The organism is Streptomyces sp. NPDC057424, from assembly GCF_042803315.1.
GTDB lineage: Bacteria > Actinomycetota > Actinomycetes > Streptomycetales > Streptomycetaceae > Streptomyces.
The window spans coordinates 113,974-155,497 of the sequence record NZ_JBHVCP010000012.1 but is presented as its reverse complement, the minus strand read 5'-3'; the positions used below and the strand labels follow the sequence as shown (position 1 = coordinate 155,497).

General features: G+C 71.4%; 41 protein-coding genes and 1 pseudogene. 28 read left to right on the top strand and 14 right to left on the bottom strand.

Annotated features, from left to right (window positions below):
* Positions 1 to 116 precede the first annotated feature (116 nt).
* The 6 genes from ACFU3E_RS13575 to ACFU3E_RS13550 all read left to right on the top strand — a co-directional run bounded on the left by ACFU3E_RS13575 (position 117) and on the right by ACFU3E_RS13550 (position 5,720).
* Complete coding sequence (locus tag ACFU3E_RS13575; protein ID WP_384156101.1) at positions 117 to 425, top strand: hypothetical protein; 309 nt, start codon at positions 117 to 119, stop codon at positions 423 to 425.
* Between the two features lie 87 nt (positions 426 to 512).
* Positions 513 to 1,400 carry a bifunctional DNA primase/polymerase gene (locus ACFU3E_RS13570; protein WP_384156098.1) on the top strand — a complete coding sequence of 296 codons (888 nt, stop codon included), beginning with the start codon at positions 513 to 515 and terminating at the stop codon, positions 1,398 to 1,400.
* Positions 1,401 to 1,402: 2 nt separating this feature from the next.
* On the top strand, positions 1,403 to 2,881 hold the full coding sequence (locus ACFU3E_RS13565; RefSeq protein WP_384156124.1) for an ATP-binding protein: 1,479 nt from the start codon (positions 1,403 to 1,405) through the stop codon (positions 2,879 to 2,881).
* A gap of 438 nt (positions 2,882 to 3,319) precedes the next feature.
* Positions 3,320 to 3,559 (top strand): helix-turn-helix domain-containing protein, encoded by a 240-nt coding sequence (locus ACFU3E_RS13560; protein WP_384156096.1) that lies wholly within the window; start codon positions 3,320 to 3,322, stop codon positions 3,557 to 3,559.
* 75 nt (positions 3,560 to 3,634) lie between these two features.
* Positions 3,635 to 4,876: a tyrosine-type recombinase/integrase gene (locus ACFU3E_RS13555; RefSeq protein WP_384156093.1), complete on the top strand. Its 1,242-nt coding sequence runs from the start codon at positions 3,635 to 3,637 to the stop codon at positions 4,874 to 4,876.
* A gap of 64 nt (positions 4,877 to 4,940) precedes the next feature.
* Complete coding sequence (locus tag ACFU3E_RS13550) at positions 4,941 to 5,720, top strand: hypothetical protein (RefSeq protein WP_384156090.1); 780 nt, start codon at positions 4,941 to 4,943, stop codon at positions 5,718 to 5,720.
* 151 nt (positions 5,721 to 5,871) lie between these two features.
* Here the strand turns inward: ACFU3E_RS13550 and glnA are convergent, their stop codons facing one another.
* Complete coding sequence (gene glnA, locus ACFU3E_RS13545) at positions 5,872 to 7,233, bottom strand: type I glutamate--ammonia ligase (RefSeq protein WP_384156087.1); 1,362 nt, start codon at positions 7,231 to 7,233, stop codon at positions 5,872 to 5,874.
* Between the two features lie 293 nt (positions 7,234 to 7,526).
* Between glnA and ACFU3E_RS13540 the strand changes: the two genes are divergently transcribed.
* Positions 7,527 to 8,714: a globin domain-containing protein gene (locus ACFU3E_RS13540; protein ID WP_384156084.1), complete on the top strand. Its 1,188-nt coding sequence runs from the start codon at positions 7,527 to 7,529 to the stop codon at positions 8,712 to 8,714.
* A gap of 23 nt (positions 8,715 to 8,737) precedes the next feature.
* Here ACFU3E_RS13540 and ACFU3E_RS13535 read toward each other — a convergent pair whose 3' ends face one another.
* On the bottom strand, positions 8,738 to 9,187 hold the full coding sequence (locus ACFU3E_RS13535) for an RrF2 family transcriptional regulator (RefSeq protein WP_384156081.1): 450 nt from the start codon (positions 9,185 to 9,187) through the stop codon (positions 8,738 to 8,740).
* A gap of 192 nt (positions 9,188 to 9,379) precedes the next feature.
* On the opposite strand from ACFU3E_RS13535, the gene ACFU3E_RS13530 reads away from it, so the two are divergent.
* The 7 genes from ACFU3E_RS13530 to ACFU3E_RS13500 all read left to right on the top strand — a co-directional run bounded on the left by ACFU3E_RS13530 (position 9,380) and on the right by ACFU3E_RS13500 (position 16,029).
* Complete coding sequence (locus ACFU3E_RS13530) at positions 9,380 to 10,045, top strand: DUF3105 domain-containing protein (protein WP_384156078.1); 666 nt, start codon at positions 9,380 to 9,382, stop codon at positions 10,043 to 10,045.
* On the top strand, positions 10,042 to 10,662 hold the full coding sequence (locus ACFU3E_RS13525) for a DUF305 domain-containing protein (protein WP_384156075.1): 621 nt from the start codon (positions 10,042 to 10,044) through the stop codon (positions 10,660 to 10,662). Before ACFU3E_RS13530 ends, ACFU3E_RS13525 begins: the two co-directional genes overlap by 4 nt.
* A gap of 168 nt (positions 10,663 to 10,830) precedes the next feature.
* Positions 10,831 to 12,771 (top strand): protease pro-enzyme activation domain-containing protein, encoded by a 1,941-nt coding sequence (locus tag ACFU3E_RS13520; protein ID WP_384156072.1) that lies wholly within the window; start codon positions 10,831 to 10,833, stop codon positions 12,769 to 12,771.
* Between the two features lie 77 nt (positions 12,772 to 12,848).
* A complete protein-coding gene (locus ACFU3E_RS13515; RefSeq protein ID WP_384156068.1) occupies positions 12,849 to 14,603 on the top strand; it encodes an NAD+ synthase in 1,755 nt (584 codons plus the stop codon).
* 55 nt (positions 14,604 to 14,658) lie between these two features.
* Positions 14,659 to 14,961 (top strand): ArsR/SmtB family transcription factor, encoded by a 303-nt coding sequence (locus tag ACFU3E_RS13510; protein ID WP_384156065.1) that lies wholly within the window; start codon positions 14,659 to 14,661, stop codon positions 14,959 to 14,961.
* Positions 14,958 to 15,353 (top strand): VOC family protein, encoded by a 396-nt coding sequence (locus tag ACFU3E_RS13505; RefSeq protein ID WP_384156062.1) that lies wholly within the window; start codon positions 14,958 to 14,960, stop codon positions 15,351 to 15,353. Before ACFU3E_RS13510 ends, ACFU3E_RS13505 begins: the two co-directional genes overlap by 4 nt.
* Before the next feature lie 100 nt (positions 15,354 to 15,453).
* Positions 15,454 to 16,029, top strand: a complete 576-nt coding sequence (locus tag ACFU3E_RS13500) for an O-methyltransferase (protein WP_384156059.1) — start codon at positions 15,454 to 15,456, stop codon at positions 16,027 to 16,029.
* Positions 16,030 to 16,088: 59 nt separating this feature from the next.
* Here the strand turns inward: ACFU3E_RS13500 and ACFU3E_RS13495 are convergent, their stop codons facing one another.
* Together ACFU3E_RS13495 and ACFU3E_RS13490 are read right to left on the bottom strand one after the other, a co-directional pair.
* A complete protein-coding gene (locus tag ACFU3E_RS13495; protein ID WP_384156056.1) occupies positions 16,089 to 17,306 on the bottom strand; it encodes an MFS transporter in 1,218 nt (405 codons plus the stop codon).
* A gap of 136 nt (positions 17,307 to 17,442) precedes the next feature.
* Complete coding sequence (locus tag ACFU3E_RS13490; RefSeq protein ID WP_384156052.1) at positions 17,443 to 18,495, bottom strand: endonuclease/exonuclease/phosphatase family protein; 1,053 nt, start codon at positions 18,493 to 18,495, stop codon at positions 17,443 to 17,445.
* A gap of 494 nt (positions 18,496 to 18,989) precedes the next feature.
* Between ACFU3E_RS13490 and panB the strand changes: the two genes are divergently transcribed.
* The 3 genes from panB (at position 18,990) to ACFU3E_RS13475 (ending at position 21,864) form a co-directional block, all read left to right on the top strand.
* The gene (panB, locus tag ACFU3E_RS13485) at positions 18,990 to 19,865 is read left to right on the top strand and encodes a 3-methyl-2-oxobutanoate hydroxymethyltransferase (protein ID WP_384156049.1); all 876 of its coding nucleotides are present in this window, start codon (positions 18,990 to 18,992) and stop codon (positions 19,863 to 19,865) included.
* A gap of 167 nt (positions 19,866 to 20,032) precedes the next feature.
* Positions 20,033 to 21,052, top strand: coding sequence for an ATP-binding cassette domain-containing protein (locus ACFU3E_RS13480; RefSeq protein ID WP_384156046.1), 1,020 nt, complete (start codon positions 20,033 to 20,035; stop codon positions 21,050 to 21,052).
* Complete coding sequence (locus ACFU3E_RS13475) at positions 21,049 to 21,864, top strand: ABC transporter permease (protein WP_384156043.1); 816 nt, start codon at positions 21,049 to 21,051, stop codon at positions 21,862 to 21,864. Before ACFU3E_RS13480 ends, ACFU3E_RS13475 begins: the two co-directional genes overlap by 4 nt.
* An 18-nt stretch (positions 21,865 to 21,882) precedes the next feature.
* On the opposite strand, the gene ACFU3E_RS13470 is transcribed toward ACFU3E_RS13475, so the two are convergent.
* Positions 21,883 to 25,161 carry a BTAD domain-containing putative transcriptional regulator gene (locus ACFU3E_RS13470; protein ID WP_384156040.1) on the bottom strand — a complete coding sequence of 1,093 codons (3,279 nt, stop codon included), beginning with the start codon at positions 25,159 to 25,161 and terminating at the stop codon, positions 21,883 to 21,885.
* Between the two features lie 402 nt (positions 25,162 to 25,563).
* Here ACFU3E_RS13470 and ACFU3E_RS13465 point away from each other — a divergent pair, with 402 nt between their 5' ends.
* The gene (locus tag ACFU3E_RS13465) at positions 25,564 to 26,364 is read left to right on the top strand and encodes a site-2 protease family protein (RefSeq protein ID WP_384156037.1); all 801 of its coding nucleotides are present in this window, start codon (positions 25,564 to 25,566) and stop codon (positions 26,362 to 26,364) included.
* 9 nt (positions 26,365 to 26,373) lie between these two features.
* Here ACFU3E_RS13465 and ACFU3E_RS13460 read toward each other — a convergent pair whose 3' ends face one another.
* The 3 genes and pseudogenes from ACFU3E_RS13460 to ACFU3E_RS13450 all read right to left on the bottom strand — a co-directional run.
* A complete protein-coding gene (locus ACFU3E_RS13460; RefSeq protein ID WP_384156034.1) occupies positions 26,374 to 26,613 on the bottom strand; it encodes a hypothetical protein in 240 nt (79 codons plus the stop codon).
* 13 nt (positions 26,614 to 26,626) lie between these two features.
* Entirely contained in the window at positions 26,627 to 27,346 is a 720-nt protein-coding gene (gene npdG, locus ACFU3E_RS13455; RefSeq protein WP_384156031.1) for an NADPH-dependent F420 reductase, read from the bottom strand.
* A gap of 81 nt (positions 27,347 to 27,427) precedes the next feature.
* Positions 27,428 to 27,561 (bottom strand): annotated as a pseudogene (locus ACFU3E_RS13450) (exo-alpha-sialidase); the annotation flags it as partial.
* Positions 27,562 to 27,703: 142 nt separating this feature from the next.
* On the opposite strand from ACFU3E_RS13450, the gene ACFU3E_RS13445 reads away from it, so the two are divergent.
* The gene (locus tag ACFU3E_RS13445; protein WP_384156028.1) at positions 27,704 to 28,306 is read left to right on the top strand and encodes a hypothetical protein; all 603 of its coding nucleotides are present in this window, start codon (positions 27,704 to 27,706) and stop codon (positions 28,304 to 28,306) included.
* Between the two features lie 78 nt (positions 28,307 to 28,384).
* On the opposite strand, the gene ACFU3E_RS13440 is transcribed toward ACFU3E_RS13445, so the two are convergent.
* Positions 28,385 to 28,618, bottom strand: a complete 234-nt coding sequence (locus tag ACFU3E_RS13440; RefSeq protein ID WP_384156026.1) for a hypothetical protein — start codon at positions 28,616 to 28,618, stop codon at positions 28,385 to 28,387.
* Between the two features lie 58 nt (positions 28,619 to 28,676).
* Between ACFU3E_RS13440 and map the strand changes: the two genes are divergently transcribed.
* Both map and ACFU3E_RS13430 read left to right on the top strand, forming a co-directional pair.
* Positions 28,677 to 29,534: a type I methionyl aminopeptidase gene (map, locus tag ACFU3E_RS13435; protein ID WP_384156023.1), complete on the top strand. Its 858-nt coding sequence runs from the start codon at positions 28,677 to 28,679 to the stop codon at positions 29,532 to 29,534.
* A gap of 176 nt (positions 29,535 to 29,710) precedes the next feature.
* Positions 29,711 to 30,358 carry a heme oxygenase (biliverdin-producing) gene (locus tag ACFU3E_RS13430; RefSeq protein WP_384156020.1) on the top strand — a complete coding sequence of 216 codons (648 nt, stop codon included), beginning with the start codon at positions 29,711 to 29,713 and terminating at the stop codon, positions 30,356 to 30,358.
* A gap of 72 nt (positions 30,359 to 30,430) precedes the next feature.
* Here the strand turns inward: ACFU3E_RS13430 and ACFU3E_RS13425 are convergent, their stop codons facing one another.
* Complete coding sequence (locus ACFU3E_RS13425) at positions 30,431 to 30,640, bottom strand: hypothetical protein (protein WP_384156017.1); 210 nt, start codon at positions 30,638 to 30,640, stop codon at positions 30,431 to 30,433.
* A 99-nt stretch (positions 30,641 to 30,739) separates the two neighbouring features.
* Positions 30,740 to 31,384 (bottom strand): PhzF family phenazine biosynthesis protein, encoded by a 645-nt coding sequence (locus tag ACFU3E_RS13420; RefSeq protein ID WP_384156015.1) that lies wholly within the window; start codon positions 31,382 to 31,384, stop codon positions 30,740 to 30,742.
* 162 nt (positions 31,385 to 31,546) lie between these two features.
* Between ACFU3E_RS13420 and efeO the strand changes: the two genes are divergently transcribed.
* The 4 genes from efeO to ACFU3E_RS13400 all read left to right on the top strand — a co-directional run bounded on the left by efeO (position 31,547) and on the right by ACFU3E_RS13400 (position 36,050).
* Complete coding sequence (gene efeO, locus ACFU3E_RS13415) at positions 31,547 to 32,695, top strand: iron uptake system protein EfeO (protein ID WP_384156013.1); 1,149 nt, start codon at positions 31,547 to 31,549, stop codon at positions 32,693 to 32,695.
* 12 nt (positions 32,696 to 32,707) lie between these two features.
* On the top strand, positions 32,708 to 33,943 hold the full coding sequence (gene efeB / locus ACFU3E_RS13410) for an iron uptake transporter deferrochelatase/peroxidase subunit (protein WP_384156010.1): 1,236 nt from the start codon (positions 32,708 to 32,710) through the stop codon (positions 33,941 to 33,943).
* A 4-nt stretch (positions 33,944 to 33,947) separates the two neighbouring features.
* Positions 33,948 to 34,784, top strand: a complete 837-nt coding sequence (gene efeU, locus ACFU3E_RS13405) for an iron uptake transporter permease EfeU (RefSeq protein ID WP_384156007.1) — start codon at positions 33,948 to 33,950, stop codon at positions 34,782 to 34,784.
* Positions 34,785 to 35,057: 273 nt separating this feature from the next.
* Complete coding sequence (locus ACFU3E_RS13400; protein ID WP_384156004.1) at positions 35,058 to 36,050, top strand: hypothetical protein; 993 nt, start codon at positions 35,058 to 35,060, stop codon at positions 36,048 to 36,050.
* A gap of 33 nt (positions 36,051 to 36,083) precedes the next feature.
* Here the strand turns inward: ACFU3E_RS13400 and ACFU3E_RS13395 are convergent, their stop codons facing one another.
* Positions 36,084 to 36,824 (bottom strand): bifunctional DNA primase/polymerase, encoded by a 741-nt coding sequence (locus ACFU3E_RS13395; protein ID WP_384156001.1) that lies wholly within the window; start codon positions 36,822 to 36,824, stop codon positions 36,084 to 36,086.
* Between the two features lie 208 nt (positions 36,825 to 37,032).
* Here ACFU3E_RS13395 and ACFU3E_RS13390 point away from each other — a divergent pair, with 208 nt between their 5' ends.
* Positions 37,033 to 37,890 (top strand): glycerophosphodiester phosphodiesterase, encoded by an 858-nt coding sequence (locus ACFU3E_RS13390; protein WP_384155998.1) that lies wholly within the window; start codon positions 37,033 to 37,035, stop codon positions 37,888 to 37,890.
* Here the strand turns inward: ACFU3E_RS13390 and ACFU3E_RS13385 are convergent.
* A complete protein-coding gene (locus ACFU3E_RS13385) occupies positions 37,869 to 38,510 on the bottom strand; it encodes a TetR/AcrR family transcriptional regulator (RefSeq protein WP_384155995.1) in 642 nt (213 codons plus the stop codon). The genes ACFU3E_RS13390 and ACFU3E_RS13385 overlap by 22 nt on opposite strands.
* 106 nt (positions 38,511 to 38,616) lie before the next feature.
* Here ACFU3E_RS13385 and ACFU3E_RS13380 point away from each other — a divergent pair, with 106 nt between their 5' ends.
* Both ACFU3E_RS13380 and ACFU3E_RS13375 read left to right on the top strand, forming a co-directional pair.
* On the top strand, positions 38,617 to 38,826 hold the full coding sequence (locus tag ACFU3E_RS13380; RefSeq protein ID WP_384155992.1) for a DUF6243 family protein: 210 nt from the start codon (positions 38,617 to 38,619) through the stop codon (positions 38,824 to 38,826).
* A gap of 132 nt (positions 38,827 to 38,958) precedes the next feature.
* Complete coding sequence (locus ACFU3E_RS13375) at positions 38,959 to 40,350, top strand: S28 family serine protease (protein ID WP_384155989.1); 1,392 nt, start codon at positions 38,959 to 38,961, stop codon at positions 40,348 to 40,350.
* A 7-nt stretch (positions 40,351 to 40,357) separates the two neighbouring features.
* Here ACFU3E_RS13375 and ACFU3E_RS13370 read toward each other — a convergent pair whose 3' ends face one another.
* Positions 40,358 to 41,341, bottom strand: a complete 984-nt coding sequence (locus tag ACFU3E_RS13370; RefSeq protein WP_384155986.1) for a small ribosomal subunit Rsm22 family protein — start codon at positions 41,339 to 41,341, stop codon at positions 40,358 to 40,360.
* Positions 41,342 to 41,524: the final 183 nt, after the last annotated feature.

The following is a 41,524-nucleotide window of genomic DNA, read 5'->3' as shown; positions in this document are numbered from 1 at the left end:
CACAAAACCCCCCCAACTGGGCTGAAAACACACCCCCCCACACCCCCCCCACCCCCCCGGCGCGGCCCCCCACCCCGGGGGGGGGCGGCCCCGCGGCTCACCCAAGGAGCTCCGAAATGGACCACCGCACCCCGCCGGGCAACATCGCCCCGCACATACCCGCCGACGACTGGCACCGTGCACAAGCCACCGGACAGCCCGTCGTCATCGTCGTCCACAACCCCCAGACGAGCGGCATCCCGTGGCGCCGGATCCTGGTCCCCTTCGCCATCGCCGGGGCCACCGCCGCCGGGGGCTGGGGACTGGTCGCCGCCCTGTGCCTCCTGCTCGACGCCGCGGCCCACACCGCCGCCGTCATCGCCGGAGCAGCCGGACCCATCGGCATCGGCGGCATCACCCTGCGCCTCGCCCGAAACAAGACCTAGCTACGCCAAGGGCGGCCCCCTCTCGCCAAAGAACGCGGGGCCGCCCTTGCCCACCTGCCATCACTAGACCTGTGGAGGTCTCCCAGCATGACGCAACCGACCCTGATCCGGCGAGTGTACGGCGGCATGAGCGGCCTGCCCGAACCCCTGCGGACCGCGCTGACGCTGGCCGCTGCCGGTGTGCCCGTGCTGCCCCTACGAGCGGGCAAGACACCGTTCGGCAACTGCCGTACCTGCGCGGGCAACGCGTGCGGCGGCCGGCCGAACATGAAAAGTGCGGGCCCGTGCCGCTGCCCTGGCGTCTGCCACGCGTGGGCCGCCGCCACCACCGATCCTGACGTCCTCTCCTCCCCGGGCTGGATGGCCGCGTGGCGGCGGGCCGTATGCGTGGCCTACCACCCCGGCGCCGCTGGGCTGACCGTGGTCGACCTCGACGATGCGGCGGCCGTCGACTGGGCCCGTGAGACCCTGCCCGCCACCCGAGTTGTGGCGACGACGCGCGGTGAGCACTGGATCTACCGGGGCGCCATGTCGTCGCACAACGCAGTCCGCCCTGGTGTCGACGTCAAATCGTCCATGTCCTACGCCCGCTACCTCGGCCCCGGCACCGGCACCATCACCGCCCTGCCAGACGCCGTCCGCGCGCTGGACGTGAAAGAGCCGCCCGCTGATCCGCCCGCGCCCCGTTCCGTCTCCCTGCCCGCACGGTCCGACGGCGGGCAGTGCCCGCACCGCACGCCCGTCTTCTTGGAACGCGGCATCGCCATGGCGGAGCAGCGCATCACCGCCGCCCGTGGCGCGATCCACGCCACGGTGTACCGAACGTTCCTGGCCGTGCTGTCGACCCATGGCCGGTGCGGCTGCCTCACCGACACCCACATCACGCGACTGTTCACCGCCGCTCAGGCCAAGGGTGAGACCTTGCGGCACTGCACGGATGCGTGGACCAACGCCCGCACCACGTTGGGACTGTGACCATGTCCGACGACGACAAGAGCCCCGCCCGTGAGGTCATCACCGACTACGCGCAAGCGCACTTCCGGTACTTCCGCACCGCTGACGGCACCGTGTACGCGCAGCGCAACGGTCACCCCGTGGCCCGCCCGATCCGCTCGCAGGGCACCACGGGAAGCCACCGGCAGGAACTCATGGTCGGACTGTTCAAGGACGGGATCGGCGTGTTCAACGGCACCGCCATGAAAGAGGCGCTGGACTTGATCGAGGCACTCGCGCTGACCGAGGACGTGCAGGCCGTGCACATCCGCGTGGCTCCCGGTTTCGACGGGGCGACGTGGCTGGACCTCGGGCGCAGCGACGGACAGTCGGTGCGTATCCACCCCACCGGCTGGGACATCCGTACCCCTGACCCGCGTGAGGTGTGCTGGCGCCGTACCCAGCTCACCGGGGAACTGCCCCTACCCGTCAAGGACACCAGCGGAAAGGGCATCGACCTGTTGATGCGGCTGTGCAACTTCGCCACAGCGGAGACCGAGTGCCTGGCCATCGCCTGGCTCATCGGCTGCCTCGGGCCGGCGGTCCCCGTCCCGGCCCCGTTCCTCACCGGACCGCAGGGGGCGGGCAAGTCCACCGGTGGGCGGATGCTCGTGCGGATCATCGAGGGCATGAGCGGCGACCTGCGCCGCGCCCCGAAGGACGAGGAGAACCTGACCACGGCAGTAGCGGCCGGTTGGGTCACCGCCCTGGACAATCTCTCCCACATGACCCCGGACCTGTCCGACGCAATGTGCCGCATCGTCACCGGCGCCGAAGACGTCAAGCGCGCCCTGTTCACCGACGGGGACGTCTTCCGCATCGGCTACCGCCGCCCCCTGCTCCTGACCGGCATCGACGTCGGCGTCATCCGGCCCGACCTCGCCGAACGGCTACTGCCCCTGCGCCTGGAACGCCCCCGCGTCCGGCGCACCGAAGCGGAACTCTGGTCCGACTTCGCAGAGGTGCTGCCCGTCATCCTCGGCTCGCTCCTGGACCTCACCGTGCAGGTGCGCGCGGCGGAAGCGGACATCCCGACCGACCTGCGTATGGCCGACTTCGCCCACCTGTGCGCGCAGCTCGACGCGGCCACCGGCCTGGGAGCGCTCGCCGCCTACCGGGCCAGCCTCGACGACCTCAACGACGACGTCATCGAGGGCGACCTGCTGGCGCAGACCGTCCTCAAGCACGCCGCCGGCATCAACCCGGGCACAGAGCAGCGCATGACGTCCGCCGAGTGGCTGCACTGTCTCACCGGCCTCTACACGGGCGAGGACTTCCGTCCCCTGCCTAAAGGGTGGCCGACCACCGGCAAGGTGCTCTCAGACCGCCTCAAGCGGCTTCAACCCACCCTCGCCGCCCGGGGCGTTCTCATCGACTGGGGCCGCACCAAAACGTCCCGCTACATCGAGATCACGCGGCCGTCCGCCGCGCCGCCCCCGCACGAACAGGAACCGGCTTTCTGACCGCGCGGCACCACTACCGCACAAGCAAGAGAAGCACCCTGCGTCGCGTGCTCCTCTTGCTGTTCGGCGGCGGAGCCGCCCTGCGATGGGTCGCGCCGCGAAGCGGCCCGTTCTTCACTCTCTGAGCCGCGCACCACAACAGACACCACCCCCTCTCTTGTCCGAAGTAGAGAGACGCTGCGTCACCTGCGTCACTCACACCCCGTAAACGGCCAGTGACCTGCCGAAAGAGCGGTGACGCAGACGGCCGATCTCTGCGTCATCCTGCGTCACCTGCGTCACCCGATGACGAAGGCCTGTGTCACCGGTGACGCACCCTCCGGTCCTGCGTCACCTCGAAACCGCAGGTCAGAGGCGTGAATGACGCAGATGACGCGGGTGACGCAGAAATCCCCACCTCGGACAGACGCGGTCACGTCCTCCCCCGCTTGGAGCCCCATGCCAAAGCTGACAGACCCCGACCCCCGGGCCACTCTCCGGGGCGGCCTCCCGGACCGGTACCTCACGCCCGACGACATCGCCGAGATGTTCGAGGTGCCCCTGGAGACCGTCTACCAGTGGCGAAAGAAGCGCACCGGCCCGCCGGGCTTCCGCATCGGCAAGCACCTCCGCTACGACCCCGCTGACGTACGGGACTACGTCGACCAGCGCAAGCACGCCGACGCCACCGCCGCCTAAACGAACACCCACCACACAGCAGGGAGAGCCGCCCGTGCGGCTCTCCCTGCCGCATGTCGAGAGGACCACTGCCTGATGGCAGGCCACATCCAAGACCGGTGGTACAAGACCGAACCCGACGCCGCGGGCAAGCCCCGCCGCGTACGCACGGCCCGCTACGGCACCGGGATGCGCTACCGCGCCCGCTACATCGGCCCGGACGGCACCGAGAAGAGCAAGTCGTTCCGGGACGGGCAGAAGCGACTGGCCGATCAGTGGCTCGCCCACATCGAGGCGGACATGTCTCGGGGGCAGTACGTGGACCCGGCCGCGAGCCGCGTGACGTTCCGGCAGTACGCCGAGAAGTGGCTGAACACGCAGACCACCGACATGACCACGCGAGAGTCGGTGGAGTCCGCGATTCGCGGCCACGCCATCCCATACCTGGGACCGCGGCCGCTCGGCTCTTTCAAGCCGGAACACATCCGGGATTGGCTCAGCGCACTGGAACAGGCCGTCCCTGCGTCGTCGTACCGGCGCGTGATCTACAACAACGTGTCGACGGTTCTGAACGCGGCCGTGGACGACGGTCACCTGTCGAAGAACCCGTGCCACGCACAATCCGTGCGTCCGCCGGCCGCGGGAAGTGGCCGTGTTGTTCCGTGGAGCGCAGAGCGCGTCTTCGCTGTGTGTGAGGCACTGCCGGAGCAATACCGCGCGATGGTCGACCTCGGAGCTGGATGCGGACTCCGGCAAGGAGAGATTTTCGGGTTGCCCGTCGACGCCATCGCCTTCGACTCCGGATGGCTGCACATCGCGAACCAGGTGAAGGTGACGAAAGACGGTCTCGTGTTCGCCCCACCTAAGCGGGCCAAGATCCGCGACGTCCCCTTGCCGGACCGAGTGGCACACGTCCTCAAGCAGCACATGGAGGCGTTCCCCCCGGTGGAGATCACCCTGCCGTGGCTCCGGGCGGACGGTCCGCCTGTGACTAAACGGCTGCTGTTTACGCGTCTCGACGGCGCGGGCGCGGTTCGGCGTACCGACTTCAACGACCGCGCGTGGAAGCCTGCTCTCGTGGCTGCTGGGGTCATCCCCGCTCCGGAGTCTGGAGAGCGTCACCAGGCCGCCCGCGAACACGGCATGCACGCCCTCAGGCACTTCTACGCGTCCGTCCTGCTGGACGCCGGCGAGAACGTCAAGGCATTGAGTGCCTACCTCGGCCACAGTGATCCGGGGTTCACGCTCCGGGTCTACACGCACCTCATGCCGAGCAGCGACGCACGGGCCCGGAAGGCCGTGGACAGCCTCTATGGGGTCACCATTCAATCCAAATAGTCGAATACTGCATATTTGACAAGACCTGGGTTGCATACCGACTCAGCCGCCTAGGCTGATCAACATGTCCGAGACGACCACCCACGAGGTAATTGAACCCGATGAGGCTACCGACCCTGCTCCACTCTCTACGTGGAGCAGGGTTACTGCCGGGATAATCGGTTTCACCCTCTGCGGCGCAGGAGCAGTCGCCGTCTTTAAAACCGAAAACCAGGCCGGTTGCGTCGCGTTAATCCTGGCTGGCGCCCTGTTTGTGATGCTCACCATTGGCGGGAGCCCTCTTCACAGCCTGGGCTTTGGAGAAGCGCAGATGCGATTCGCCGTGCAGAAGCGCCGCCGCGAAGTTATCGCGAGCGTTAGCGACGCACCGCCGGAGGAGGCTAGGAGGACCCTAGAGGTACTGCAAGCAATCGATCCAGGTGCAGCAAACGACGCGTCGTTCCTCTATCAGTCAGCCCGAACTTACGAAGAGCTCGCCAAGCAGAGGTTCATGGCTCTTTTCCCGGACTGTGCTATCGGAGCACTGCGTCCCGGAGATCGAGGGTACGTCGATTTCCACGTAATCCGACCAATCGACAAGAGAGTCGGCGTGGATGCACTGTTCTTGGAACGGGCAGCATCGGGGATCCCGAGGGTCATGATCCTCAAGCGTGCCGATCGGGCCGCAGGCTCAATCCTTCCCACGTTGATCATGAGCAACGTGCCGCTCTCACGCGGAGCACAGCACGCTCTGGAGGAAGCTCAGGCCCGCGGCACGAAGATCCAGTTCGTCTTTTGGCAGGACGACCGACATGATCAGACGCTGCGTACAACCACCGAGGCACTATTCGCGGAAATCGAGTAGCGCAGAGACCGGCACCTGGCGTCGGGGGGCGTGCATCGAACCCCGGGACGGCCCAGAGACGGCCCAAGGGCCGCTCGCTGAATCTGGGGCTGGTGACCTACGGCCGCCAGCCCCAGAGCTCAGCAAAGCAAGAGTCGCCTCTGACCTGCCTTTACAGCGCCGGAAGGTTCTTCCGCAGCTCGAACGCCGTGACCTCGCTGCGGTACTCCTCCCACTCCTGGCGCTTGTTGCGCAGGAAGAAGTCGAAGACGTGCTCGCCGAGGGTCTCGGCGACCAGGTCGCTGCGTTCCATCAGGGTCAGGGCCTCGCCCAGGTTCTGGGGCAGCGGCTCGATGCCCAGGGCCCGGCGCTCCGCGTCGGAGAGGGCCCAGACGTCGTCCTCGGCACCCGGCGGGAGCTCGTAGCCCTCCTCGATGCCCTTGAGGCCGGCGGCCAGCAGCAGTGCGTAGGCCAGGTACGGGTTGGCGCCGGAGTCGAGGGAGCGGACCTCCACCCGCGCCGAGCCCGTCTTGCCGGGCTTGTACATCGGGACGCGGACGAGCGCCGAGCGGTTGTTGTGGCCCCAGCAGATGTACGAGGGGGCCTCGCCGCCCGCACCCGCGGTGCGCTCCGCGCCGCCCCAGATGCGCTTGTAGGAGTTCACCCACTGGTTGGTGACCGCGGAGATCTCCGCCGCGTGCCGCAGCAGGCCCGCGATGAAGGAGCGGCCCACCTTGGAGAGCTGGTACTCCGAACCGGACTCGTAGAAGGCGTTGCGGTCGCCCTCGAAGAGCGACAGGTGCGTGTGCATGCCGCTGCCGGGGTGCTCGGAGAAGGGCTTCGGCATGAACGTGGCGTGCACGCCCTGCTCCAGGGCCACCTGCTTCATGACGAGGCGGAACGTCATGACGTTGTCGGCGGTGGACAGCGCGTCGGCGTAGCGGAGGTCGATCTCCTGCTGGCCGGGGGCGCCCTCGTGGTGGGAGAACTCGACCGAGATGCCCATCGACTCCAGCATGGTGATCGCCTGGCGGCGGAAGTCCATGCCGACGTTGGTCGGGGTGTGGTCGAAGTAGCCGGAGTTGTCGGCGGGTGTCGGGCGGCTGCCGTCCAGCGGCCGGTCCTTCAGCAGGAAGAACTCGATCTCCGGGTGGGTGTAGAAGGTGAAGCCCAGGTCGGAGGTGCGGGCGAGGGCGCGCTTGAGGACGTAGCGCGGGTCGGCGAAGGACGGGGAGCCGTCCGGCATGAGGATGTCGCAGAACATGCGGGCCGTGCCCGGGGCCTCCGCACGCCAGGGCAGGATCTGGAAGGTCGACGGGTCCGGCTTGGCGATCATGTCGGACTCGTAGACCCGGGCGAAGCCCTCGATGGCGGAGCCGTCGAAGCCGATGCCCTCGTCGAAGGCCTGCTCCAGCTCGGCCGGGGCCACGGCGACGGACTTGAGGAAGCCCAGCACGTCCGTGAACCACAGGCGTACGAACCGGATGTCGCGCTCCTCCAACGTCCGGAGCACGAACTCCTGCTGCTTGTCCATCTTCCGCTTCCCCATCCTTGCTGGTCAGGCCGCCTGTCTTCCGTACCACGGGAGGCGGTCGGGCACCTGAGCATCCCACCACACCACCATTTCGTACGCGTTGCGGACCATGATCGCCCGGGCGGCCCGGGGCCGAACGCCTCACACACGGCAGGTGAACTGCTCTTCCGCCCATAGTGCCTGCTCGCACCGACATCCGTAACGGCCGGTTCCCCTCCCTGCGCCCCAGCTTAATTTGCATCTCAGATGCAAGTTTAAATATCGTGCGCACAGTCGAGCCCCGAGGAGCCCTGATGCTGTCCGAGCAGTCCGCCGCCACCGTCCGCGCCACACTCCCCGCCGTCGGCGGGGCCCTCGGCACGATCACCGAGCGCTTCTACGCCGGGCTGTTCGCGGCCCACCCGGAGCTGCTGCGGGACCTGTTCAACCGGGGCAACCAGGCCTCCGGCACCCAGCGGCAGGCGCTGGCCGGTTCCATCGCCGCCTTCGCCACCCACCTGCTGGACCACCCCGGGCAGCGGCCGGACGCGATGCTGCAGCGCATCGCCCACAAGCACGCCTCGCTCGGCGTCACCCCGGAGCAGTACCGCATCGTCCACGAGCACCTCTTCGCCGCCATCGCCGAGGTGCTCGGCGAGGCCGTCACGCCCGAGGTCGCCGCCGCCTGGGACGAGGTCTACTGGCTGATGGCGAACGCGCTGATCGCCGTGGAGCAGCGGCTGCGCGAGGAGCGCGGCGGGCACACCTGGCGGGCCTGGGAGGTCGTCGAGCGGGTCGCCGAGACCGCGGACGTCGCCACGTACCGGCTGCGGCCGGCCGACGGCGGTCCGGTGCGGGACTTCCTCGCCGGCCAGTACGTCTCCGTCCGCGTCGCCCTCGCGGACGGAGCCCGGCAGATACGGCAGTACAGCCTGTCCGGGGCGCCCGCCCCGGACCTGCGGCAGATCAGCGTGAAACGCGTGCGCGAGGCCGGCGCCCCCGACGGCGAGGTCTCGAACCACCTGCACGCGCGTGTGCGGGTGGGTGACGTCCTGGAGCTGTCCGAGCCGTACGGCGACCTGGTCCTGGACGCCGGCCCCGACACGCCGCTGCTGCTGGCGTCGGCGGGCATCGGCGTGACCCCGATGACCGCGATGCTGGCGCACCTCGCCGACTCGGGGCACCGCGCCCCGGTCACCGTCGTGCACGCCGACCGCTCCCCCGCGACCCACGCCCTGCGCGCCGACCACGAGGCCTACGCGGCCAAGCTGCCGGACGCGGCCGTCCACCTCTGGTACGAGCAGGACGCGCCCGCGGGCACCCACACCGGCCTGGCCGACCTCACCGGCGTTCCGCTCACCCCGGGCACGCGCGCGTACCTGTGCGGCCCGCTGCCGTTCATGCGGGCGGTACGGACCCAGCTGATCGCGAAGGGCGTGGCACCCGCCGGCATCCACTACGAGGTGTTCGGCCCGGACCTGTGGCTTGCGGGCCAGGACTAGGGCCCTGCTGGTCGGATCAGGCCCTATCCGTCACGGGGGTCGGCGCCCCGCGAGATCCCCAGCAGCAGTGCCCCGGTCGGCTCCGCCACGATGTCCTCAACCGTGACCGGGTCCAGTGAGGTGAAGAACGCCTCCTGGGCCCGGCGCAGGGCGGTGCGCAGGCGGCAGGCCGATTTGAGGGGGCAGGGGGTGGGGCCCTCGCAGTCGACGACGTCGCCGCTCCCCTCGAAGGCGCGGACCACGGCGCCCACCGAGGCCCTACGGCCCTGCTCGGTGAGGGTGAGTCCGCCGCCGCGGCCGCGGCGGGCCTCGAGCAGCCCCATGTGCTGGAGCTCGGCGACGACCTTCGCCAGGTGGGTGTACGGCACGTCCATGCCGTCCGCGACCTCCCGGGTCGTCGGACTCGACTCGCCCGCGACGGCGAGCCGCATCAGGACCCGCAGGGCGAGGTCGGTGGAGCGCAGCAGCCGCATGCAGGCAGCGTAGGTAATGGGAATCTGCGGTTCAAATTATCCGGCGGGAGCCGGCCCCGGGTCCCGAAGCTGTCGCGCAGCTGTCGGTGCCGTATCGATTCGGTCCATTCCGCCGACGGCTCTACGAGGCGCCACGCCTCCCCCACTACGATCAGCCCCACCCGACGTCACTTTTCCCACGAAGGACACCTCATGGGCTCCGCCAAGAAGAGCAACACGGACCGCAAGGCGCGAATAGAGGAGATGCGACGCGCCGAGCAGTCCCGTGAGCGCCGCAACCGGGTCCTCACCATCGCGGCCAGCGTCGTGGTCGTCGCCGGACTCGTGGTCGGCGGCGTCGTGCTCGTGCAGTCCCAGGACGACAAGGGCAGCACCACCGCGGCGAGCGACTCCTCGGGCAAGGGCAAGTTCGTGACGGGCAAGGACGGCGTGAAGACCTGGGAGGGGAAGCTGTCCCGCAAGCACGTCACCAGGGCCGTGAAGTACGCGTCCGAGCCGCCGGTCGGCGGCGAACACCACCGGGCGTGGATGAACTGCAACGGCGACGTCTACACCGAGCAGCTCGACAACACCAACGCCGTGCACTCGCTGGAGCACGGCGCGGTGTGGGTGACGTACAACGCCGCCGCGAAGAAGGCCGACATCGACGCGCTCGCGGCGAAGGTGAAGAAGACGCCGTACACGCTGATGAGCCCGGTGGACGACCAGAAGGACCCGATCATGCTCTCGGCGTGGGGCCACCAGCGCACGGTGACGGGCGCGAGCGACCCGAACGTGGACACGTTCCTCGAGAAGTTCGTCCAGGGCGAGCAGACCCCCGAGCTGGGCGCCGCCTGCACCAACGGGCTGTCCAAGTGAGGCACGTCGGCCTGATCGCCGGGGCCGCGGCGGCAGCGCTCGTCGCGACCGGCGCCATCACCTACGCGGTCGCCGGGGACGACGGCAGCGGCAGGACACCGTCCGCCGAGTCCGCTGACGCCGGGTTCGCCCGGGACATGGCGGTGCACCACCAGCAGGCCGTGGAGATGTCGTACATCGTGCGCGACCGCACCGAGGACGAGGCGGTCCGGCGCCTCGCGTACGACATCGCGCAGACACAGGCCAACCAGCGCGGCATGATGCTCGGCTGGCTCGACCTGTGGGGCCTGCCCAAGGTGTCCTCCGAGCCGCCGATGACCTGGATGGACATGGGCGGCATGGCCTCCGGCGAGGACGGCGCCCTGATGCCGGGCATGGCGACCAACTCCGAGATGAAGAAGCTCGGCGAGCTCAGCGGGAAGCAGGCCGAGGTCTACTTCCTCCAGCTGATGACGGACCATCACAAGGGCGGCGTCCACATGGCCGAGGGCTGTGCGGACAAGTGCGCGGTCGGCGTCGAGAAGCGGCTCGCGCAGGGCATGGTGGACGCGCAGCAGTCGGAGATCGGCCTGATGAAGGACATGCTGAAGGAGCGGGGCGCGGCGCCGCGGCCGTAGGGGCGGAGGACGCGTAAGCCTCAAATCGCCCCGCCCGGCTGTTTCTTGGGCTCTTCTTGGCCTCCGTGGAGCGCTTCTTGGGCTGCGCAATTCCCTGGCATGAACGGTTCATCGCGAGAGTGGCGACCGTCGAGTGATCCACTCGCGACGAACCGCACAGGGGGTTCCATGAGATCCAACCGCGCCACGGTGCGCGCCGGGGTGAGCATGGCAGCGACGCTGCCGATGCTCGCCGGCGCGCTGGCGCTCGGCATACCCGCGGCGCACGCCGCCGACCACCCGGTCCGCGACCTGCTGGCCGGGACCCGGCCGGCCTGGGCCACGGCCAGGACGGACAAGGGCGCCACCTCCGACGGCGCCCAGCTCTCGGCCCGGGTCTACCTCGCCGGCCAGGACGCCGCAGGCCTCGCCACCTACGCCGAGGCCGTCTCCGACCCGGCCTCGGCCTCGTACGGCAGGTATCTGACCGCCCAGCAGGCGCAGGCCCGTTTCGGTGCGACCGAGGCCCAGGTGGCGGCTGTGAAGTCCTGGCTGACGGCGGCCGGCCTGAAGGTCACCGGCGTCACGCGGCACTACGTCTCCGTCAGCGGTGACGTGGCCGCCGCCGAGAAGGCGTTCGGCACCCAGCTGCACAACTTCGCCAAGGGCTCGAAGACCTACCGCGCCCCGGCGAGCACCGCCTCCGTGCCGCAGAGCCTGGCCGACGCCGTCCTGACCGTGACCGGGCTGGACAACGCGCCGCACATGGCCACGCACGACGATCGACTGCCGCCGCCGGACACCGTGTTCCGCAACGCCGGGCCGTTCTCCTCGTACTACGGCTCGAAGACCGCGAGCACACTCCCGGACGCGTACGGCACGAAGATCCCGTACGCCGTGAAGGGCTACACGGGCAAGCAGCTGCGGGCCGCCTACGGCGCGGGCACCCGCACCGGCAAGGGCGTCCGGGTCGCCATCACGGACGCGTACGCCTCCCCGACGATCGCCTACGACGCAGGCACCTACGCCGAGCGCCACGGCGACGCGGCGTGGAAGACGGGCCAGCTGCACCAGGTGCTGCCCGGGAAGTACACGAACACCAAGGACTGTTCGGCCTCGGGCTGGTACGGCGAGGAGACCCTGGACGTCGAGGCGGTGCACGCGGTCGCGCCGGCCGCGGACGTCACGTACGTGGGTGCGGCCTCCTGCATGGACGGCGATCTGCTCGACGCGCTGGGCAAGGTCGTCGACCACCACCTGGCCGACATCGTCTCCAACTCCTGGGGCGAGGTCGAGGCCGTGCAGACGCCCGACCTCGCGGCCGCCTACGACCAGGTCTTCCAGCTGGGCGCGGTCGAGGGCATCGGCTTCTGCTTCTCCTCCGGCGACGACGGCGACGAGGTCGCCAGTTCCGGGACGAAGCAGGTCGACTCCCCGGCCAACTCGGCGTGGGTCACCGCCGTCGGCGGCACCTCGCTGGCCGTCGGCAAGGGCGACACCTACCTCTGGGAGACCGGCTGGGGCACCGGCAAGGCGACCCTGTCGGCCGACGGCACGAGCTGGACGGACTTCCCCGGCGCCTTCACCTCCGGCGCGGGCGGCGGCACCAGCAAGACCGTCGCCGAGCCCTCCTACCAGCGGGGTGTGGTGCCGGACGCGCTGGCGAAGGCCAACAGTGCCGACGGCAACCGGGTCGTCCCGGACATCGCGGCGATCGCCGACCCGAACACCGGCTTCCTGGTCGGCCAGACCCAGACCCTGCCGGGCGGGAAGAAGCAGGCCTACAGCGAGTACCGCATCGGCGGCACCTCGCTGGCCGCGCCGACCATCGCGGCCGTCCAGGCCCTGGCCCAGGAGGCCCGGGGCAGGGCGATCGGCTTCGCCAACCCGTCGATCTACGCGAAGTACGGCTCGAAGGTCTACCACGACGTCACCGACGACCCGACGGGCTCCGGCCTCGCCGTGGCCCGCGTCGACTTCGTGAACGGCTACGACGCCACCGGCGGCCTGGCCACGTCCGTGCGCAGCCTGGGCAAGGACAGCTCGCTCGCGGCCGTGAAGGGCTACGACGACGTCACCGGCGTGGGCACGCCCGCGAAGGGCTACGTCGAGTCGTACCGGCGCCGCTGACCTCCACCCGGGACGGGGGTGGTGTGGGGTGACCCACACCACCCCATTGCGTCGCACTGACGATTACACTGGGCGGCGTGCCTCAACTACGTCTCGCCCTGAACCAGATCGACGCCGGCGTCGGCGACCTCGCCGGGAACACCGAGTCGATCGTCCGCTGGACCCGGCACTCCGCCGAGCAGGGAGCGCATCTCGTGGCGTTCCCGGAGATGGTGCTGACCGGGTACCCCGTCGAGGACCTGGCGCTCAGGTCGTCTTTCGTGGAGGCCTCGCGCGCAGCGCTGCGCTCGCTCGCCGTGCGCCTGGCCGAGGAGGGCTTCGGAGAGCTGCCGGTGATCGTCGGCTATCTCGACCGCAGTGCGACCGCCCAGCCGAAGTACGGCCAGCCGGCCGGCGCGCCGCAGAACGCGGGTGCGGTGCTGTACGGCGGCGAGGTGGTCCTGAACTTCGCCAAGCACCACCTGCCGAACTACGGCGTCTTCGACGAGTTCCGCTACTTCGTGCCCGGCGACAGCATGCCGGTGGTGCGGGTGCACGGCGTGGATGTCGCCCTGGCCATCTGCGAGGACCTCTGGCAGGACGGCGGCCGCGTCCCCGCCGCCCGTTCGGCGCGGGCGGGCCTGCTGGTCTCGATCAACGCCTCCCCCTACGAGCGCAACAAGGACGACACGCGCCTGGAGCTGGTCCGCAAGCGGGCCCAGGAGGCCGGCTGCACCACGGCGTACCTGGCCATGATCGGCGGCCAGGACGAGCTGGTGTTCGACGGCGACTCGATCGTGGTCGACAAGGACGGCGAGGTCGTGGCGCGGGCGCCACAGTTCGCCGAGGGCTGTGTGGTCCTGGACCTGGACCTGCCGGCGGCCTCGGAGGACGCGCCCACCGGCGTGGTCGACGACGGCCTGCGCATCGACCGGGTGGTGCTCTCGGAGAAGCCGCTGCCCCCGTACGAGCCCGAGCTCGCGGGCGGTTACGCGGACCGCCTGGACGACGACGAGGAGGTCTACTCGGCGCTCGTCGTGGGCCTGCGGGCGTACGTCGCGAAGAACGGCTTCACGTCGGTCCTGATCGGCCTGTCGGGCGGCATCGACTCGTCGCTGGTCGCGGCGATCGCGTGCGACGCGGTGGGCGCGCAGAACGTGTACGGCGTGTCGATGCCGTCGAAGTACTCCTCGGACCACTCCAAGGACGACGCGGCCGAACTGGCCCGCCGCACGGGCCTGAACTACCGCACCGTCGCGATCGAGCCGATGTTCGACGCGTACATGGGCTCGCTGGGCCTGACGGGCCTGGCGGAGGAGAACCTGCAGTCGCGCCTGCGCGGGACGCTGCTCATGGCGATCTCCAACCAGGAGGGCCACATCGTCCTGGCACCCGGCAACAAGTCGGAGCTGGCGGTCGGCTACTCCACGCTCTACGGCGACTCGGTCGGCGCGTACGGCCCGATCAAGGACGTCTACAAGACGTCGGTCTTCCGCCTCTCCGAGTGGCGCAACCGGGCCGCTCTCGAGCGCGGCCAGACCCCGCCGATCCCGGAGAACTCCCTCACCAAGCCGCCGAGCGCGGAACTGCGCCCGGGCCAGGTCGACACGGACTCGCTGCCCGACTATCCGGTGCTGGACGCGATCCTGGAGCTGTATGTCGACCGGGACCGGGGCGCGGACGAGATCGTGGCGGCCGGGTTCGACGCGGAGCTGGTCGCGAAGACGCTGCGCATGGTCGACACGGCCGAGTACAAGCGGCGCCAGTACCCGCCGGGCACGAAGATCTCACCGAAGGGCTTCGGGAAGGACCGGCGGCTGCCGATCACGAACGGGTGGCGGGAGTCGCTCTGAGGGACAGGCCGGGAGGGACTTGATAGGCAAGCGAGCACTTGCCTATCCTGGGGTCGTGGCCGATGACCTCTTCAAAGCCTTGGCCGACCCCACCCGTCGCACCATCCTCGACGAGCTCACGGAGAAGTCGGGGCAGACGCTGTTCGAGATCTGCTCGCGGCTGAGCATGAAGCACCGGCTCGGCCTCTCACGCCAGGCGGTCTCCCAGCACCTCGCCGTGCTGGAGGCCGCCGGGCTCGTCGAGACGAGGCGGGAGGGCCGCTACAAGTTCCACGACCTGAACACGGCCCCGCTCCGGCAGATCACCGAGCGATGGCCGCCGCCCGCCCCCTCCGGACCGGAAGAGAGCCCGCCATGAGGATCCATCTCACCAGCGTCTTCGTCGACGACCAGGCCAAGGCCCTCCGCTTCTACACCGAGGTCCTCGGCTTCGTGAAGAAGTACGACGTCCCGGTGGGCGAGAAGGACCGGTGGCTGACCGTCGTCTCCCCCGAGGAGCCCGGCGGCACGGAACTGCTCCTGGAGCCCGCCGGTCACCCGGCCGTCCAGCCCTACCGCGACGCGCTCGCCGCCGACGGCATCCCGCTCGCCCAGTTCGCCGTCACCGACGTCCGGGCCGAGTACGAGCGCCTGAGCGCCCTCGGCGTCCGCTTCACCCAGGAGCCCCTGGACATGGGCCCCGTCACCACGGCCGTCTTCGACGACACCTGCGGCAACCTGATCCAGATCGCCACCCAGCCGGAGCGGTGAGCCTGCGGCCGGGTCCCACGCACACCGTCACCACCGCGACCGGCAGCCGACCGGGGTGCCCGTCAGGTAGCGTCGGGCCCGTCGTGAAGGGGGCCTGGTCATGGGTGAGCATGCCGTTCCGGCGCGCGTCCTGGCCGCGGAACGCCTCGCCGCCGAGGCCGGGTTCGAGAAGAGCTGCATCCGGGAAGTCGGCAGGCTGCTGAGGACGGCCGCCGCCGCCAAGCCCGATGGGGCCGTCGCCGAGAGCGGCACCGGGTCGGGGGTGGGTACCGCCTGGCTGCACAGCGGTCTCGGGGCCGGCGCGCGGCTCGTCACCGTGGAGCGGGACGAGGAGCTGGCCCGTCGCGCGGCCGGGATCTTCGCCGACGACCGCCGGGTCAGCGTGCTGACCGGCGACTGGCGGCTGCTCGAACAGCACGCCCCGTTCGACGTGTTCTTCTGCGACGGCGGCGGCAAGCGCGACGATCCCCGGAGGGTCGTCGAACTGCTCGCTCCCGGAGGGATTCTCGTCCTGGACGACTTCACCCCGTCGGCCGCGTGGCCGCCCCGGTTCGAGGGGGAGGTGGACGAGCTGCGCCTGTTCTATCTGACCCATCCGGAGCTGGACGCTACCGAAGTCCTCACCACACCCACGAGTTCAGCGGTCGTCGCGGCGCGGCGGCAGGCACCCCGGTAGACAGAAGGAGCGGCAGCCTGTGGGGCCGGGTCCCACGGGCTGCCGCGTGCCGGTAGCCGTCAGTGGTGCACCGCCTCCGCCTCCCGCGGGACGTGGCTCGCCACGATCCGCTCGCGTCCGGCGACCGGAGCCCGGCGCCGGTCCACCGCGTAGGCCAGCGACGCCACGGCCAGGCCGAGAACGGCCAGGGCCACACCGGCCAGGGCCGGGGAGGTGACGCCGAAGCCCGCGGCCAGGGCGAGGCCGCCGATCCAGGCGCCGCCGGCGTTGGCCAGGTTGAAGGCGGCCTGGTTGGCGGAGGAGGCCAGGGACGGCGCCGAGGAGGCCTTCTCCATGACCATCAGCTGCAGCGGGGAGCCGGTGGCGAAGGCCGCCATGCCGAGCAGGGCCACGGCCACGGCGGCCGTGGCTTCCGTGCGCATCAGCAGCGGGAACAGCGCCAGGACCGTCACCAGCGAGGCCAGGCCGCCGAACAGCGTGCCGCGCAGGGAGTGGTCGGCCAGGCGGCCGCCCAGCAGGTTGCCTGCGGTCGCACCGACGCCGAACAGCGCCAGCAGCAGGGTGACGCTGGCGCCGGCATAGCCGGCGGCGTCCGTGAGCATCGGCGTGATGTAGCTGTAGGCCGCGAAGAGGGCACCGAAGCCCGCGACGGTCGTGCCGAGCGACAGCCACACCGGGAGGGAGTTCAGGGCGGCGAGTTCGCCGCGCAGGCCCTGGGCGGTGGCGTGCTCGTGGTCGTGCGGGATGAGGAAGGCGAGCGCGGCGATCGCCGCCAGGCCGATGGCGCTGACGCCGAGGAAGGTCGCCCTCCAGCCGAGGTGCTGACCCACGAGGGTCGCGACCGGCACACCCGCGACGTTCGCGACCGTCAGGCCGAGGAACATCAGCGAGACCGAGCGCGCCTTGCGTTCGGGGGCGACCATGTTCGTCGCGACGACGGCGCCCACGCCGAAGAAGGCGCCGTGCGGCAGACCGCTCAGGAGGCGGGCGGCCAGCAGCCAGCCGTTGTCGGGCGCGAGGGCCGACAGGGCGTTGCCCACGACGAACAGTCCCATCAGGCCGATCAGGACCGTGCGCCGGGACATCCTGGCGGTGACCGCGGCCAGCAGCGGGGCGCCGATGACGACGCCCAGCGCGTACGCCGACACCAGATGGCCGGCGCCGGGTATCGAGATGTTCAGGTCGTCCGCGACATCGGGCAGCAGCCCCATCATCACGAACTCGGTCGTACCGATGCCGAAGGCGCCCACGGCGAGGGCGAGCAGGGCCAGGGGCATGAAGGAGCCTTTCGAGACTTGCTTGGAGATCCGTACGCGTATGTTCAAGTACGGAACAAAGTCTCGCAGGCGCGCTATTCCACGAGGTGCCGCCGCGGCTGCGGATTTCTGCCGGAACTCCTCTGACCAGCGACTTTCAGGAGTCGCTTGTGGTGACCCTCACACGGGCCGCGACCGGCAGATGGTCGCTGCCCGTCTGCGGGAGGGTCCACGAGCTCTCCGGTTTCAGGCCCCTGACCATGATCTGGTCGATGCGCGCCATCGGGAACGACGCGGGCCAGCTGAAGCCGAAGCCGTTGCCGGCCGCGCCCTGCGTGGAGCGCATCTGGGAGGTCACGGCGTTGAGCGCGCGGTCGTTCATCGTGCCGTTCAGGTCGCCGAGCAGGACGACGTTCTTCAGCGGCTCGTGGGCGATGGCCTCGCCGAGGTAGTCGGCGCTCCGGTCGCGCTGCCGGGCCGTGAAGCCGGCCTCCATCTTCACGCGCACCGACGGCAGATGGGCGACGTAGACCGCGAGCTGCCCGGACGGGGCGGTCACCGTGGCGCGCATCGCGCGCGTCCAGCCCATGTCGAGGTCGACGTCCTGCACGCCGGTCAGCGGGTACTTGCTCCACACGCCGACCGTGCCCTGCACCGAGTGGTAGCGGTACGTCGGCGCCAGTGCCCTCTCGTACGTGGGGACCTCGGCCGGCGTCAGCTCCTCCAGGGCGAGCACGTCCGCGCCGGAGGCGGCCACGTCACGGGCGGTGCCGGCCGGGTCGGGGTTGTCGGCGTTGACGTTGTGCGTGACCACCGTGAGGTCGCCGCCGGTAGCGGTCTTGTCGCTGAGCTGACCGCCGAAGAGGTTCAGCCACACCGCGGACGGCAGCAGCACCGCGATCAGCGCAGTGGCGGACCTGCGGACCAGAGCGAGGACGAGCAGCACCGGGACGAGGAGTCCCAGCCAGGGCAGGAACGTCTCGATGAGGCTGCCCAGGTTGCCGATCGTGTTCGGGATACGCGAGTGCAGCCCCATGACCAGGGTCAGCAGCACCGCGCAGGCGGCGACGAACAGTCCGCGCCGCCAGATCCGCGGGTCGCCCCGCCAGGGCCCCGCCAGCCGGTCGAACAGGCGCCGAAGCCGGGTTCCCCGGTGCTCGGGCCCCGAGCCGCCGTTGTCCGTCTCCGTCATGTACGCCTGCTGCGCCATACCGTCGCCTCACTGCCTGCCGTGCACACCATCGCCCCCGTGCCCTTTACGACCCTAGGGGATGATCCGTTCCGTTCCCGCCGTCCTCCGACGGCCGTACGTGGGCGATGACGTTCGAGTCCCCGCGAGGAGTTCCGATCACGCCCGCCGAAAGCGCCCTCTGTGACGAAACGCGCACACTGGGAGCCGCGGGAGGCCGAACTGACGGACGGTGAGCTGCCGGGTCGCACGCCTTCCAGCAGGGTGTCGACGGCCTGCCCTGCCTGGTCGTCGGCGAGGTCGCCGTTCCCCTGGCCGCGGCGCAGGACCCCCGGGCCGAGCCGGCGGCGCGGGCGACGACGGTGCGCGTTGCGCGTCTTACGCGACGCCCCGCTGCGAGGCCGGAGCGGAACTCACAAGGCCTCCCCTAGCCCTCGATGGCACGAGGTGCCACCATGGACGTGGTCCGGGGACGCCGTCAGGGCGCCTCGAGATGACGTGTTAGGAGCCGTGCCATGACGCAGCTTCCGGCTGCCCAGACTGCTCAGATCAAGCCCTCCGGCAGCGGCAGGGCGCTGTACGGGGGCAAGGGCACCCGCCGTATCACCGTGCGCGACATCGCCGCCGCCAAGGAGCGCGGCGAGAAGTGGCCGATGCTCACCGCGTACGACGCCATGACCGCGTCCGTCTTCGACGAGGCCGGGATCCCGGTGATGCTGGTCGGCGACTCGGCGGGCAACTGCCACCTCGGGTACGAGACGACCGTGCCCGTCACCCTCGACGAGATGACGATGCTGTCGGCGGCGGTCGTACGGGGCACCTCGCGTGCCCTGATCGTCGGCGACCTGCCCTTCGGCTCCTACCAGGAGGGTCCGGTGCAGGCGCTGCGCTCGGCGACCCGGCTGGTGAAGGAGGCGGGCGTGCAGGCCGTGAAGCTGGAGGGGGGCGAGCGTTCGCACGAGCAGATCCGGCTGCTCGTCGAGTCCGGCATCCCGGTCATGGCGCACATCGGGCTGACCCCCCAGTCGGTCAACGCGATGGGCTACCGCGTGCAGGGGCGGGGCGAGGAGGCGGCCCAGCAGTTGCTGCGGGACGCGAAGGCCGTGCAGGACGCGGGTGCGTTCGCGGTGGTGCTGGAGCTCGTTCCCGCGGAGCTGGCCGCCGAGGTGACGCGGGTGCTGCACATCCCGACCGTGGGCATCGGGGCGGGCCCCGAGACCGACGCCCAGGTGCTGGTGTGGACCGACATGCTGGGTCTCACCGGCGGGCGGGTGCCGAAGTTCGTGAAACAGTACGCCAACCTGCGTGAGGTCATGGGTGACGCGGTGAAGGCGTTCGCCGACGAGGTCGTCGGCGGAACGTTCCCGCAGGAGGAGAACTCCGTCCACTAGAGCCACAGCGGTACCACGGACAGCCCGCCGATCGTCCCCCGTCGGCGGGCTGTCCCCTTTCCGGGACCACCGGGCGCCGGGGCCGCCGGGACCACCGACAGCGGCTGTCGGTGGTCTGTCGGTGGCCTGTCGGTGCTTTGTCGGTGGGCACTGGGACCGTCTGTGCCATGACGCGAATCGACACACGAACCGGCGGCGCCGCTGTCACCGTGCGGGGGCTGGTGAAGCACTACGGCGAGACCAAGGCTCTGGACGGGGTCGACCTGGAGGTGCGGGAGGGCACCGTGATGGGGGTGCTCGGGCCGAACGGGGCCGGGAAGACCACCCTCGTGCGGATCCTGTCCACCCTGCTCTCGCCCGACTCGGGGCAGGCCACGGTGGCCGGGTACGACGTCGTACGGCAGCCGCGGCAGCTGCGACGGGTGATAGGGCTCACCGGGCAGTACGCCTCCGTCGACGAGAAGCTCCCCGGCTGGGAGAACCTGTACATGATCGGCCGGCTGCTCGACCTGCCCCGCAAGGAGGCCCGCTCGCGTGCCGACGCACTGCTGGAGCGGTTCTCGCTGACCGAGGCCGCCAAACGGCCCGCGAGCACCTACTCCGGCGGTATGCGGCGGCGGCTCGACCTGGCCGCCTCGATGATCGGCCGGCCCGCCGTCCTCTTCCTCGACGAACCGACCACCGGCCTCGACCCGCGCACCCGCAACGAGGTGTGGGACGAGGTCAAGACCATGGTCGGCGACGGCGTGACCGTGCTGCTGACCACGCAGTACATGGAGGAGGCCGAGCAGCTCGCCTCCGAGCTGACGGTCGTGGACAAGGGCAAGGTCGTCGCGGGCGGGGGCATCGAGGAGCTCAAGGCCAAGGTCGGCGGGCGGACCCTGCGGATCCGGCCGGCCGACGCCCTGCACCTGCGGCCGCTCGCCGGGTTCCTGGACGAGCTCGGCATCACCGGGCTCGCGACCACCACCGTGGACACCGGCTCCGGCACCCTCCTCGTCCCGATCCTCAGCGACGAGCAGCTGACCGCCGTCGTGGGCGCCGTCACCTCCCGCGGCATCACGCTCGCCGCCGTCACCACCGAACTGCCCAGCCTGGACGAGGTGTTCCTGTCCCTCACCGGCCACCGTGCCAGTGCCCCGCAGGACACCGCGCCCGCCGAGGACCTCCAGGAGGCCGCCGTATGAGCGCCGTGACCGTCGACGACGCCAAGATGGACGCCCGCATCTCGCCGCGCGGGCACGTGCGGCACACCGGTGCCCTCGTCCGCCGCAACCTGCTGTGGATCCGACAGGACCCGGAGTCGATGGCCGACGCCCTGCTGATGCCGGTCATCTTCACCCTGCTGTTCGTGTTCGTCTTCGGCGGCTCGATCGGGCAGGCCCTCGGTGGCGGGCAGGACCAATACGTGCAGTACGTGATCCCCGGCATGATCGCGATGATGAGCATGACGCTGTCCCAGGGCGTCGGCACCGGCTTCAGCCAGGACTTCAACTCCGGTGTCATGGACCGCTTCCGGTCCCTGCCCATCGGGCGCGGCTCGGTGCTGTTCGCGAAGATCTCGGTGGAGCTGCTGCGCATGCTGTTCGCCACCGCCGTGCTGATGATCGTCGCCGTCGCAGTCGGTTTCGACATCAACGACTGGCCCGGGCTGTTCGCGGCCGTGGCCCTGTCCACGGCGTTCGCCTCATCGATCATGTGGGTGTTCCTCACCCTGGGCGTGATCATGAAGAGCGCGCAGTCCGTGCAGGCGATGGGCTTCCTGGTGCTGTTCCCGCTCCAGTTCGGCTCGTCGATCTTCGCGCCGACCACGTCGATGCCGGGCTGGCTGCAGGCCTTCACCGACTACAACCCGCTGTCCACGCTCGCGGACGCCGCGCGCGGTCTGATGGTGGGCGGGCCGGTCGCGCAGGACCTGTGGGTGACGCTCGGCTGGTCGGTGGCCATCACGGCCGTGATGGCGCCCGTGGCGATCCACAAGTTCCGGACCAAGAGCTGACCGGACACCCGGTCCGCGTCAGACGAGGGCGGCGGCCTCCTCGGGGGAGAGGCCGCCGCCCTCGGCGTACGCGGCCTCGTACGCCGGGTCGCCGAGGACCGCACGCACACTCCGTTCCGCCTGCTCACGGGCCACGCGCTCCTGCCGCTGGGCGACGTGCCCGGGCGGCAGCAGCGCGTCCGCGGCGCCGAGGCAGCGCGCCCCGTCCGCGGCGCGGCGCCCCCCGTCGAGGCAGGCCAGAGCTCTCGCCCCGATGGCCAGGGGCACCGCGCGCAGCTGCGGTGCGATGGCGGCCGAGAGCGGGTCGGCGGCACGCTCCAGCGCCGTGCGGATCCGGTCCAGGCACTCGTCGTAGCGTTCCTCCTCGGCGTCCAGCCAGGCCTCCGCGCCGAGGATGAAGGCGTCGAAGACGACGAAGTGGGCGATGTGGAAGTCCTGGCGCAGCCGTCGCAGTTGCTCGCGGGCCTCGGCGAGGCGGCCCGTCATGCCGAGCCGGCCGGCGAGGAACAGCCGGGCCGCGGGCATCGCCTCGCTGTGCGAGTCCCCGCGCTGGGCGATCACCTCGCGCAGCAGCCGCTCCCCGCGCTCCCCCTCGCCCGCCTCCAGCAGCGCGCTGCCGAGCCGGGCACTGAGCACGGCCGCCTGGGCACGGGCGCCCAGGTGCTCGGCGTGGCCGATGGCCGCCTCGTAGTCGGCGGCGGCCAGTGCGTAGGCGCCCTTGCGTTCGTGGGCCTCGGCGCGGGCGGAGAGGGCCTCGGCGGTGCCCCAGGCGTCACCGAGGCGCCGGTAGATCTCCAGCGACTCGTCGGCGTCACGGGCGGCGTCACCGGCCCAGTCGACGCGGTTGGCGGAGAAGTTGGCCCGCATCTGCAGGCCGGAGGCGAGCTCCCACTCGAAGCCGGGGGTCTGCCGGCAGGTATGGATGGACGCGTCGATGATGACGCGCAGCCGGTCCATGTCGCCGGTCAGCATCACGGCGAAGAACCACAGCAGGCCGGGGAGCCGGCAGTTCTGCGGCAGACCGGGCTCGTAGGTCCGGGCGATGGTGCGCAGCTTCTGCTGGGACCGCGGGCTCTGCCAGGCGTCCAGTTCGGTGTCCATGCAGGCGAGATGGGCGAGGTGGATGCCGCGCCGGGCCTCCGCCAGCACCTCGCCGGTCATCGGGGGCGGGGCGTCGGTGCAGCGCTGCCACACCGCGGTGGCGGGGCGGACGGGCTCGGTGAAGGGGTCGGGGCCGAGCGCCATGACCTCGCGGCACCAGTTGCGGGCCTCGATGCGCAGGTCGCGCATCTGCCAGTACCAGACGAGGGACAGCGCCAGGCACAGCGCCTCCTGCTCGTCGCGCAGGGCGACGGCGTGCCGCAGCGCGGTACGCAGGTTCTCGTACTCCCGCTCCAGCCTGCGGATCGCGGCGAGCTGGCCGGGACCGCGCAGCAACGGGTCGGTGACACGGGCGAGTTCACGGAAGTACGTCAGATGCGCCCGCTCGGCGTCGGCGCGCTGCCCGGACTCGTCCAGCCGTTCACCGGCGTACTCGGCGACGGTCTCCAGGAGCCGGTAGCGCATCTCCTCGTCGGCGGACCCGCCGGGCGGGGCGGCCACGACCAGGGAGCGGTCGACGAGGGAGCCGAGCGCCTCCAGGGCGGCCGGTCCGCACACGGTCTCGGCGGCGGGCAGGTCGCAGCCGCCGGCGAACACCGACAGCCGCCGCAAGACGTCGCGTTCGTCCTCGTCGAGCAGGTCCCACGACCAGTCGACGACGGCTCTGAGGGTCTGCTGGCGGGGCAGGACGGTGCGGCTGCCGGAGGTGAGGAGGCGAAAGCGGTCGTCCAGCCGGTCGGCGATCTGGCGGGGCGTGAGCATCCGCAGCCGGGCCGCGGCGAGTTCGATGGCCAGCGGCAGGCCGTCGAGACGCCGGCAGATCTCCGCGCACGCCCCGGGGTCGTCCTCGATCCGGAACCCTGGCCGGGCCGCGGCACCCCGGTCGGCGAGCAGCCGCAGGGCGACGGGCTCGGGCAGCGGCTCCACCGGACGCAGCAACTCCCCCGGTACGCCCAGCGGTTCGCGGCTGGTGGCCAGGACGGTGAGGTCCGGGCAGCGTGCCAGCAGCTCCTCGGTGAGCCGGGCGGCGGCGTCGGCGACGTGCTCGCAGTTGTCGAGGATCAGCAGCATCCGGGGTCGGGAGCAGTGCTCGGCGAGCCGCTCGACGGGGTTGTCGAGCCGGTCGGCGACGGCGGCGCGGATGCCCTCGGCGCCGGCGCCGTACAGCACGGTCTCGCGGGCCCCCACGGCGGTGAGGACGGCCTCCGGTACGGCGTCGGGGTCGTCGACGGGGGCGAGTTCGGCCAGCCACACACCGCCGGGCATGGCCTCGCGCACGGTCTCCGCGGCCTCCTGCGACAGCCGGGTCTTCCCGGCGCCGCCGGGGCCGAGCAGGGTGACCAGCCGGGCCGCCGCGAGATCCCCGCGGATGGTCTCGATGTCGGTCTCCCGGCCGATGAAGGAGGTGAGGCGGGCCCGCAGATTGCCCACGGACCTGCCGGGTCCCCCGGCGGCGGGCGCGGGTACGGGCACGTCCCCCAGACTCAGCAACTCCGCGTGCAGATCACGCAGTTCCGGCCCCGGGTCGGCGCCGAGGCGGTCGGCGAGCAACCGCCGGACATCCTCGTAGGCTTCCAGCGCCTCCGCCGCACGGCCGGCGTCCCGCAGGGCGCGCAGGCGCAGGGTCTGGAGGGGCTCGTCCAGGGGGTGGCCGTCGCACAGGGCGGTCAGCTCCGGCAGCGATTGCCGGGCCTGGCCGAGGGCGAGGGAGGCGGTGTGGCGGGCGCGCAGCACGTCCAGGCGGCGGGTGTCACAGCGGGCCGCTTCGGCGGTGTGGTCGGGCAGGTCGGCGAGGGCCGGGCCGCGCCACAGGGCGAGGGCGTCGTCGAGGAGCACCGCGGCCTTGGCGGGGTCGCCGTCGGCCAGCGCCCGCACTCCCTCTCCGGCCAGCCGCTCGAAGCGGTGCAGGTCGATGTCGTCCGGCGGGGCCGTGAGCCGGTACCCGCCCTCGACGGAGACGACCGCGTCCGCCCCGAGCGCCCGCCGCAGCCGCCCGACCAGCGCCTGCAGCGCCCCCGCCGCGTCGGCGGGCGGCTGTTCGCCCCACACCTCGTCGACGAGCAGCCCCACGGGCACGGTCCGTCCGGCCCGCAGCGCGAGCACGGTCAGTAACGCGCGCAGCCGCGCCCCACCGACCGGTACGACCGTCCCGTCGGTGCGGAGCGCCTGCGTGGTGCCGAGGATGCGGTAGTGCACGGGCTCATTGTCTCCGGTGTACAGGGGTGGGTCACTGCGGGTCGACGGCGGGGCGGGGTGTTCCGGGGCCCCGAGGGGGCGTCAGGGGCGTCGGCGCCGCCGGGCGCGGTCGGCTGGAGCCGCCGACGGACTCGGCCGAGGCGGCGAGCCCGGAGCGGGACGGGACGGGGACAAGATCCAGCCGCGGGCGGAAGTCTCACGGCGGCGCGCGGGCGATGCGGCAGGAGCGCACGCACTCCCCATCGGGAACATCCGCGCCCGAGCGATGCGTGAGCGGATGGACACGTGCCACAGTCCCATGCCCCCAGCCTCCCCGGAACCGACCGCCCCGCGCGAGACGTTTTTCACCTGCGCCCGGTACCGTCGGGCCGTCCCACCCCGTGATCGAGTGCAGGGAGCCCCATGACCACCGCCACCACCCGCCACAGCGAGCGGCGGATCAGTCCCGTGTTCGTCGGGATCCTCGCCGTGACGGGGGTCACGGGATGGGCGACCTGGACCGGGTTCGCCGAGCAGCCCGGCGTCGCCGTGTTCCTGTTCGTGACGGCGGCGTGGATCGTCTCGCTGTGTCTGCACGAGTACGCGCATGCGCGTACCGCCCTGCACAGCGGTGACATCTCGGTCGGAGCGAAGGGCTATCTGACCCTGAACCCGCTGAAGTACACGCACGCGCTGCTCAGCATCGTGCTGCCGGTGATCTTCGTGATCATGGGCGGGATCGGGCTGCCCGGCGGTGCCGTGTTCATCGAGCGGGGGCGGATCCAGGGGCGCTGGAAGCACAGCCTGATCTCGGCGGCGGGCCCGCTGACGAACGTGCTGTTCGCCGTCGTCTGCACGGCCCCGTTCTGGCTGGACGCACTGGACGGCGTGCCGAGCGACTTCCGGTTCGCCCTGGCCTTCCTCGCGCTGCTCCAGGTGACGGCCGCGCTGCTGAACTCCCTGCCGGTGCCGGGCCTGGACGGCTACGGCATGATCGAGCCGTGGCTGTCGTACGGCGTCCGGCGTCAGGTGGAGCCGTTCGCGCCGTTCGGCCTGCTGTTCGTGTTCGCGCTGCTGTGGCTGCCGGCGGTGAACGGCGTGTTCTTCGACGTGGTCGACTCGATCCTGAAGTCGCTCGGCATCAGTGACTTCGAAACGTACTGCGGTCAGGAGCTGTTCCGCTTCTGGCAGGGCACGAACGAGTTCTGCTCGGCGGCTCCCTGACGGGCGCGGTCAGCCGGTGACGGACTTCTGCTGCTTGGCGCGCTTGGCGTAGTACCAGCACATGTTGGACGACAGGCCCGCCAGCAGCACCCACACGATCCCCAGGAAGCTGCCCCGCGTGAAGGAGACCACGGCGGCGGCCACGGAGAGGACGCAGACGATCAGGGCGTAGAGGGCGAGGCGGGGCATGAGATCGGCTCCTGTCGGGGGGACACTGCGGCACTGCTGCTGCCGTCCAGTGTCCCCCATGGACCTCACGGGCTCACACGTCGGTGACGCGCAGCCCCGCGTGCGCCTTGTACCGGCGGTTGACGGAGATCAGGTTCGCCACCAGCGACTCCACCTGGTGGGCGTTGCGCAGCCGTCCGGCGAAGATGCCGCGCATGCCGGGGATGCGCCCGGCGAGGGCCTGCACGATCTCGACGTCGGCGCGGACCTCGCCGAGCACCATCACGTCGGTGTCGATCTCGTCGATCTCCGGGTCCTGGAGCAGCACGGCCGACAGGTGGTGGAAGGCGGCCGTGACCCGGGAGTCCGGGAGCAGGGCGGCGGCCTGCTCGGCGGCGCTGCCCTCCTCGGGCTTGAGGGCGTAGGCGCCCTTCTTGTCGAAGCCGAGCGGGTTGACGCAGTCGACGACGAGCTTGCCGGCCAGCTCCTCGCGCAGGGACTCGAGGGTCTTGCCGTGGCCGTCCCACGGCACGGCGACGATCACGATGTCGCTGCGGCGCGCGGTCTCGGCGTTGCCGGCGCCCTCGACGCCGTGGCCGAGCTCCTCCGCGGCGGCCTGAGCGCGGTCGGCCGCCCGTGAGCCGATGATCACCTTCTGGCCGGCCTTGGCGAGCCGGTAGGCCAGGCCCTTGCCCTGCGGCCCGGTCCCGCCGAGCACCCCGACCACGAGTCCGGAGACGTCGGGCAGGTCCCAGGGGTCCTTGGCGGGCGCCTTCTGGGCGTTGGCGGTGGCAGCACTGTCGGTAGAGGTCATGGCCCGACTCTACGACCGCGTCGCCGCCCCCAGCGGGTCAGGTCGGCTCCGTCACGGGCACCCGCCGGAAGGTGAGCGTCTCAGGTCGGGGTCGCGGAGCTGGAGGACGGCGGCCTCGCGGACCGGGGCGGCGGGCCGGCCTGCGGCCGGAAGGGCTTCACCAGGGTCTGGCCGCCGTCGGCCGAGTGGGCGTCGGCGCGGGTGCCGGGCGCCGGGAAGGGGACGCTGGTCTCGGTCATCGGCGGGTTCCTCCGTTCGTTCGACGGTGGTACGGGTGACCGGTCGGCCTCCCCAGGCCGGGCGAATGCGTGGTGAACTCCACGTCACGGGTGACCGCTCGGGGCAGGATGCGCTCCCATGGATGCGGTACGGGTCGCGCTGCTGCGGGAAGTGCTAGCCGGGACGCGGTGGCTGGGCGACACGCGGCGGTTCGCCGGGGTGCTGCGCGGCTCGGTGGTGTCGCACGGAGGCGGGCTGCTGCTCGTCGGCACACCGGAGTACGAGCCGTGGCATCTCGCCGCGCACCTGGTGGACGAGGCCGCCTGGTCGGGCACGCCGGAGCTGGCCCCGACGCTGGTGCGGCACGGCGCACGCTCCTCGGATCCGGCGCATCTGGCGGTCGGTCTGGGACGTCTGGAGGCGGCCCGGCGGGGCGAGACGCTGCTGGTGGTCGCTCCGGAGGGGCCCGCCGCACCACTCCTTGAAAGGGTGTCCGACGCGCGTCGCGCCGGAGCGACGGTCCTCGCCCTCGGCCCCGGTCAGGGCGAGCTGCCGTCCATGGCGCACGAGACCCTGGCCGTGCCCGACGGCTCGGAGCTGGACCTCGACACGGTGCAGCACCTGGTCAGCGCGGCGGCCGGGGAGAACGCCCTGCCGGCCCCGCGGGGGCGGCGCCGTTTGCGGGACCGGGTGGCGCGGCTGGCGGAGCATCTGACGGCACCGCCGCCGGCCCGCTGGTGACATCCGGGCGTCCCGCTGCGGGCCGGGGTGCCCGGGCATCACGAACGCCCGGGGCCGCGACCCCGGGCGTCGGTGGGTTCAGTTCTCGTCGTCCCGGCCGCCCGCCGGGGCGTCGTGCCACTTGGGGTCGTTCTCCCACTGGAGGTTGCGCTCACGGGCGGTTGCCATCGCGTGCTCGGCCTCCGGGCGGGAGGCGTACGGCCCGAACCGGTCCTTGCCCGGGCACTCGGGACCCTCCTCGACCTTCTTGTGCTCCAGGCAGTAGTACCACTCGCCCGGCTTGCCGACCGTCCGCTTCTTGAACAGGGCCATGACCAGCTCCTCTCGCCATCGACATGTTCCCCCGTGGCCGCTGGTTAGACTCGCTGGCATGTCTGGCCAGTCGCTGCTCGTTCCAGGGGAACTGTCCCCCACCCGTTCCGTGCCCGGAAACATCCGCCGCCCCGAGTACGTCGGCAAGCCCGCGCCGACGCCGTACACCGGACCGGAGGTGCAGACGCCCGAGACGATCGCGGCGATGCGGCACGCCGGCCGGATCGCCGCACGCGCGATGGCGGAGGCCGCGAAGCTGATCGCCCCCGGGGTGACCACGGACGAGCTGGACAAGGTCGCGCACGAGTACATGTGCGACCACGGCGCCTACCCCTCGACGCTGGGCTACCGCGGCTTCCCGAAGTCGCTGTGCACGAGCGTCAACGAGGTCATCTGCCACGGCATCCCGGACTCGACAGTGCTGCGCGACGGCGACATCGTCAATCTCGACGTGACGGCGTACGTCGGCGGTGTGCACGGCGACAACAACGCCACGTACCTGGTGGGTGACGTCGACGAGCAGTCGCGGCTGCTGGTGGAGCGGACCCGGGAGGCGCTGGAGCGGGCGATCAAGGCGGTCAAGCCGGGCCGGCAGATCAACATCATCGGCCGGGTCATCGAGTCGTACGCCAAGCGCTTCGGTTACGGAGTGGTGCGGGACTTCACCGGGCACGGCATCAACTCGTCGTTCCACTCGGGCCTGGTCATCCCGCACTACGACAGCCCGCACGCGACGACGGTCATCCAGCCCGGGATGACGTTCACGATCGAGCCGATGCTGACGCTCGGGACGCACGAGTACGACCTGTGGGACGACGGCTGGACGGTCGTCACGAAGGACCGGAAGCGGACGGCCCAGTTCGAGCACACGCTGGTGGTGACGGACTCGGGCGCGGAGATTCTCACGCTGCCGTAGCACGCACCCGCGCACCCGCCGAACGGCCCGCTCTCCCCGGAGGGCGGGCCGTTTCCTCGTCCGGGGTCGCCGGTATCGGGGATCCAGGTTTTTACCGACACCTCGTCGGGAAGTTTACCGACAGCCGGTTGGCATGCATATTGACTTAGGTAAGGCTAACCATAGAAAGTGTGGCCATGGAACCCTTCTCGACGCTCCTTCGGACCGCTTCCCGCGAGCAGCACGAGGAGATCAGGGGGTCGGCCTTCATCGGCGACCTGCTGGGGCACGAACTGGGGGTCGACGCGTTCGCGCGCTACACGGAGCAGCTGTGGTTCGTGTACGGCGCACTGGAGTCCGGCGCCCGGCAGCTCGCCGCCGACCCGGTGGCCGGGCCGTTCGTCCGTCCGGAGCTGTTCCGCATGACGGCGCTGGAGCAGGACCTCGCGTATCTGCGCGGCCCCGGCTGGAGGACGACGGTCAGCGCGCTGCCGGCCACCCTGGAGTACGCGGAACGGATCGCGGAGTGCGCCCGCACCTGGCCGGCCGGCTACATAGCCCACCACTACACCCGCTACCTCGGTGATCTCTCCGGCGGTCAGATCATCCGCGACACGGCCGAGAAGACCTGGGGTTTCCCGAAGAAGGGCGACGGGGTGCGCTTCTACGTCTTCGAGGAGATCCCGAACCCGGCGGCCTTCAAGCGCACTTACGTGGAGCTGCTGGACGCGGTGCCCGGTGACGAGCTGGAGCGGCAGCGGATCGTGGCCGAGTGCAAGCGGGCGTACGGGCTGAACAACGGGATGTTCGAGGCGCTCGGCGAGGAGTTTCCCCTGACGGCGTGAACGGGCGGGACCCCCTCGCGCGTGGCGAGAGGGCCCCGGTTCCGGCTCGGGAGAGAGCCGGGCCTGTCCTGCTCAGATGTCGAACGGGCCGTTGTGGCAGACGGCCCCGCCCCACTCGATCTCGGCGGTCTCGGCCTCGAGCTCACCGAAGTACGGGCTGCACGCCACGTGGTGGTTGTAACGGTGCCCCGGACCGTCGTCGTTGGCGGAGGCCGCCGCCGCACCGGTGGCGGACAGGGCGGCAGTCAGGGCGACGACGGCCAGAGCGGATCGAATGCGCATGAGATTCCTCTCGCGGTGGTGCTTGGTCACGCCCCAGAGGTCCCCGTTCGCCGCCGCGCACACACGCTGTTCCACCCGTACGGACGCGCTCCACCCGGGTCAGCGTTCGAGGTGGACCCGGCCGCCGACCTCGGTCCATCCGTCCGGCTGGGGCGCGGTCAGGATCTGGGAGCCCGCGCCCTGGGTGATGTTGAGGGCCCGGCCCAGCCGGTCGGTGAGCAGCAGGGCCGCGGCCCCGGTCGCCTCGTCCTCGTCGATGCCGTCACCCCGGCCGGGGAAGGCCCGGGCCCGGATCCGCCCGGCGGGCTCGTCCTCCCACGCCCAGGCGTACACCCACTCCCCGGGCGGCGGCACGGCCAGGTCGTCGACCTCGGAGGCACTGCCGTACCGGCGCAGCGTCCGCGGGGGCACCCACTCCGCGCGGGCCTCGATCCAGCAGAACTCCCCGTCCTGCCGGGCCCCGACCACCCCCGCGGGCGTGACCAGCTCGGGCACGTCGAGCAGCCATGCCGCCCCCACGCAGGGATGCCCCGCGAAGGGCAGACGCAGCGTGGGCGTGTAGATGTCGATCACTCCGCGCTCGGGATCGTCGACGAACACCGTCTCGCTGAACCCGGCCTTGGCGGCGAACGCCTGCCGCTCACCCCGCTCCGGCATCACGGAACCCTCACGCACGACCCCCAGCTCGTTGCCGTACCCACCGTTCGGCCCGCAGAAGACGCGGAGCACGTCGTAGTCAGTCACGAGAGGCATTCTCGCCGGTCAGGGGCGCAGGCCGGTGACGCAGGGGGCGTGATGCGAGCTTTGACCGCCCTTTGACTCAACCATGGGGGCGATTTTGAGCCACTCAGGTCATCCTTGTGTGCCGTCTTAGGTGAGCCTCACCTTCTCTCTCCTGGAGCTCTCATGCGACCCGCCCGTCCCGCTTCCGCCCTCATCGCCGCCGCGGCGGCCCTGGCCGCCGTCACCGGCTGCACCGAGAAGAGCGACGCGCAGGACGGCGACCACGTGATCAACGTGACGGCGACCGACGACACGTGCCAGGTGTCGAAGAAGGAGTTCCCGGCCGGGCACGTCGAACTGGCCATCGAGAACAAGGGCTCCAAGGTCACCGAGGTCTACGTCCTCTTCCCCGACGACCGCGTGGTCACCGAACGGGAGAACATAGGCCCCGGCACCAGGCAGCGGGTCACCGCCGAGGTGAAGGCAGGCGACTACCAGATCGCCTGCAAGCCCGGCATGAAGGGCGACGGCATCCGCCAGGCCGTCAAGGCCACCGGCGGCAAGGCCGTCCGGCGCGACCCGCGCCTGGACAAGGCCGTCGCCGCCTACCGCGCCTACGTCCAGCAGCAGGCGGACGAGACGCTGCCGAAGGCCGAAGCGTTCGCCCAGGCCGTCAAGGACGGCGACCTCCAAGCCGCGAAGAAGGCCTACGCCCCCTCCCGCATCGGCTGGGAGCGCACCGAGCCGGTCGCCGAGTCCTTCGGCGACATCGACCCCAAGGTCGACGTCCGCGAGGACGGCCTGGAGGACGGCCAGGACCCGGCCACCGACTGGACGGGCTGGCACCGCCTGGAGAAGGCCCTCTGGCAGGACAAGAAGATCGGCACCCGCGAGAAGGACCTCGCCAACCTGCTGATCAAGGACCTGAAGGACTGGCAGGCCCGGGTCGGCAAGGCCGAGATCACCCCCACCTCCATGGCCAACGGCGCCAAGGAACTCCTCGACGAGGTCGCCACCGGCAAGGTCACCGGCGAGGAGGAGCGCTACTCCCACACCGACCTGGTCGACTTCAAGGCCAACGTCGAGGGCGCGAAGAAGTCGTACGACCTGCTGAAGCCGGTCGCGAAGGAGAACGACACGGCCCTCGTCACCGAACTCGACCGGCAGTTCGCGGCCTTGGACCAGTTGCTGGACACGTACCGCCCGAACAGCACGTCGTACGACTTCACCTCCTACGGCAAGGTCGGCAAGGCCGGCCGCAAGGAGCTCTCGGACGCGGTCAACGCCCTGGCGGAGCCGCTGTCGAAGCTCGCCGCGGCCGTGGTGAAGTAGGCGGGGGCCACGATGACGGACACCGACTCAGCTGCCCCGAGCCGCCGTTCCCTGCTCGGCTGGGGTGGGGCGGGCCTGGCGCTCGGCGCGGCCGCGGCGGGCGGAGCGGTGGCGATGGCCCGCACCGAGGACGCCACCGAACCGGCCGGCTCGGCGATCGCCTTCCACGGCCCGCACCAGGCAGGCATCGCCACGCCGGTGCAGGACCGCCTGCACTTCGCCGCGTTCGACGTGACGACCGAGGACCGGGACGCCTTCGTCCGGTTGCTGAAGGACTGGACCGAGGCAGCCCGGCGCATGACGGCCGGGCACGCCGTCGGCGAGGGCGCCTACGGCGGCCTGGCCGAGGCGCCCCCGGACGACACGGGCGAGGCGCTGGGCCTGAAGCCCTCCCGCCTGACCCTCACGATCGGCTTCGGCCCGTCCCTGTTCGGGAAGTTCGGCCTGACGGACCGCCGCCCGGAGGCCCTGGTCGACCTGCCGACGTTCGCGGGCGACAACCTGGACAAGAACCGCAGCGGCGGCGACCTGTGCATCCAGGCCTGCGCCGACGACCCCCAGGTCGCGGTCCACGCCGTACGCAACCTGGCCCGCATCGGCTTCGGCAAGGTCGTGATCCGCTGGTCGCAGCTCGGCTTCGGCAAGACGTCGTCGACGACGCCCGAGGCGCAGACCCCGCGCAACCTGATGGGCTTCAAGGACGGCACCCGCAACATCGCGGGCACGGAGACGGACCGCCTGAAGAAGTTCGTCTGGGTGGACGAGAAGGACGACCCGGCCTGGATGCGGGGCGGCTCCTACCTCGTCGCCCGCCGCATCCGCATGCACATCGAGACCTGGGACCGCACCTCGCTGCAGGAGCAGGAGGACATCTTCGGCCGCGACAAGAGCGAGGGCGCCCCGGTCGGCAAGGCCAAGGAGCGCGACGAGCCGTTCCTGAAGGCGATGAAGCCCGACGCACACGTCCGGCTCGCACACCCCGACACCAACCACGGGGCGACGATCCTGCGCCGCGGCTACTCCTTCACCGACGGCACGGACGGCCTCGGCCGCCTGGACGCGGGCCTGTTCTTCCTGGCCTACCAGCGCGACGTCCGCAGGGGCTTCATCCCCATCCAGCGCAGCCTGGCCACGGACGCGCTCAACGAGTACATCCAGCACGTGGGTTCGGCGCTCTTCGCCGTCCCGCCGGGCGTCCGCGACCAGGACGACTGGTGGGGCCGGACGCTGTTCTCGAAGGAGGCCTGAGCCCGTGTTCTCCAACTACCTGATCGGACTGCGCGAGGGCCTGGAGGCGAGCCTCGTCGTCTGCATCCTCATCGCCTACGTGGTCAAGACGGACCGCAGGGACGCCCTCAAGCCGATCTGGGCCGGCATCGGCGTGGCGGTGACCCTCGCGTTCGGCTTCGGCTGCGCCCTCGAATTCGGCTCCCAGGAACTCACGTTCCAGGCACAGGAGGCACTCGGCGGCTCGCTGTCGATCCTCGCGGTCGGCCTGGTGACGTGGATGGTGTTCTGGATGCGCCGCACGGCCCGCCACCTCACGTCGGAGCTGCACGGCAGACTGGACGCGGCGCTGGCGATGGGCACGGGCGCGCTGGTCGCGACCGCGTTCCTCGCGGTGGGCCGGGAGGGTCTGGAAACGGCCCTGTTCGTCTGGGCGTCGGTCCACGCGGCGAGCGACGGCACGCCACGACCGCTGCTGGGCGTCGCGCTGGGCCTTCTGACGGCGATCCTCCTGGGCTGGCTGTTCTACCGGGGTGCGCTGCGCATCAACCTGGCGAAGTTCTTCACCTGGACCGGCGGCATGCTGGTGGTCGTCGCGGCCGGCGTCCTGGCCTACGGCTTCCACGACCTCCAGGAGGCCGACTTCCTGCCCGGCCTCACCGACAAGGCCTTCGACATCACCGGCACGATCCCCCCGGACAGCTGGTACGGCACGCTCCTGAAGGGCATCCTCAACTTCCAGCCCGACCCCACGACCCTGCAAGTGGCGGTATGGCTCATGTACTTGATTCCGACCCTGGCTCTGTTCCTCACGCCTGGCCGCATCCCCACCACGGCAACACCGGCGCGCGACAAGGCGTGACGACGCACGGCTGCTGGCGCCGATTCGCCGGCTGAGCGGACCCGCATCCGCGTACGGCGAGAAGGGGCCGTGCCGGGGGGTGCCCGCCCGCAACGGTCGGCGCGCCAGCGCCAGTCAGTCGGTATGACACCCCATCGCGCCGTTCCGAGGACGGACACCCCCCGGCGCGGCCCCGGCGCCAGGCGAAGCACGCGCACACCCACCCACCCCCGCCCGACCGCCGAAGGCACCCGGTAGGGTTCGCCTCCGGAAAGGGGAAGGTGAAGGTACCCGATGAGCAGGGATCGCGACCCTCGAACGCTCCGCAGGCCCGCCCGGAGCGCCCTCATAGCAACCTCGGCGACCGCTTTGTCGCTGACGGCCAGTGGATGCGTCGTCGTGCACGGCGAACGGGAGATCCTCCCGTCCACGACCCGCGCCGAAGCCGCCGAGGCCCTCCAGGAGTTCACCACCGCGTACAACGAGGCCGACAAGGCCTACGACGGCACCCTGGACGCCGACCGCACCACCGGCGCCCTCGCCGACATCGACGCGGCCCGCCTGAAGGCCGGGAAGGCGAACAACCCGGACGGCAACCCGAGCCACACCCCGCTGAAACTGACGGACGCGAAGTTCACGATCCCGAAGAAGGCCGGCTGGCCCCGCTGGTTCCTCGTCGACGCGGCCGGCAACAAGGGCGGCACCGCCCGCTGGCTGCTGGTGTTCACCCGCAGCAGCCTGGACGACCCGTTCCAGGTGGCGTACCTGACGCTCGTCGCCCCGGGCAAGGTCCCGCAGTTCAAGAAGGACGCAGACGGCTGGGCCGAGTCCGTCCCCGTGAACTCCACCGATCTGGCCACCGACCCCGCCGACCTGAGCCGGACGTACACGACGTACCTGAAGGACGGCGGAGAGACCTTCGCGGACGGCGCCCACACCAGCCAGTGGCGTGCCCTGCGCCAGAAGAACTCCAAGAAGCCTGGCATGGTCACCCAGTACATCGACGAGCCGCTGACGAACGGCGACTACGCACCGCTGGCGCTGCGCACGGCGGACGGCGGGGCGCTGGTGTTCTTCACCACACGCCACCACGAGAAGCAGACCGCCTACGCCGGCACGTCCGTCCCCACCCCCAACAAGGACGTCCTCGCCCTGACGAAGGGGGAGATCAAGCAGTCCCTCACGATGGAGTTCGTCTCCAACGAGGTGGCGCTGGACCCCAAGGGGCAGGGCAAGGTGACGATCCTGGGCAGGATCCAGGGCCTGACCTCGGCGGAGGGCTCGTAGCCCCGGCCCTCGCGGCAGGGTCGCCGACGGGCCTCAGTGCCGCAGCGGCCAGCCCGCCCCGGCGGCGTGGTCGGCGTCGCCCTCACCGGCATAGCGCCCGCAGACCTCCGTGAGCACCTCCAGCAGGCTCAGTGGATCCGGCAGCGCGTGCTCCGGCCCGCGCACCCACCGCACCGCCTGGTCCTCACCGGGCAGCCGCGCCGGCGGTACGAGGACGTAGGAGCCGCGGCAGTGCCAGCGCAGCCCGGGGTGCTCGTCCGCCGTCTCGGGGTGGCAGTCCAGTTCGCACGGCCACCACTCGTCCTCGTCCTCGGGCGTACCGCGGGTGAGCGTGAAGAAGAGGAGGCGGCCGTCGTCGCTCTCGGCGACCGGCCCGACCTCGACACCGGCGGCGAGCAGCCGCTCCAACGCGTCACGACCGGCGTCGAGGGGCACGTCGAGGACGTCGTGCACCATGCCGGTCGCGGTGATGAAGTTGGCCTGCGGCTGGTGGCGGACCCAGCGCTCGATCTGGTCCTGGTCGGTGGTCGACTGCGTCTGCCAGGCGAAGGACACCGGGTGCCGTGCCGGGGTGGGACATCCGACCCGGTCGCAGGAGCAGCGGTACCCGGACGGGTGGGCCGCGGGCGCGAGGGGCAGTCCCGCGTCGGCGGCGGCGAGCAGCAGGGCCTCACGGCCGCCGTCGCCGGCGGTCTCCTTCGGCCGGCGCCCCGCGCGCAGCCACTGGGTGAGTTTGCCCTGCAGGCCGGTCCGGCCGCCGAACTCCGCGCTCATCTATCCCCTCGCCTCGCCGTCGTGCGGAACAGCATGCCTCATGGTCCCATCTTCCCGCGCACCGGGGGGCCAGTGCCCACATCCGGGACAGGAGGGACGCAACGTACACCGGGCGTCCGATGGGAGGAGAAACGGCGAGCCCCGCTCTCCACCATGATCGGGTGTCATTGCCCGCTTTGCCATGACATGGCGCCCTACCGTGGTCGCCATGGTCACATGGATCGCGCTGACGGGTCTGGCCTCCGTGGCTTCCATGGTCTCGCTGACCCTCACGGGCCCCGGTGGCCGCGCGCCGGCACCGCTGGAGTGGGGTGCGGGTCCGCTGACCGTGGCGGCCCTGCCCCGGATCACGTACGTCGCGCACCGCGGCGGCGCACGCGAGGTCCCCGAGAACAGCATGGCGGGACTGACGACCGCCTTCGAGCGCGGGACGGCGCAGGTGCTGGACTTCGACACACGGCTGCTGCGCGACGGCACGCCGGTGGTGTTCCACGACGAGACCCTGAACCGCACCACCTACCTGGGCGGCGCGGTGCGGGGCCTGGACGCCCGGGAGTGGCGGGGCGTACGGCTGCGCCCGAAGGACCGGCTCCCGGGGAGCTGGCGGTCGGAGCGGCCGCCGACGGTCGCCGAGGTGCTGGATCGTTTCGGCGGGCGGATCGTGCTGATGCTGGAGGCGAAGGACCCGCGGAGCGTGGACCGGCTGGCCGCACTGATCCGGGCCCGCGGTCTGACCCGCTCGGTGTTCGTGAACTCCAACGACCCCGAGGTGGCCCGTCGCGTCCACCGCCTGGGGCTGCTCGCGCAGTTGTGGCGCTCGGCGCAGCAGCTGCGCACGGACCGTCCGGAGCGCTGGCGGTCGTACGTGGATCTGCTGGACGTGGACCACCGGGCGCGGGACGCGGATCTGGTGCGGGCTGTGAAGTCGGGGATCGCACGGGTGTGGGCGCACACCGTGGTGACGGACGCGCAGCGGGACCGGGTGCTGGCGCTCGGCTGCTCCGGCGTGATCACGGATGCTCCGGGGCGCCTGGTCCGGGCCGCTCAGCGCGGGGCCAGGCCGTGAAGGGCGTAGTCCACGAGGGTGTCGGTGTACTCGTAGGTGATCGGGCCCGTGTGCTGGAGCCAGCGCTGGGCGAGCGGGGAGATGAAGAGCTCCAGGGCGATGCGCGGGTCGATCCCGGGCCGGACCTGGCCGGCCTCCTGCGCGGCGCGCAGCCGGTCGACGTAGAGGTCGATTGAGGGCTGCATCAGCTTGGCCACGAGCTCGCGCCCGAGCTGCTCGTCGACGACGCCCTCGGCGGCCAGCGCGCGCGAGGGCGCCTCGAACCTCGGGTCCCGCATCTGGTCGACGGTGACGCGCAGCACGCCCTTCACGTCGGCGGCGAGGTCGCCCGTGTCCGGGAAGGCGTACGGCACCGGTCCGGCCTCCCGCACGGACTGCTCGGCCAGGTCGAGGAAGGCCTCCATCAGGACGTCGGCCTTCGACGACCACCACCGGTAGATCGTCTGCTTGCCGACACCGGCGCGGGCGGCGATGCCCTCGATGGTGGTCTTCGGGTAGCCGGCCTCGACGACGAGCGCGAGGGCGGCGTCGTAGATGGCGCGGCGGGACTTCTCGCTGCGCCGGGTGGAGTCGGGGGCGGGCTTGCCGGGAGCGGGCTGGGTGGACTTCTGGACGGCCATGGGTCGAATTTATCAGGTTGACAAGACGGAGCGTCTCGCGGACAGTGGAGCGGTAAACGCGAGACGATACGTCTCGTCGCGATCTGAACGATGAAAGGAGCCCGGGATGACCCGAGGCGGAGCCGGAAACATGCTGGGTGTGGGCGGATCCCGCAAGAACCTCGGCCGCGGGGCGCTGCGCGGCGCCGGCCGGGGCGACCGGATCGGCGGCGGCGCCGACCCACAGGCGCAGAAGCGCGAACTGCTGCGCAAGCTCCAGGAGAAGCGACAGCAGCAGGAAGTACGGGAGGAGGGCACGGCCGGCGAGGTGTCGTGAGCCTCCCCCGCGCGAGGGAGAGCGGACCCCCGCGCGCGGGATCCTCCCGGGCGGCCCGGCGGATGTACTGAGGCGGTCGCGGCCCGCGACCGGCGGACACCCGCCCCACGGACCCCCGGGAGGACTCGGCTCATGACCGCATGGACCAGACGACGGCTGCTCGGCTCGGCGGCCACGGCCTTCCCCGCGGCGGGCCTGGCCACCACGACGGCCCCACCCGCACGGGCGGCGGCAGCACCGGCCCGCCCCGGGGACGCCGACGTGGCCGACGCCTTACGGGCTCTGCCCGGACTGCGCCTGATCGAGGAGCGGCAGGACGCCGAACCGGGCTACCGGCACTTCGTCCTGGGCCTGCGCCAGCCGGTCGACCACTCGAACCCCGCCGCCGGCACCTTCGAGCAGCGCCTCACCCTGCTCCACACCGCCGCCGACCACCCCACCGTGCTGTTCAGCACGGGCTACCACGCGGTTCTCACGCCACGCCGGACCGAACCGGCGGTCTTGCTCGGCGCCAACCAACTCCAGGTAGAACACCGCTACTTCGGGACCTCGCGCCCCGCAGACCCCGGCTACGCCCACCTCACCGTCCGCCAGGCCGCCGACGACCACCACCGCGTCGTCCGGCTCTTCCGCCGGCTCTACCCCGGCGCGTGGATCTCCACCGGCGGCAGCAAGGGCGGGATGGCGAGCGTCTACCACCGCCGCTTCCATCCCCACGACGTGACCGGCACGGTGGTCTACTCGGCCCCGAACAACGTCGACGACCGCGACGACTCCGCGTACCTGCGCTTCCTGAAGACGGTCGGCACCCCCGCCGGCCGGGAGGCCCTCGAGGCGGCCCAGCGGGCGATCCTGCTGCGCCGGGCCGGCATGGTCGCCCGCTACGAGGCCTGGGCTGCCGCCACCGGCGACACCTTCCGGCTCGTCGGCAGCGCCGACAAGGCTCTCGAAATCGCCGTCCTGCGCGTGCCGTTCATGTTCTGGCAGCGCGGCACACCGGACGACGTCGCCGCGATCCCCGGTCCCGGGGCGACGGCCGACGAGCTGTACACCTGGCTGGACGACACCGCGGGCCTGGCGCTGTACGCCGACACGACCGCCCGGAACTACATCCCGTACTGGTACCAGATCGGCACCCAGCTCGGGTACGGCAGCCTCCCCACCGCGCACCTGACGGATCTGCTCCGCCACCCGCGCGCCGCCGAGGCGCGCAGTTTCGTCCCCCGGGACGTCCCCCTGCGCTTCGACCGGGACGCCATGCCCGACATCGACCGCTGGGTCCGCCGCCGCGGCAGCAGGCTGCTGTTCGTCTACGGCACCCAGGACCCCGCCGTGGCCGAGCACTTCCGCCCCGGGGGGCCGGACTCACGGGTGCTGTGGGTGCCGGGCGGGAATCACGGTGCCGACCTGGCGGACCTGTCCCCCGCCGACCGGAAGTCGGCGGAGGACGCGCTGGTCCGCTGGGCGGGTCAGGAAACGTCATGCTCACGCCCGAAGGCGCGAGTTGATCTTATGCGTACCTGACAGAAGCTCAGGAGGGCGGCCAGGCGTCTCCCCAGTCGGCGTCCCGCGCGGCCTTGTACAGGTCGCCGTGGCGCTTGGTGACGGTGGCACGGCGCAGGGACGGTTCGCTCTCGCACAGGTCGAGGAGGACCTGGCCCTTGCGGATCTGAGGGCGCCGGACGACCCGGGAGGGAGCCGGTTCGACGGGGAAGCGGGCGGCGGCGACGTAGGCGAACTTCTCGTCCTCGTAGGCGAGGGAGCCGCCCTTGACCTGGCGGTGCAGGGAGGAGCGGCTGACCCGGGCGGAGAAGTGGCACCAGTCCGTGCCGGGGGCGATGGGGCAGGCGGCGCTGTGCGGGCAGGGAGCGGCGATGCGGAAGCCGGCGGTGATCAGCCGGTCGCGGGCCTCGATGAGGCGGGTGTAGCCGTCGGGGGTGCCGGGCTCGACGATCACGACGGCCTGAGCGGCGGCCGCGGCGGCGTCCACGAGGGCGGTGCGGTCCGCGGCGGTCAGCTCGTTGAGGACGTAGGAGACGGTGACGAGGTCCGTGCTGTCGAGGGTGAGCGCCGCTCCGATCCGGGAGCGCTGCCAGCGTACGTCCCTCAGCTCCGGGTTGGCCGCGGCGATCTCGCGCCCCAGGGCGAGCGCGGGCTCGGACCAGTCGAGCACGGTGACGGGCCGCTCCCCGCCCCAGACCGCGCCCACGGCCCAGGCCGCCGCGCCCGTGCCCCCGCCGAGATCGGTGTGCCCGCCGGGCACCCACTCGGGCGCGGCGTCCGCGAAGGCCTCCAGCGCGGAGCGCACGGCCTCGAAGGTCGCGGGCATCCGGTAGGCGGCGTAGGCGGCGACGTCGGCCCGGTCCCGGAGGATGGGGGCGTCGGTCGGGGTGTCCCCCCGGTAGCTGGCGATCAGCCGCTCGACCGCCTGCGAGGCCTGCCGGGGCGGCAGCCCGTCGAGCAGACCGGCGAGGGCGGCGCGGAGGTTTTCGGCCGGGGGTGCGGGGGCGTTCACCCGGCGATTCTACGAGGCGGGCCGGGGCGGGCGTCGCGCTCGCCCGGGGAGAGATCCCGGCCCGGGCTCCCCGACCGCCGGCCGACCGCGCCGACGCCTCCCCTCCCCCTCCGCGGCCCGGGACGGCAGGGCCCCGGGCCGCCCACGCCGACCACCGCGAGAGGAGGCGAACGCCCGAACCCG

Coding starts and splice junctions, on each gene's coding strand:
- ACFU3E_RS13575 (WP_384156101.1), top strand. CDS start 117: ATGGACCACCGCACCCCGCCGGGCAACATCGCCCCGCACATACCCGCC.
- ACFU3E_RS13570 (WP_384156098.1), top strand. CDS start 513: ATGACGCAACCGACCCTGATCCGGCGAGTGTACGGCGGCATGAGCGGC.
- ACFU3E_RS13565 (WP_384156124.1), top strand. CDS start 1,403: ATGTCCGACGACGACAAGAGCCCCGCCCGTGAGGTCATCACCGACTAC.
- ACFU3E_RS13560 (WP_384156096.1), top strand. CDS start 3,320: ATGCCAAAGCTGACAGACCCCGACCCCCGGGCCACTCTCCGGGGCGGC.
- ACFU3E_RS13555 (WP_384156093.1), top strand. CDS start 3,635: ATGGCAGGCCACATCCAAGACCGGTGGTACAAGACCGAACCCGACGCC.
- ACFU3E_RS13550 (WP_384156090.1), top strand. CDS start 4,941: ATGTCCGAGACGACCACCCACGAGGTAATTGAACCCGATGAGGCTACC.
- glnA (WP_384156087.1), bottom strand. CDS start 7,233: ATGGACAAGCAGCAGGAGTTCGTGCTCCGGACGTTGGAGGAGCGCGAC.
- ACFU3E_RS13540 (WP_384156084.1), top strand. CDS start 7,527: ATGCTGTCCGAGCAGTCCGCCGCCACCGTCCGCGCCACACTCCCCGCC.
- ACFU3E_RS13535 (WP_384156081.1), bottom strand. CDS start 9,187: ATGCGGCTGCTGCGCTCCACCGACCTCGCCCTGCGGGTCCTGATGCGG.
- ACFU3E_RS13530 (WP_384156078.1), top strand. CDS start 9,380: ATGGGCTCCGCCAAGAAGAGCAACACGGACCGCAAGGCGCGAATAGAG.
- ACFU3E_RS13520 (WP_384156072.1), top strand. CDS start 10,831: ATGAGATCCAACCGCGCCACGGTGCGCGCCGGGGTGAGCATGGCAGCG.
- ACFU3E_RS13505 (WP_384156062.1), top strand. CDS start 14,958: ATGAGGATCCATCTCACCAGCGTCTTCGTCGACGACCAGGCCAAGGCC.
- ACFU3E_RS13500 (WP_384156059.1), top strand. CDS start 15,454: ATGGGTGAGCATGCCGTTCCGGCGCGCGTCCTGGCCGCGGAACGCCTC.
- ACFU3E_RS13495 (WP_384156056.1), bottom strand. CDS start 17,306: ATGCCCCTGGCCCTGCTCGCCCTCGCCGTGGGCGCCTTCGGCATCGGT.
- ACFU3E_RS13490 (WP_384156052.1), bottom strand. CDS start 18,495: ATGGCGCAGCAGGCGTACATGACGGAGACGGACAACGGCGGCTCGGGG.
- panB (WP_384156049.1), top strand. CDS start 18,990: ATGACGCAGCTTCCGGCTGCCCAGACTGCTCAGATCAAGCCCTCCGGC.
- ACFU3E_RS13480 (WP_384156046.1), top strand. CDS start 20,033: ATGACGCGAATCGACACACGAACCGGCGGCGCCGCTGTCACCGTGCGG.
- ACFU3E_RS13475 (WP_384156043.1), top strand. CDS start 21,049: ATGAGCGCCGTGACCGTCGACGACGCCAAGATGGACGCCCGCATCTCG.
- ACFU3E_RS13465 (WP_384156037.1), top strand. CDS start 25,564: ATGACCACCGCCACCACCCGCCACAGCGAGCGGCGGATCAGTCCCGTG.
- ACFU3E_RS13460 (WP_384156034.1), bottom strand. CDS start 26,613: ATGGGGGACACTGGACGGCAGCAGCAGTGCCGCAGTGTCCCCCCGACA.
- npdG (WP_384156031.1), bottom strand. CDS start 27,346: ATGACCTCTACCGACAGTGCTGCCACCGCCAACGCCCAGAAGGCGCCC.
- ACFU3E_RS13445 (WP_384156028.1), top strand. CDS start 27,704: ATGGATGCGGTACGGGTCGCGCTGCTGCGGGAAGTGCTAGCCGGGACG.
- ACFU3E_RS13440 (WP_384156026.1), bottom strand. CDS start 28,618: ATGGCCCTGTTCAAGAAGCGGACGGTCGGCAAGCCGGGCGAGTGGTAC.
- map (WP_384156023.1), top strand. CDS start 28,677: ATGTCTGGCCAGTCGCTGCTCGTTCCAGGGGAACTGTCCCCCACCCGT.
- ACFU3E_RS13430 (WP_384156020.1), top strand. CDS start 29,711: ATGGAACCCTTCTCGACGCTCCTTCGGACCGCTTCCCGCGAGCAGCAC.
- ACFU3E_RS13425 (WP_384156017.1), bottom strand. CDS start 30,640: ATGCGCATTCGATCCGCTCTGGCCGTCGTCGCCCTGACTGCCGCCCTG.
- efeO (WP_384156013.1), top strand. CDS start 31,547: ATGCGACCCGCCCGTCCCGCTTCCGCCCTCATCGCCGCCGCGGCGGCC.
- efeB (WP_384156010.1), top strand. CDS start 32,708: ATGACGGACACCGACTCAGCTGCCCCGAGCCGCCGTTCCCTGCTCGGC.
- ACFU3E_RS13400 (WP_384156004.1), top strand. CDS start 35,058: ATGAGCAGGGATCGCGACCCTCGAACGCTCCGCAGGCCCGCCCGGAGC.
- ACFU3E_RS13395 (WP_384156001.1), bottom strand. CDS start 36,824: ATGAGCGCGGAGTTCGGCGGCCGGACCGGCCTGCAGGGCAAACTCACC.
- ACFU3E_RS13390 (WP_384155998.1), top strand. CDS start 37,033: ATGGTCACATGGATCGCGCTGACGGGTCTGGCCTCCGTGGCTTCCATG.
- ACFU3E_RS13385 (WP_384155995.1), bottom strand. CDS start 38,510: ATGGCCGTCCAGAAGTCCACCCAGCCCGCTCCCGGCAAGCCCGCCCCC.
- ACFU3E_RS13380 (WP_384155992.1), top strand. CDS start 38,617: ATGACCCGAGGCGGAGCCGGAAACATGCTGGGTGTGGGCGGATCCCGC.
- ACFU3E_RS13375 (WP_384155989.1), top strand. CDS start 38,959: ATGACCGCATGGACCAGACGACGGCTGCTCGGCTCGGCGGCCACGGCC.